The 57,671-nt window shown below is 68.6% G+C and carries 50 protein-coding genes (2 of these 50 only partly in view); 37 read left to right on the top strand and 13 right to left on the bottom strand.

The genetic code is table 11. From position 1 onward, the window contains the following. From FMM06_RS06990 to folP, 3 genes are all read left to right on the top strand, one after another. Positions 1-874, top strand: partial view of a CocE/NonD family hydrolase gene (locus tag FMM06_RS06990; protein WP_144236561.1) — the 3' portion only. The gene continues 995 nt to the left of window position 1, outside the view; only the last 874 of its 1,869 coding nucleotides appear in the window; the start codon falls outside the window, past its left edge; it ends in the stop codon at positions 872-874. Positions 875-942: 68 nt separating this feature from the next. Beyond that, a complete protein-coding gene (locus FMM06_RS06995) occupies positions 943-3,012 on the top strand; it encodes a M13 family metallopeptidase (RefSeq protein WP_144236562.1) in 2,070 nt (689 codons plus the stop codon). Between the two features lie 123 nt (positions 3,013-3,135). After that, the gene (folP, locus tag FMM06_RS07000; protein WP_235889128.1) at positions 3,136-3,951 is read left to right on the top strand and encodes a dihydropteroate synthase; all 816 of its coding nucleotides are present in this window, start codon (positions 3,136-3,138) and stop codon (positions 3,949-3,951) included. Between the two features lie 134 nt (positions 3,952-4,085). Here the strand turns inward: folP and FMM06_RS07005 are convergent, their stop codons facing one another. From FMM06_RS07005 to FMM06_RS07015, 3 genes are read right to left on the bottom strand one after another with little or no spacing between them, the layout of a single operon-like run. After that, a complete protein-coding gene (locus FMM06_RS07005; RefSeq protein WP_144236563.1) occupies positions 4,086-5,261 on the bottom strand; it encodes an acetyl-CoA C-acyltransferase in 1,176 nt (391 codons plus the stop codon). A gap of 11 nt (positions 5,262-5,272) precedes the next feature. Then, positions 5,273-5,842, bottom strand: a complete 570-nt coding sequence (locus tag FMM06_RS07010) for a carboxymuconolactone decarboxylase family protein (protein WP_207790252.1) — start codon at positions 5,840-5,842, stop codon at positions 5,273-5,275. Continuing rightward, positions 5,839-6,297 carry a MaoC family dehydratase gene (locus FMM06_RS07015; RefSeq protein ID WP_144236564.1) on the bottom strand — a complete coding sequence of 153 codons (459 nt, stop codon included), beginning with the start codon at positions 6,295-6,297 and terminating at the stop codon, positions 5,839-5,841. The genes FMM06_RS07010 and FMM06_RS07015 overlap by 4 nt, the downstream gene beginning before the upstream one ends. 101 nt (positions 6,298-6,398) lie before the next feature. Here FMM06_RS07015 and FMM06_RS07020 point away from each other — a divergent pair, with 101 nt between their 5' ends. Together FMM06_RS07020 and putA are read left to right on the top strand one after the other, a co-directional pair. Beyond that, positions 6,399-7,676, top strand: coding sequence for a hypothetical protein (locus FMM06_RS07020; protein WP_144236565.1), 1,278 nt, complete (start codon positions 6,399-6,401; stop codon positions 7,674-7,676). Between the two features lie 37 nt (positions 7,677-7,713). After that, the gene (putA, locus tag FMM06_RS07025; protein WP_144236566.1) at positions 7,714-10,728 is read left to right on the top strand and encodes a bifunctional proline dehydrogenase/L-glutamate gamma-semialdehyde dehydrogenase PutA; all 3,015 of its coding nucleotides are present in this window, start codon (positions 7,714-7,716) and stop codon (positions 10,726-10,728) included. Positions 10,729-10,740: 12 nt separating this feature from the next. Here putA and FMM06_RS07030 read toward each other — a convergent pair whose 3' ends face one another. Together FMM06_RS07030 and ygfZ are read right to left on the bottom strand one after the other, a co-directional pair. After that, the gene (locus tag FMM06_RS07030; protein ID WP_235889131.1) at positions 10,741-11,943 is read right to left on the bottom strand and encodes a mechanosensitive ion channel family protein; all 1,203 of its coding nucleotides are present in this window, start codon (positions 11,941-11,943) and stop codon (positions 10,741-10,743) included. A gap of 33 nt (positions 11,944-11,976) precedes the next feature. After that, positions 11,977-12,753: a CAF17-like 4Fe-4S cluster assembly/insertion protein YgfZ gene (gene ygfZ, locus FMM06_RS07035; protein WP_144236567.1), complete on the bottom strand. Its 777-nt coding sequence runs from the start codon at positions 12,751-12,753 to the stop codon at positions 11,977-11,979. 47 nt (positions 12,754-12,800) lie between these two features. Between ygfZ and FMM06_RS07040 the strand changes: the two genes are divergently transcribed. From FMM06_RS07040 to FMM06_RS07145, 22 genes are all read left to right on the top strand, one after another. Beyond that, positions 12,801-14,132: a dihydroorotase gene (locus tag FMM06_RS07040; RefSeq protein ID WP_144236568.1), complete on the top strand. Its 1,332-nt coding sequence runs from the start codon at positions 12,801-12,803 to the stop codon at positions 14,130-14,132. Between the two features lie 105 nt (positions 14,133-14,237). Then, a complete protein-coding gene (locus tag FMM06_RS07045; protein WP_144236569.1) occupies positions 14,238-15,011 on the top strand; it encodes a hypothetical protein in 774 nt (257 codons plus the stop codon). A gap of 59 nt (positions 15,012-15,070) precedes the next feature. Next, on the top strand, positions 15,071-15,838 hold the full coding sequence (surE, locus tag FMM06_RS07050) for a 5'/3'-nucleotidase SurE (protein WP_144236570.1): 768 nt from the start codon (positions 15,071-15,073) through the stop codon (positions 15,836-15,838). Positions 15,839-16,272: 434 nt separating this feature from the next. Further along, the gene (gene ndhC, locus FMM06_RS07055; RefSeq protein ID WP_144236571.1) at positions 16,273-16,650 is read left to right on the top strand and encodes an NADH-quinone oxidoreductase subunit A; all 378 of its coding nucleotides are present in this window, start codon (positions 16,273-16,275) and stop codon (positions 16,648-16,650) included. Further along, positions 16,647-17,231 carry a NuoB/complex I 20 kDa subunit family protein gene (locus FMM06_RS07060; protein WP_144236572.1) on the top strand — a complete coding sequence of 195 codons (585 nt, stop codon included), beginning with the start codon at positions 16,647-16,649 and terminating at the stop codon, positions 17,229-17,231. The genes ndhC and FMM06_RS07060 overlap by 4 nt, the downstream gene beginning before the upstream one ends. After that, positions 17,228-17,830 carry an NADH-quinone oxidoreductase subunit C gene (locus FMM06_RS07065; protein WP_144236573.1) on the top strand — a complete coding sequence of 201 codons (603 nt, stop codon included), beginning with the start codon at positions 17,228-17,230 and terminating at the stop codon, positions 17,828-17,830. Before FMM06_RS07060 ends, FMM06_RS07065 begins: the two co-directional genes overlap by 4 nt. Positions 17,831-17,912: 82 nt before the next feature. Beyond that, positions 17,913-19,064, top strand: coding sequence for an NADH-quinone oxidoreductase subunit D (locus FMM06_RS07070; protein ID WP_407925195.1), 1,152 nt, complete (start codon positions 17,913-17,915; stop codon positions 19,062-19,064). Positions 19,065-19,168: 104 nt separating this feature from the next. Beyond that, positions 19,169-19,702 (top strand): complex I 24 kDa subunit family protein, encoded by a 534-nt coding sequence (locus FMM06_RS07075; protein WP_235889234.1) that lies wholly within the window; start codon positions 19,169-19,171, stop codon positions 19,700-19,702. Beyond that, a complete protein-coding gene (locus FMM06_RS07080) occupies positions 19,699-19,896 on the top strand; it encodes a hypothetical protein (protein WP_144236576.1) in 198 nt (65 codons plus the stop codon). The genes FMM06_RS07075 and FMM06_RS07080 overlap by 4 nt, the downstream gene beginning before the upstream one ends. Further along, complete coding sequence (gene nuoF / locus FMM06_RS07085; RefSeq protein WP_144236577.1) at positions 19,886-21,193, top strand: NADH-quinone oxidoreductase subunit NuoF; 1,308 nt, start codon at positions 19,886-19,888, stop codon at positions 21,191-21,193. Before FMM06_RS07080 ends, nuoF begins: the two co-directional genes overlap by 11 nt. Beyond that, positions 21,193-23,187, top strand: coding sequence for an NADH-quinone oxidoreductase subunit NuoG (nuoG, locus tag FMM06_RS07090; protein ID WP_144236578.1), 1,995 nt, complete (start codon positions 21,193-21,195; stop codon positions 23,185-23,187). Before nuoF ends, nuoG begins: the two co-directional genes overlap by 1 nt. Continuing rightward, positions 23,184-24,245, top strand: coding sequence for an NADH-quinone oxidoreductase subunit NuoH (nuoH, locus tag FMM06_RS07095; RefSeq protein ID WP_144236579.1), 1,062 nt, complete (start codon positions 23,184-23,186; stop codon positions 24,243-24,245). Before nuoG ends, nuoH begins: the two co-directional genes overlap by 4 nt. Further along, a complete protein-coding gene (nuoI, locus tag FMM06_RS07100; protein ID WP_144236580.1) occupies positions 24,242-24,730 on the top strand; it encodes an NADH-quinone oxidoreductase subunit NuoI in 489 nt (162 codons plus the stop codon). Before nuoH ends, nuoI begins: the two co-directional genes overlap by 4 nt. 49 nt (positions 24,731-24,779) lie before the next feature. Beyond that, positions 24,780-25,391 carry an NADH-quinone oxidoreductase subunit J gene (locus FMM06_RS07105; protein WP_144236581.1) on the top strand — a complete coding sequence of 204 codons (612 nt, stop codon included), beginning with the start codon at positions 24,780-24,782 and terminating at the stop codon, positions 25,389-25,391. After that, entirely contained in the window at positions 25,388-25,693 is a 306-nt protein-coding gene (gene nuoK, locus FMM06_RS07110; protein ID WP_144236582.1) for an NADH-quinone oxidoreductase subunit NuoK, read from the top strand. The genes FMM06_RS07105 and nuoK overlap by 4 nt, the downstream gene beginning before the upstream one ends. Next, positions 25,690-27,720, top strand: a complete 2,031-nt coding sequence (gene nuoL, locus FMM06_RS07115) for an NADH-quinone oxidoreductase subunit L (RefSeq protein WP_144236583.1) — start codon at positions 25,690-25,692, stop codon at positions 27,718-27,720. Before nuoK ends, nuoL begins: the two co-directional genes overlap by 4 nt. Continuing rightward, the gene (locus FMM06_RS07120) at positions 27,720-29,237 is read left to right on the top strand and encodes an NADH-quinone oxidoreductase subunit M (protein WP_144236584.1); all 1,518 of its coding nucleotides are present in this window, start codon (positions 27,720-27,722) and stop codon (positions 29,235-29,237) included. The genes nuoL and FMM06_RS07120 overlap by 1 nt, the downstream gene beginning before the upstream one ends. After that, a complete protein-coding gene (nuoN, locus tag FMM06_RS07125; protein WP_144236585.1) occupies positions 29,237-30,679 on the top strand; it encodes an NADH-quinone oxidoreductase subunit NuoN in 1,443 nt (480 codons plus the stop codon). The genes FMM06_RS07120 and nuoN overlap by 1 nt, the downstream gene beginning before the upstream one ends. Continuing rightward, on the top strand, positions 30,679-31,374 hold the full coding sequence (locus FMM06_RS07130) for a biotin--[acetyl-CoA-carboxylase] ligase (RefSeq protein WP_268900675.1): 696 nt from the start codon (positions 30,679-30,681) through the stop codon (positions 31,372-31,374). Before nuoN ends, FMM06_RS07130 begins: the two co-directional genes overlap by 1 nt. Positions 31,375-31,377: 3 nt before the next feature. Further along, the gene (locus tag FMM06_RS07135; protein WP_144236587.1) at positions 31,378-32,157 is read left to right on the top strand and encodes a type III pantothenate kinase; all 780 of its coding nucleotides are present in this window, start codon (positions 31,378-31,380) and stop codon (positions 32,155-32,157) included. Positions 32,158-32,161: 4 nt separating this feature from the next. After that, entirely contained in the window at positions 32,162-33,805 is a 1,644-nt protein-coding gene (locus tag FMM06_RS07140) for a ribonuclease J (protein ID WP_144236588.1), read from the top strand. A gap of 3 nt (positions 33,806-33,808) precedes the next feature. Further along, complete coding sequence (locus FMM06_RS07145) at positions 33,809-34,069, top strand: DUF1467 family protein (RefSeq protein WP_144236589.1); 261 nt, start codon at positions 33,809-33,811, stop codon at positions 34,067-34,069. Here the strand turns inward: FMM06_RS07145 and FMM06_RS07150 are convergent. Both FMM06_RS07150 and FMM06_RS07155 read right to left on the bottom strand, forming a co-directional pair. After that, positions 34,066-36,147, bottom strand: a complete 2,082-nt coding sequence (locus FMM06_RS07150; protein ID WP_144236590.1) for a coiled-coil domain-containing protein — start codon at positions 36,145-36,147, stop codon at positions 34,066-34,068. The genes FMM06_RS07145 and FMM06_RS07150 overlap by 4 nt on opposite strands. Before the next feature lie 11 nt (positions 36,148-36,158). Then, positions 36,159-36,998 (bottom strand): CDP-alcohol phosphatidyltransferase family protein, encoded by an 840-nt coding sequence (locus tag FMM06_RS07155; RefSeq protein WP_185965078.1) that lies wholly within the window; start codon positions 36,996-36,998, stop codon positions 36,159-36,161. A gap of 73 nt (positions 36,999-37,071) precedes the next feature. Here FMM06_RS07155 and FMM06_RS07160 point away from each other — a divergent pair, with 73 nt between their 5' ends. From FMM06_RS07160 to FMM06_RS07170, 3 genes are read left to right on the top strand one after another with little or no spacing between them, the layout of a single operon-like run. Further along, positions 37,072-37,359, top strand: a complete 288-nt coding sequence (locus tag FMM06_RS07160) for a PepSY domain-containing protein (protein WP_144236592.1) — start codon at positions 37,072-37,074, stop codon at positions 37,357-37,359. Next, entirely contained in the window at positions 37,359-38,018 is a 660-nt protein-coding gene (locus FMM06_RS07165; protein ID WP_144236593.1) for a response regulator transcription factor, read from the top strand. Before FMM06_RS07160 ends, FMM06_RS07165 begins: the two co-directional genes overlap by 1 nt. 37 nt (positions 38,019-38,055) lie before the next feature. Further along, the gene (locus FMM06_RS07170; RefSeq protein WP_144236594.1) at positions 38,056-39,375 is read left to right on the top strand and encodes a sensor histidine kinase; all 1,320 of its coding nucleotides are present in this window, start codon (positions 38,056-38,058) and stop codon (positions 39,373-39,375) included. Here FMM06_RS07170 and FMM06_RS07175 read toward each other — a convergent pair. Continuing rightward, entirely contained in the window at positions 39,372-39,638 is a 267-nt protein-coding gene (locus FMM06_RS07175; protein ID WP_144236595.1) for an XrtV sorting system accessory protein, read from the bottom strand. The genes FMM06_RS07170 and FMM06_RS07175 overlap by 4 nt on opposite strands. A 177-nt stretch (positions 39,639-39,815) precedes the next feature. Between FMM06_RS07175 and FMM06_RS07180 the strand changes: the two genes are divergently transcribed. From FMM06_RS07180 to FMM06_RS07195, 4 genes are all read left to right on the top strand, one after another. Continuing rightward, positions 39,816-41,261 carry an undecaprenyl-phosphate glucose phosphotransferase gene (locus FMM06_RS07180; RefSeq protein WP_185965079.1) on the top strand — a complete coding sequence of 482 codons (1,446 nt, stop codon included), beginning with the start codon at positions 39,816-39,818 and terminating at the stop codon, positions 41,259-41,261. Next, complete coding sequence (locus FMM06_RS07185) at positions 41,261-42,325, top strand: acyltransferase family protein (RefSeq protein ID WP_144236597.1); 1,065 nt, start codon at positions 41,261-41,263, stop codon at positions 42,323-42,325. Before FMM06_RS07180 ends, FMM06_RS07185 begins: the two co-directional genes overlap by 1 nt. Positions 42,326-42,476: 151 nt before the next feature. Continuing rightward, positions 42,477-43,322, top strand: coding sequence for a PEPxxWA-CTERM sorting domain-containing protein (locus FMM06_RS07190; protein WP_144236598.1), 846 nt, complete (start codon positions 42,477-42,479; stop codon positions 43,320-43,322). Between the two features lie 156 nt (positions 43,323-43,478). Beyond that, positions 43,479-45,716, top strand: a complete 2,238-nt coding sequence (locus FMM06_RS07195; RefSeq protein ID WP_144236599.1) for a transferrin receptor-like dimerization domain-containing protein — start codon at positions 43,479-43,481, stop codon at positions 45,714-45,716. A 112-nt stretch (positions 45,717-45,828) separates the two neighbouring features. Here the strand turns inward: FMM06_RS07195 and cysK are convergent, their stop codons facing one another. The 3 genes from cysK to FMM06_RS07210 all read right to left on the bottom strand — a co-directional run bounded on the left by cysK (position 45,829) and on the right by FMM06_RS07210 (position 48,727). Beyond that, positions 45,829-46,749, bottom strand: coding sequence for a cysteine synthase A (gene cysK / locus FMM06_RS07200; protein WP_144236600.1), 921 nt, complete (start codon positions 46,747-46,749; stop codon positions 45,829-45,831). A gap of 27 nt (positions 46,750-46,776) precedes the next feature. Continuing rightward, complete coding sequence (locus FMM06_RS07205; RefSeq protein ID WP_185965080.1) at positions 46,777-48,012, bottom strand: MFS transporter; 1,236 nt, start codon at positions 48,010-48,012, stop codon at positions 46,777-46,779. Between the two features lie 79 nt (positions 48,013-48,091). Further along, positions 48,092-48,727 carry a PEPxxWA-CTERM sorting domain-containing protein gene (locus FMM06_RS07210; RefSeq protein WP_144236602.1) on the bottom strand — a complete coding sequence of 212 codons (636 nt, stop codon included), beginning with the start codon at positions 48,725-48,727 and terminating at the stop codon, positions 48,092-48,094. 178 nt (positions 48,728-48,905) lie between these two features. On the opposite strand from FMM06_RS07210, the gene FMM06_RS07215 reads away from it, so the two are divergent. From FMM06_RS07215 to FMM06_RS07225, 3 genes are all read left to right on the top strand, one after another. Beyond that, positions 48,906-49,610 carry a helix-turn-helix transcriptional regulator gene (locus FMM06_RS07215; protein WP_144236603.1) on the top strand — a complete coding sequence of 235 codons (705 nt, stop codon included), beginning with the start codon at positions 48,906-48,908 and terminating at the stop codon, positions 49,608-49,610. Between the two features lie 73 nt (positions 49,611-49,683). Further along, positions 49,684-50,718, top strand: coding sequence for a Leu/Phe/Val dehydrogenase (locus FMM06_RS07220; protein WP_144236604.1), 1,035 nt, complete (start codon positions 49,684-49,686; stop codon positions 50,716-50,718). A 42-nt stretch (positions 50,719-50,760) separates the two neighbouring features. Next, positions 50,761-51,840 carry a sensor histidine kinase gene (locus FMM06_RS07225; RefSeq protein WP_144236605.1) on the top strand — a complete coding sequence of 360 codons (1,080 nt, stop codon included), beginning with the start codon at positions 50,761-50,763 and terminating at the stop codon, positions 51,838-51,840. A gap of 6 nt (positions 51,841-51,846) precedes the next feature. Here FMM06_RS07225 and FMM06_RS07230 read toward each other — a convergent pair whose 3' ends face one another. Next, positions 51,847-55,974 (bottom strand): translocation/assembly module TamB domain-containing protein, encoded by a 4,128-nt coding sequence (locus FMM06_RS07230; protein WP_144236606.1) that lies wholly within the window; start codon positions 55,972-55,974, stop codon positions 51,847-51,849. Continuing rightward, positions 55,974-57,671, bottom strand: partial view of an autotransporter assembly complex protein TamA gene (locus FMM06_RS07235; protein WP_144236607.1) — the 3' portion only. 246 nt of this gene lie beyond the right edge of the window; the window shows 1,698 of its 1,944 coding nt (coding positions 247-1,944); its start codon lies beyond the right edge, outside the window — the gene reads right to left on this strand; its stop codon occupies positions 55,974-55,976. The genes FMM06_RS07230 and FMM06_RS07235 overlap by 1 nt, the downstream gene beginning before the upstream one ends.

Here is a 57,671-nt window from a genome sequence, read left to right on the forward strand (position 1 = left end):
CCAGGTCAATTACGACGCGACCAACCTGGGGCCGCTGAAATACCCTGAGGATACCGCGCTGGCGTTCCGCACGCGTACGATGAAGCCGTTCCTCGACAAATATCTGAAGGACGAGCCGCCCGCCGCCGACATCCCGCGCGTGTTGACCTATCAGACCGGCGCGAACCAGTGGCAGCGCAGCACGCAATGGCCGCCCGTCGACGCCACGCCGACGCCGATCTACCTCGGCCCGAAGTTCACGCTGACCTTCGACAAGCCGGCCGCCGGCGCCGACGCCTATGTCTCCGACCCCGCCAAGCCGGTGCCCTTCGTGCCGCGTCCCGGCAATGCCGACGACGGTCAGGTCTGGCGGCCGTGGCTGGTCAGCGACCAGCGCAACGTCTCGACGCGCACCGACGTGCTGACCTACGTCACCGAGCCGCTGACCAAAGCGGTCCATATCGCCGGCGCACCGCTCGTCGAGCTGCACGCTGCGACCAGCGGCACCGACAGCGACTGGGTCGTCAAGCTGATCGACGTCTACCCCGACGAGAACATCGAGCAGGTCGAGATGAGCGGCTATCAGCTGGGTGTAGGCATGGAGATCTTCCGCGGCCGCTATCGCAACAGCTTCGAGAAGCCGAGCGCGATCCCCGCGAACAAGGTCCAACGCTACAAGTTCGCGCTGCCCAATGCCAACCACCGCTTCCTGCCGGGCCACCGCATCATGGTGCAGATCCAGTCGAGCTGGTTCCCGCTCTACGACCGCAACCCGCAGAAGTTCGTGCCCAACATCTTCCACGCCAAGCCGGCGGATTATATCGCGGCGACGCAGCGGGTGTCGCGCGGCGGGTCGGCGGCGACCGCCATCATCTTGCCCGTCGTGCCGGACTGACTGTCCTATATTGCTAGCACGGTACCTGCACGTTAAACAGCCGCACAATCTTTTCCGGAGAGTTCTCGATGCGTAAATTCGCCCTGTTCGCGGCCACCGCCGCGCTGGCCCTCGGCGCGCCGGTCGTTGCTGCGACGAAGAAGCCCGTCAAACGCGTCGCTGCTACCGCCGCTGCCAACAAGCCCACCTACGGCAGCTTCGGGTTCGATACCGCCGGCATGGACCGCAGCGTGGCGCCGGGTCAGGACTTCGGCCGCTTCGCCAATGGCGGCTATTACAAGACGCTCGAAATTCCCGCCGACCGCGCCAACTACGGCATGTTCACCAAGCTTCGCGACCTGAGCCAGGAGCGGACGCGGATCATCATCGAGAACGCCGCCAAGACCAAGCATGCGCCGGGCAGCGACGGGCAGAAGGTGGGCGACTTCTACGCCAGCTTCATCGACGAGGCGGCGATCGAGGCGAAGGGCCTGACCCCGCTGGCGCCGCGCCTGGCGGAGATCGCCGCGATCGGCGACCGCACGGCGCTGGCGCGCATGATGGGCGACATGAACCGCGACGGCACCGACGTGCCGATCGGCGTCGGCCCGCTGCAGGACCTGAAGAACCCCGAGATCTACACGGTGATCGTCGGGCAGGGCGGGCTGGGCCTCCCCGACCGCGACTATTACCTCGACGACAAGAACCCGAAGTTCGCCGACATCCGCACCAAGTATCAGGCGTATATCGCCGACCTGCTGCGTATGGGCGGCGTCACCGACCCGGCCGCCGCCAAGGCCGTCTATGACCTCGAGGTGCAGATCGCCAAGGCGCACTGGACCAAGGTCGAGAGCCGCCAGCTCGACAAGATCTACAACCCCGTGTCGCGCACCGCGCTGCCGAACAAGTACAAGGGCGTCGACTGGACCGCACTGCTGACCGCCGCCGGCGTCAACGGCCAGCCCGAGCTGACCGTTGCCAACCCCAGCGCGATCGAGGGCATCGGCAAGCTCGTCGAGACCGTGCCGCTCGACACCTGGAAGGCGTACCTGACCTTCCACACGCTCGACCGCTGGGCGCCGCTGCTTCCCAAGGCGTTCGTCGACCGCAAGTTCGCCTTTAGCGGCACCGTGCTGTCGGGCACCCCGCAGAACCAGCCGCGCTGGAAGCGCGCGGTCGATGCGACCAGTGCCTCGCTGGGCGAGGCGGCGGGCAAGCTCTACGTCGCGACCTATTTCAAGCCGGCTGCCAAGGCCAAGGCGGACGAGCTGGTCAAGAACATCGTCTCGGCGATGGACGCGCGCCTGTCGAAGCTCGAGTGGATGGACCCCAAGACCCGCGTCGAGGCGCGCGCCAAGCTCGCGGTGTTCACCGCCAAGATCGGCTACCCCGACAAGTGGCGCGACTATTCGAAGTTCGACGTCGTCCGCGGCGACGCGCTGGGCAACGCGATGCGCTCGGCGCGCTTCGAGTATCAGCGCGAGGTCGACAAGATCGGCAAGCCGATCGACCGCAGCGAGTGGGGCATGACCCCAATGACGGTCAACGCCTACGCCAACCCACTGTGGAACGAGATCGTCTTCCCGGCCGCGATCCTGCAGCCGCCGTTCTTCGATCCCAATGCCGACGACGCGGTGAACTATGGCGGCATCGGCGCGGTGATCGGGCACGAGATCACGCACCATTTCGACGACCAGGGCCGCAAGTTCGACAAGCGCGGCACGCTGAGCGAGTGGTGGACCAAGGAAGACGTCAAGCGCTTCACCGCGCTGACCGACAAGGTCGTCAAGCAGTACGCCGCCTACGAGCCGCTGCCCGGCCTGCACGTCAACGGCGAGCTGACGCTGGGCGAGAACATGGCCGACCTCGCGGGCATCACCATCGCGTACGATGCCTACAGGAAGTCGCTCAACGGCAAGCCGGCGCGCGTCATCGACGGCTACACCGGCGACCAGCGCTTCTTCCTGGGCTTCGCGCAGGTCTGGCGGCAGAAGTACCGCGATGCCGCGCTGCTGCAGCAGACGACCACCGACCCGCACACCGCGGGCTTCCTGCGGCCGAACGTCGTGCGCAACATCGACGCCTGGTATGCGGCGTTCCCGTCGAAGCGGGGGGAGGCGTTGTATCTGAGCCCGGCCGAGCGGATCAGGGTTTGGTGAGGCGCAGCGCGGCCGGCGCCGAAGGGTAAATTTGCGCAGCGAATTTTCACTTCGGCGCGGACTCGCGCCAGCCCGGCCGGCGGAGCGGCGGCCCGTTGCCGCCGCCCGTCCGACGGCGCGGCTTTGCTGCGACGCTTCTTCGGGTATGCCACCGCGATGACCCCCCGCGTCCTCGGCATCCTCAACCTCACCCCCGACAGCTTCTCCGACGGCGGTCGCTTCGCTTCGGTCGCGCAAGCCGCAGACGCCGCGCACGTCATGATCGCCGCAGGTGCCGCGATGGTCGACATCGGCGGCGAGTCGACCCGGCCCGGGGCGCCCTTCGTCTCCGAAGCCGAGGAACTGGCGCGCGTCGCCCCCGTCATCGATGCGCTGGGCGGGCAGGTGCCGTTCAGCATCGACACGCGCCGCGCCGCGGTGATGGCGTACGCGCTCGACCATGGTGCAAGCCTCGTCAACGACGTCTCGGCGCTGACGCACGATCCGGCCGCCTTATCGCTGGTCGCGGCGCGTGGTTGCGGCGTGGTCCTGATGCACATGGTCGGCACGCCGGCGACGATGCAGGTGGCGCCTGCCTATGGCGACGTCGTGCGCGAGGTCGGCGACTGGCTGGCAGAACGGGTCGAGGCGTGCGTTGCAGCCGGGATTGTCCGGACAAACATCACGGTCGATCCGGGCATCGGCTTCGGGAAGACGCTGGACCATAATCTCGCGCTGCTGCGAGGCCTTAGAACCCTTGGCGAGATCGCGCCGGTCATGCTCGGGGCGAGCCGGAAGGCGCTGATCGGGAAACTGACGGGGGCCGAGACGCCCGACCGCCTGCCGGGGAGCCTCGCGCTGGCGCTGCATGGCGCGGCGACGGGGTGTGCTTGGGTTCGCGTGCACGACGTTGCCGAGACGGTGCAGGCTTTGCGCGTTTGGGAGGCGCTGCGGGGGTAGCGGGCGTCGCGGCAAAGCCGCGCCGTCGGACGGGCGGCGGCGTTGGGCCGCCGCTCCGCCGGCCGACTTCGCGCGAGTCCGCGCGTAAGTCGAAATTCGCGAAGGGCAAATTTCGACTTACGCTCGGCCGCGCTTCAGTAGACCTCGAACAACCCAGCCGCACCCATGCCGCCACCGACGCACATCGTCACCACGACATATTTCGCCCCGCGCCGCTTGCCCTCGATCAGCGCGTGGCCGGTCAGGCGCGCGCCCGACATGCCGTACGGATGCCCGACCGAGATCGCGCCGCCGTTGACGTTCAATTTCTCCTGGTCGATCCCGAGCACGTCGGCGCAGTGCAGCACCTGCACTGCGAACGCCTCGTTCAGCTCCCACAGGTCGATGTCGTCGATCGTCAGGCCGTTTGCCTTGAGCAGCTTGGGGATCGCGTAGATCGGCCCGATGCCCATCTCGTCGGGGTCGAGGCCCGCCGCCGCCATGCCGCGATAGGCACCCAGCGGGGTCAGCCCGCGCCGCGCGGCTTCGCCGGCCTCCATGATGACGCTGGCGCTCGCGCCGTCCGACAGCTGCGAGGCATTGCCCGCGGTGATCACGCCGCCTTCGCGCACGGGCTTGAGGCCCTTCAGCCCCTCCAGCGTCGTCTCGGGGCGGTTTCCCTCGTCCTTCGACAGCGTCACCTCGTGCATGGTGATCTCGCCGGTTTCCTTGTTCTGCATGCCCATCTGCGCGGTCAGCGGCACGATCTCGTCGTCGAACTTGCCAGCCTGCTGGGCGGCGGCGGTACGCATCTGGCTGCGGTAGCTGTACTCGTCCTGCCGGTCGCGGCTGATGTTGTAGCGCTTGGCTACCGTCTCGGCGGTGTCGATCATCGGCATGTAGATGTTGGGCACCATCTGCATCAGGCCGAGGTCGGGGTCGACGCGCATCTTGGGCGTCTGCACCATCGAGATAGAATCCTGCCCGCCGCCGACGACGATGTTCATGCCGTCGACGATGACCTGCTTGGCGGCGGTCGCGATCGCCATCAGGCCCGATCCGCACTGGCGGTCCATCGTCATGCCGCTGACCGAGGTCGGCAGCCCGGCGCGCAGCAGTGCGAGGCGCGCGAGGTTGGGCGACTGGCCGCCCTGGGTCAGCGAGGCACCCCACACGACGTCGTCGACCTCGGCACCCTCGACTCCGGCGCGCGCGACGGCGTGCTTGATGGCATGACCCCCGAGCAGCGGCGGCGGCGAGGCGTTGAGCGCGCCGCGATAGGCCTTGCCGATCGGGGTGCGGGCGGTCGCGACGATGACGGCTTCACGCATGGGCTGGATCCTCAGCTTTTGTTGGGCGGGCTTGCGCCCTGTGGGGGGAAACGGGCCGCGCCCGCCTCGAGGGGAATGTCGAACGCGCCGCAGATCAGCGCGACGCCGTGATAGAAGGCCACCAGCTGGACGACCTCGAGCTGCTGCGCGGCGTCGTAGTGCGCTGCCAGCGCCTTGTGCTCGTCGTCGGTCAGCTTCTTGTCGGTCAGCAGCGAGTCGACCGCGCAGATCAGCGCCGCCTCGTTGTCCGCCCAGTTGCCGTCCGCGGCCCAGCCGGTGACGGTCGACACGATCTGTTCGGGCGTCAGCTGAGCCTTTGGCGCGAAGGCATTGACGTGAATGCCCCACTCATACTCGCACGCCGTCCGCGCGGTGGTCCGCAGGATGACGATCTCGCGGCCGCGCAAGGGAAGCGGCCCGCGCGCCAGCAACGACCCGCCGGCGAACTTCTCCCACGCCCGCGGGCTCTGCGCGATGGTGGTGAACAGCTGAAGCGGCTCGGCGCCGGGCGGCATGGTCGCGGCCATCGCGGCGGCGAACGCCTCCGGATACGGCTTCTGCAGGGTGCCGATGCGGCTCACATGTAGACCAGGGTCAGCCACTCGGCGGCGAGCGCGGGCTTAGTCTCGCCCTCGATCTCGACTGTGACCGCGACGGTCGACTGCCACGCGGTGTCGGGGCGCTGGGTCACGTCGGTCAGCGTGAAGCGGCCGCGGACGCGCTTGCCAGACTTCACCGGGGCCATGAAGCGGACTTTGTTGAGGCCATAGTTGACCCCCATCTTGACCCCCTCGACCGCCGGCATCGCGCCATAGGCGAAGACCGAGCACAGGCTGAGCGTCAGGTATCCGTGCGCGATCGTCGTGCCGAACGGCGTCTGCGCCGCAAGCTCGGGGTTCACGTGGATGAACTGATGGTCGCCGGTCACCTCGGCAAAGGCGTCGATGCGCGCCTGGTCGACGAGCACCCAGTCGGACACCCCGACCTCGGTCCCCACCATCGCGCGATAATCGTCCAGCGGTACGGCGGTTCGCATGGTCTCTCTCCCCGATATTTTGAGGCAGCATTGGCGAAGGGTGACGCGCGCGTCAACCGGGGCTGGTTGAGTATCGCGGCCATGCCCGCTAGCCAGTCACCATGTCCAGGATCCGGCTCGCGGCGCTGACGCTGCTCACCCTAGCTGCTGTGCCGTCGCCGGCGCCGCTCGATGCGATCGCGCGCGATTACGTGCAGCTGACGCTCGAAGCCGGGGAACGCGAGCCGGGCTATGTCGACGCCTATTACGGTCCGGCGGATTGGGCGGCAGCGGCGAAGGCGAAGCCGCGCACCGTCGCCGAGTTGCGGACGGCAGCGACGGCGCTGAAAGCACGCGCGCTGTCGGTCGATGCCAAGGCACTCAGCCCCTTCGAGGCGCGGCGGCGCGCCGCGCTGGTCGGGCAGCTGACCGCGGCCGAGACGAGGCTGGCGATGAACGCGGGGGTGAAGTTCAGCTTCGACGACGAGGCCGAGCGGTTGTTCGGGGTGCGGCCCGTGCTGCCGCCGCTGGCGAGCTTCGATCCGCTGCTCGCCGACATCGACGCGCTGGTGCCCGGCGACGGCCCGCTGTGGCAGCGCATCGACACCTATCGCGAGCGTTTCGTCATCCCGCCCGCCAAGGTCGACGCGGTGATGCGCGCCGCGACCGCCGAGTGCCGCCGCCGCACTGTCGCCCACATCCCGCTGCCGGCGACCGAGAAATTCACCCTCGAACTCGTCACCGCCAAGCCGTGGGGCGGGTACAACTACTATAAGGGCAACGACACTAGCCTCATCCAGATCAACACCGACCTGCCGATCTACATCGACCGCGCGGTCGATCTGGGGTGCCACGAGGGCTATCCGGGGCATCACGTCTACAACGTGCTGCTCGAGCGCGAGCTGTCGAAGAAGCGCGGCTGGACCGAGTTCACCGTCTATCCGCTGTACAGCCCGATGTCGCTACTGGCCGAGGGCAGCGCCAACTACGGCATCGACCTGACCCTGCCGCCCGCCGAGCGCGCGGCGTTCGAGGTACGCGTGCTGTATCCGCTGGCGGGGCTGGAGGCTGCCGAGGCGCCGCGCTTCGCTGCGCTCAACGCCGCGATCGACCGGCTGTCGGGGGCGCGCTTCGTGATCGCGCGCGACTATCTCGACGGGCGCATCGACCGCGCGACGGCGCTCGCGCTCACGCAGAAATACCTGCTGCTGTCGCCGGTGCGCGCCGAGAAATCGTTGAAGTTCACCGAGACCTATCGCAGCTACGTCATCAACTATGGGCTGGGCCGCGACATGGTGCGCGCGACCGTCGAGGCCGCGGGCCCCGACGACGCGGCGCGCTGGTCGGCGATGACCCGCCTGCTTTCCGAGCCGACGACCACCGCCGACCTGCGCCGCTGACTTTCGCTCGTGTCGCCGGGCGGCTAGACCGCGCGCCATGACCAGCCTGACCGCCGCCCGCGCGCAGATGCGCACCCTCCACCGCGCCGCCGAGCCCGCCGTGATGCGCGCGCTGCTGCCCGCCGCGACGCTCGACGCCGTCACTCGCGAGCGGGTCGAGGGCCGCGCGCTGGGTCTGCTCGCCGACCTGCGCGCCGCGCAGGGGGAGGGGTGGGTCAACCGCTTCCTGCACCAGTACCGCCTCAACACGCAGGAGGGGATCGCGCTGCTCAGCCTCGCGGAGGCGTTCCTGCGCGTGCCCGACAGCGAGACCGCCGACCTGCTGATCCGCGACAAGATCGGCGGCGCGGACTGGGCGGCGCACAGCGGCAAGTCCGACTCGCTGCTGGTCAATTCGGCGACCTGGGGCCTCGTGCTGACGCGCGCCGTGGTGGGCGAGGGCGGGCGGGCGTCGGTGCTCAAGCGGCTAATCAACCGCACCGGCGAACCCTTTGTCCGGACTGCGGTCGGTGCCGCGATGCGGATGATGGGGCAGGTCTTCGTCATGGGCCGGACGATTGACGAGGCGATGGCGCGCGCCGCCGAGCCCGAGGCCAAGGGCTTCACTGCGAGCTTCGACATGCTGGGCGAGGCAGCGCGCACCCGCGAGGACGGCGCGCGCTATTTCGAGAGCTACAAGGCGGCGATCCGCTCGGTCGGAGCATCGAAGATCGGCGGCGGCCATTCGATCTCGGTCAAGCTGTCGGCGCTGCACCCGCGCTACGAGACCGCGCACGCCGACACCTGCGTGCCCGAGCTGACCGCGATGCTCCACGAGCTCGCGAGCGAGGCGGCACGCGCCGGCATCGGGCTGACCGTCGACGCCGAGGAGAGCGAGCGGCTCGACATGAGCCTCGACATCATCGCGACCGTCGCGGCGCTCCCCGACCTGAAGGGCTGGGACGGCTTCGGCATGGCCGCGCAGGCGTACGGCAAGCGCGCGCGCGCCGTCGTCGACTGGGCGCAGGCGCTGGGTGCGGGCACCGGGCGCCGCCTGATGGTCCGCCTCGTCAAGGGCGCGTACTGGGACAGCGAGATCAAGCGGACGCAGGAGGCGGGCCTCCCCGACTATCCGCTGTTCACGCGCAAGGCGGCGACCGACGTGTCGTACCTGGCGTGTGCGAAGGCGATGCTCGACGCGCCCAACATCCTGCCGGCGTTCGCGACGCACAATGCGCTGACCGTCGCGACGATCATGGAATGGGCGGGCGGGCCCGAAGGCTTCGAGTTCCAGCGCCTACACGGCATGGGCGAGGGGCTGTTCGAGCGCGCCGTCCGCGAGGGCGGGTACGCCTGCCGCACCTATGCGCCGGTCGGCGGGCACCGCGACCTGCTGGCGTATCTGGTTCGGCGTTTGCTCGAGAACGGCGCGAATTCGAGCTTCGTGCACCAGCTGGCGGATGCGAGCGTCAGCGACGCCGACCTGCTGGCGGACCCGGCGGTGAAGATCGCCAGCGTCGGGGGGAGCGCACACCCGTCGATCCCGCTGCCGCGCGACATCTTTCCGGGGCGGATCAATTCGAGCGGACTCGATCTGGCGGATGCCGACACGCTCGCGGCGACTAGCGCCGACATATTGGCGTTCGACGAGGCCGACGCGCTGTTCGGCAAGCGCACGACAGTCAAGGATGCGCATGACCGCTACGCCAATGTCGAAGTGGGCGCGCTGCTGCAGCGGGCCGAAGTTGCGGACGGCCTCGCGAAACTGTCGGTCGAGGACCGCGCCGCCATCCTCGAACGCCTCGCCGACCTGATCGAGGCCGATCGCATCCCGCTGATGGCGCTGTGCGTCCGCGAGGCGAAGAAGACGATCCCCGATGCGCTCGCCGAAGTGCGCGAGGCGGTCGATTTCTGCCGCTACTACGCAATCCGGGCGCGGACCGACTTCGCGCCCGTGCTGCTGCCCGGGCCGACCGGCGAGCGCAACGAGCTGCGACTGGCGGCGCGCGGGCCGTTCGCGTGCGTCGCGCCGTGGAATTTCCCGCTGGCGATCTTCATCGGCCAGGTCGCGGCAGCCTTCGTCGCGGGCAATCCGGTGCTGGCCAAGCCGGCGCCGCAGACGCCGAAGATCGCGGCGGCCGCAGTCGTCCTCGCGCATGCTGCGGGGATCCCCGAGGACGCGCTGGCGCTGGTGCTCGGCGGCGCCGAAGCCGGCCGCGCGCTCGTCGCCGACCCGCGCATCCAGGGCGTCGCCTTCACCGGATCGACCGCCACCGCCCGCGCCATCGCGCGGACGCTGCTGGAGGACGACTCGCGCCCCCTCGTGCCGTTGATCGCCGAGACCGGCGGCATCAACGCCATGATCGTCGATTCGACCGCGCTGCCCGAACAGGTCGTCGCCGACGTCGTGACGAGCGCCTTCCGCTCGGCGGGGCAGCGCTGCTCGGCACTCCGGCTTCTGCTGCTGCAGGAGGATATCGCCGAGAAGACCCTGCACATGCTGGGCGGCGCGATGGACACGCTGGTGCTGGGCGAGGCCGGCGACCCGCGCACCGACGTCGGCCCGGTCATCGACGCCGCCGCCTACGAACGCCTCGAAACCTACCGCCAGTCGCAAAAGGCGCGCTGGGTTCACGCGCTGAGCACCGAGCATCCCGGCATCGTGCCGCCGACGATCATTCGCCTCGACCGCATCGCCGACCTCAAGCAGGAGTGGTTCGGCCCCGTCCTGCACGTCGTCACCTGGAAGGCGGGCGAGCTCGACGCGACACTCGCCGCAGTCAACGCGACCGGCTTCGGGCTGACGATGGGCCTGCACAGCCGCATCGCCAGTACCGCCGAGCGCGTCGCCTGCGCGGCCAAGGTCGGCAACCTGTACGTCAATCGCTCGATGATCGGCGCGGTGGTCGGCAGCCAGCCGTTCGGCGGCGAGGGCCTGTCGGGTACCGGCTTCAAGGCGGGCGGGCCGCACTATCTGCTGCGCTTCGCGACCGAGCGAACGGTTTCGACCGACACGACGAGTGCGGGCGGCAACGCCTCGCTCCTGTCGATCGAGGACGTCGGCGGGATCTGACGCCGAGCGGCCTTACGCGGGGCTTCCGGCCGATCGCTCTGGTCGTTCGGGCTCGGCGTCGCCGCTGCTCGGCACCAGTTCGCGCGGATCGATCGCCTTTCCGTCGAGGCCGGCCGTGAAGCTCGTCTGCGTAGGATAGGCGAACTCGACGCCCATTTCGGCGAAGCGTCGGATCATCGCGAGGCCGATGACGTGACGCTCGGTCATCAGCACATTATATTCGGGCACGGTGACGTGGAAGACGATCTCGAAGTCGAGCGACGAGTCGCCGAACCGGAAGAAATGCGCGCGGTCGAAGCGGCAATGCTCGCGGGCGCGGATGATCGCCTCGATCTCGCTTGGGATCGCGTCGAGCTGGTCGGGCGTGGTCTGGTAGATCACGCCGATCTGCAGCACGACGCGGCGTTCGAGAATGCGGCGCTGGTTGGCGATCTGCAGCTTGAGCAGCTCGGAGTTCGAGATGATCACCTGTTCGCCGGTCAGCGCGCGGATGCGCACGGTCTTCAGCCCGATCGCCTCGACATCGCCCTGGACGTCGCCGAACTTGATCTGGTCGCCGACGCGGAAAGGGCGGTCGAACAGGATCGCGAGTGCCGCGAACAGGTCGCCGAAGATGCCCTGCGCCGCGAGTCCGATCGCGATGCCGCCGACGCCGAGACCCGCGACAAGGCCCGTCACGTTGACGTTCAAATTGTCGAGCACGAGGATCGCCGCGACCGACCAGACCACGACGTTCACCAGCACCGTGATGATGCCCATCGCCGAGGCCAGCGAACTATGGTCCTCGGCACTCGCCGCCGCCCGCCGCGCGACCAGCCCGAGGATGAGTTCGCGGACCCAGATCGCGCCCTGGAAGGCGGCGGCGACGGTGAAAATGAAGGAAACGACGTCGGCGAGCGTGCCCGGCGGGGCGATGCCGCGGACGACGAGTTTGACCGCCAGCGCCGCGAGGAAGAAGCTGCGTGTCCGCCCGACCATGCGGCGCACGAACCCCCGCCAGCTGGCGATGTCGTGGCCCTCGCCGAGCCAGCGGCAGACACCCAGGCGGATACCGACGAAGATCAGATACAGCAGTGCCGCGCTGCCCGCACCGATCGCAGCGGTCAGGCTGTCGGTACGGACCCATTGAAAGGTCTGCGCGGTCAGGACGCGGATCTGACCGGGCAGGTCGATCAGCGTCTCGGCGATGCGGGGCTGGGCATTCATGTCGAACATCTTAACGATTTTCAGCGCGTTGCGGGGCTCGGCTCATCCCGCCTGACGGTCCAGCCACCCCGGCCAGAGCAGCGCGACCGGCGCGCCACCCTGCGTCAGCGGGGTCTCGGCATGCTCCATCCGAAGATACGCAATGCCCAGATCACCGGCGCGTGAGCGCAGGTCGCCGGCCGCGACGCTGCCCGCCATGATCGGCTCGTCGCTCGCCGGTCCGGATAATTTCACGGGCATCAGGCGGCGGCGAAGCTTGTCGCGGTGGTGCATCCGCGCGGTGTTCTCCTGCCCGACATAGCAGCCCTTGGTGAACGACACGCCGTTCAGCTCGTCGGCATTGGTCTCGAGCCACAGCAGGTCGGCCATCTCGGCGGTGTTAGGCACGCCGAGCGCGCGGCGGTGCGCGTCGTATTGGTCGGGCGTCGCAGTGGTGCGCGCCTCGAACCCCAGCCAGCGTTCGCCCAACGCCGCGAGCCGCGGGTCGAAGGGCCGGTCGCCGAAATCGTCGGCGGGGTCGGCCCAGCGCGCGAAGACGCTGGCGTCGCTGGCATCGATCGTGACGTCGCGCCGCAGCTTGTACATGCCGAGCCGCTTCGCCAGCGCGTCGGCATGGCTGGCGGCGACATCGAGCAGCAGCTCGCCGCCACCCTCGTGGACGATCATGTCGACGATGTGCTTGCCCTGCGCGGTCAGCAGCCCGGCATAGACGGGCAGGGCGCCCGTGACGTCGTTGGTCAGCAACCCTTGCAGGAAATCCTTCGCGTCGGGGCCGCCGATGCGGAGGACGGTGCGGTCGGTGAGGCGGGCGGTGGGCATTCGCATTCCCATAGCCCCGAGCGCGCTGCGGGGGTAGAGCAGCATGCATGGCTAGCTACGATCTCATCCTCCGCAACGCCCGCGTCTATACGCTGGGTGGTCTCGTCGATGCCGATCTGGCGGTGACGGGGGGCAAGACCGCGGCGCTGCTGGCGCGCGGCGCGGGTGACGCGGCCGAGGTGCAGGACTGCACCGGCCTGACCATCCTGCCCGGGGTGATCGACACTCAGGTGCATTTCCGCGAGCCCGGGCTCGACCACAAGGAGGACCTCGCCAGCGGCAGCGTCGCCGCGGTGCTCGGCGGCGTCACGGCGGTGTTCGAGATGCCGAACACCAAGCCCAACACCGACACGCCCGAGGCGCTGGCCGACAAGCTGGCCCGCGCGCAGAACCGGATGTGGTGCGACCACGCCTTCTACGTCGGCGCGACGGCAGCGAACGCCGATCACCTCGACAGCCTCGAGAAACTGCCTGGCTGCTGCGGCATCAAGGTGTTCATGGGCGCCTCGACCGGCGACCTGCTGGTCAGCGACGACCCGACGCTGGCGCGCGTGCTGGCGAGCGGCACGCGTCGCGTCGCGATTCATGCCGAGGACGAGTATCGGATGAAGGACCGCGAGGGCCTGCGGGTGGCGGGCGATCCGAGCAGCCACCCCGTCTGGCGCGACGACAAGAGCGCGATGCTCGCGACGCAGCGCGTCGTGCGGCTGGCGCGCGCGGCGAAGCGGCGCATCCACGTGCTGCACATCACGACGCCCGCCGAGCTCGAATTTCTTGGTGCGAACAAGGACATCGCGAGCTGCGAGGTGACGCCGCAGCACCTGACGCTGGCGGGCGAGGACGCCTATCCGCGCCTCGGCACCTATGCCCAGATGAACCCGCCGATCCGCAGCCGCGCGCACCGCGACGGCCTGTGGCTGTGGCTGGGGCAGGGGGTGCCCGACGTCGTCGGCTCCGACCACGCACCGCACACGATCGAGGAAAAAGCGCAGGAGTATCCCAAGTCGCCGTCGGGAATGCCGGGGGTGCAGACCCTGCTGCCGCTGCTGCTCGACCACATGGCAGCGGGACGGCTGAGCCTCGAACGGCTCGTCGACCTGACGAGCGCCGGCGCGGTGCGGCTGTTCGGGCTCGTCGGCAAGGGTCGCATCGCGGTCGGCTTCGACGCCGATTACTCGGTGGTCGACCTGAATGCGCGCTGGACCGTGACCGGCGACTGGCTCGCGAGCCGCTGCGGCTGGTCGCCATTCGAGGGCGATACCCTCACCGGCCGCCCGGTCGGCACCGTCATCCGCGGCCGCCGCGTGATGTGGGACGCCGAGCTAATCGGCGAAGCCGACGGGCAGCCGCTGCGGTTTCAGGAGACGCTGCGGAGCTGATTGACCGCAGGAACAGGCAACCGGGGCAGTTGCAAGGGCGGCGGATAGGGAGCCGCAGGGGGGTAAGGCATGCCATATCGTCACGCTTGGCTGTTCATCGCGGCGTTGATCGCCGCCACGGTCTTCGGCTTCTGGCGCTCCTATTTCGCGATCCTGCCCACCGCCCCGCTTGGCTTTCACATCCATGGGCTGACGGCATCGCTTTGGATGCTGCTGCTGCTGGCGCAGAGCTATACGCCGCACCGGGCCCGGGTCGCGCTGCACCGCACGGTCGGACGCGCAACGTTCGTCGCGATACCGCTGTTTGCCGCCGGCGCGATGGGTGTCGCCCACTCGATGTCGGTCGGCACCGCCGGCGACAACCCCTTTTACGAGCTGTGGGGCGCGCCGCTCGGGTGGATCGACATGCTGGCGTTCGGCGCGGTGCTCTATGCGGCGGGCATGGCGCTGCGGCACCGGCGCAACGTCCGGCTCCACGCCGGCTATATGCTTTCGACCGCGCTGCCGCTGGCCGGTCCGGTCCTCGGCCGCATCGTCAACCAGACAGTTCCGGGCCTGACCATCAAGGGACCGCAGGATTTTCCGCTGTTCGGCGCGGGTGTACAGCTTGCGTATGTCGTCTTCGGGCTGTTCGCGCTTTGGCTATGGCGGCGCGATCCGCGCATCGGCCGACCGTGGGCGGTGGCCTTCGCGGTGGTCGTCGTCCAAATCGTGACATTCGAGACTGTGGGCGCGAGCGCGACGTGGCGCGCCGCGTTCGAAGCGCTCGCTCCGGTGCCGCTGCCGGCTTTGATGGCACTCGGGCTGGCGATAGGAGGCGCGACGGTGTTCGCCGGCTGGACGGCACCTGGCGACAGGGCCCGACCCGCGGCAGCGTGACACGAGTACCCGCCCGCCGCACCTATCCCCGGGCGCTGCCGACCGCTACAGCGCGGCCCATGAGAATCCTGGTCACCAACGACGACGGCATCCACGCTCCGGGCCTCGTCGCCCTTGAGCAAATCGCCGCCGAGCTGTCCGACAATGTGTGGGTCGTCGCGCCCGCCGAGGAACAGTCGGGGGCGGGGCATTCGCTGACGCTCAGCGAGCCGATCCGCCTGCGCCAGATGGGCGAGCGGCGGTTCGCGGTGCGCGGCACGCCTACCGACTGCGTCATGTTGGCGCTCGGGCATGTCATGAAGGACGCGAAGCCCGACCTGATCCTGTCGGGGGTCAATCGCGGCGGCAATCTCGCCGAGGATGTGACCTATTCGGGCACCGTGTCGGCGGCGATGGAGGGGTGCCTTGCGGGCATCCGCTCGATCGCGCTGAGCCAGGCGATGGCCGATTACGGCGCGGGCCGTGAGAAGTTCGACGCCGCGACCACGCACGGCGCCGCGATCATCCGGCGGCTGACCCAAGCCGAGTGGGCGCCGGGCATGCTCGTCAACATCAACTTCCCCGCCGGCCCGGTGCGCGGCGTGCAGGTCACCGAACAGGGCTTCCGTGACTATGGCCACATCGCCCTCGACGCGCGCGTCGATCCGCGCGGCTTCCCCTATTTCTGGTTCGGCTATGGCCGCGAGGTCGAGGTGCCGGGCCACGACACCGACCTGAAGGCGATCCACCACGGCTATGTCTCGGTGACGCCGCTGCATCTCGACCTGACGCATCGCGAGAGCCTCGGGGCGTTGCGCGGCGTGCTGGGCGATCTGGCGAGCGTCTGACGCGCGAAAACCCCGGCTGGCGATCCTATCGCCTCCGGATGAGTAGCTCGGTCCGCTTCGTCCCCCTCTTACTCCCCATCCGGCGCTGACTGGACGGGGGAGGGTGCGCGAAGTGCGGATGCGATCGGCGATGCACGGGCGAGGCGGCGGTGACGAAAAGGGGTAGAAGGGTCGCGGGTGTCGCCGCCGGCGCGGCCTCGTGTGCCCGTGCATCGTTCGGTCGCCACGGGCCGCCAGCGCGACGGGGTCCGTGACAGCTCGGGGCTTGCCAGGCTCCTCGCATGAACTTGGAATAACCTATACGGTTCGTTTTGTCAAGTCTTTTGGTACGTCCGCGGCACGTTATGCCGCGCCGCACAAACCTTGCGCCGCTGGCCCCACAAGCATAGAAGCCGCGGACTCGCCCACGCCCCCCGAAGGCTGCCGTAACCACCATGCCCGAAGTCGCATCACAGTATCTGCCGATCCTGCTGTTCATCGGCGTCGGGATCGCGTTTTCGCTGATCTTCGTCGGCGCGCCGGTGCTCGTCTCGGGGCTGGTCGGCACGGCCAAGCCCGACGCGGCGAAGCTGGCGGAATATGAGAGCGGCTTCCCGGCGTTCAGCGACAGCCGCGGCCAGTTCGACGTGCGTTTCTACCTCGTCGCGATCCTGTTCATCGTCTTCGATCTAGAGGCGGCATTCTTGTTTCCATGGGCAATTTCCCTACATTGGACGGGACAGGCCGGCTGGTGGGCGATGATGGAGTTCCTTGCCGAACTCGCGATCGGCCTCGTCTATGCCTGGAAAATCGGCGCACTGGATTGGGAATGAATAACCGTGACCTCCTTACCGAGGAGCAGCAGGCGCGCGTGCTCGGCGACAGCCCGGCATCGGCGCTGACTGTCCCTTCAAACCTGCGCGACGGCTTCCTGACGGACATCAACAAGGAAGTGACCGACAACGGCTTCCTCGTCACCTCGACCGAGGACCTTTTCGCCTGGGCGCGTACGGGGTCGATGTGGTGGATGACCTTCGGCCTGGCGTGCTGCGCGGTCGAGATGATGCACACGTCCATGGCGCGCTATGACGTCGAGCGCTTCGGCTTCGCACCGCGCGCGAGCCCGCGCCAGTCCGACGTGATCATCGTCGCTGGCACTTTGTGCAACAAGATGGCCCCGGCCTTCCGCCGCGTCTACGACCAGATGGCCGAGCCGCGCTACGTGATCTCGATGGGCAGCTGCGCCAACGGCGGCGGCTATTATCATTATTCGTACAGCGTCGTGCGCGGCTGCGACCGGATCGTGCCGGTCGACATCTACGTGCCGGGCTGCCCGCCGACTGCCGAGGCGCTGTTGTACGGCGTGCTGGCACTGCAGCGGAAGATCCGCCGCACGGGGACGTTCGAGCGGTGAGCGCGCACTGGCCCCACGACAAGCCCGACGCCGGGTTCGCCGACGCCGTGCGCGCGGCGTTTCCCGATGCGGCGCTGACCGAACACGTCGGCGAATTGACGCTCCACATCGCGCGCGACGCGCTGCTCGACGTGGCGCGCCGCCTGCGCGACGATTTCGCCTTCGAGCAGCTGATCGACGTTGCCGGCGTCGACTTTCCCGAGCGGCCCGAGCGGTTCGAGGTCGCGTATCTGTTCCTGTCGCTGACCCGCAACCTGCGCATCCGCGTCAAGCTGTCGACCGACGACACCGCGCCGGTCGCGTCGCTGACCGGCCTGTGGCCATGCGCCAACTGGTGGGAGCGCGAGGTCTGGGACCTCTACGGCGTGCTGTTCACCGGTCACCCCGACCTGCGCCGCATCCTGACCGATTATGGCTTCACCGGGCATCCGTTCCGCAAGGACTTCCCGCTGACCGGCCATGTCGAGCTGCGCTATTCCGAAACCGAGAAGCGCGTCGTCTACGAGCCGGTCAAGCTGGCGCAGGACTTCCGCAGCTTCGATTTCCTGTCGCCGTGGGAAGGGACCGATTACGTCCTGCCCGGCGACGAAAAGGCCTGAGACGATGGTCGACGCCAACGCCGAACTGACCGCCGCGCTCGCCGAGACGCCGGGCGTCGATCCGTCGAAGATCGACAATTACATGATCAACTTCGGGCCCCAGCACCCGGCAGCGCACGGCGTGCTGCGGCTGGTGATGGAGCTCGACGGCGAGGTCATCGAGCGCTGCGATCCGCACGTCGGGCTGCTCCACCGCGGCACCGAGAAACTGTGCGAGTACAAGACCTACCTGCAGGCGCTGCCGTATACCGATCGGCTCGATTACGTCTCGCCGATGTGCATGGAGCACAGCTATGTGCTCGCGATCGAGAAGCTGGCGGGCATCGAGGTGCCGCTGCGCGCGCAGTACATCCGCGTCATGTATGCCGAGATCACGCGCATCCTGAATCACATCATGAACGTCTGCAGCCACGCCAACGACGTCGGCGCGATGACGCCGCTGCTGTGGCTGTTCGAGGAGCGCGAGCACCTCATGGGATTCTACGAGCGCGTCTCGGGCGCCCGCATGCACGCGGCGTACTTCCGCCCCGGCGGCGTGCACCAGGACCTGCCCGACGGTCTGCTGGAGGACATCGCGGCGTGGTGCGACGGCTATACCAAGGTGCTGGGCGAGACCCAGTCGCTGGTCGCCGACAACCGCATCTTCAAGCAGCGCAACGTCGATGTCGGCACGATCTCCAAGGCCGATGCCGTCGCGTGGGGCTTTTCCGGCCCCAACCTGCGCGCCTGCGAGGTCGAGTGGGACCTGCGCCGTGCCCAGCCCTACGAGGTCTATGACCGCATGGAGTTCGACGTCGTCGTCGGCCACCACGGCGACAGTTACGACCGCTTCATGGTCCGCATGGAGGAGATGCGCCAGTCACTGCGCATCATCCGCCAGTGCGTGAAAGAAATGCCGAAGGGCCGCGTCGCCACCATCGACCGCAAGGTCGCACCGCCGTCGCGCACCGAGATGAAGAAGTCGATGGAAGCGCTGATTCACCACTTCAAGCTGTACACCGAAGGCTTCCATGTCCCCGCAGGCGAGGCGTACGTCGCGACCGAGAGCCCCAAGGGCGAGTTCGGCGTCTATCTGGTCAGCGACGGCACCAACAAGCCGTACCGCTGCCACTTCCGCGCGACGGGCTTCAGCCACCTCCAGGCGATGGACTTCCTGTGCAAGGGCCACATGCTGGCCGACGCGCCGGCGATCCTAGGCTCGCTCGACATCGTGTTCGGGGAGGTCGATCGGTGACCACGGGCACCTACAACACAACGCACGAAGCCCGCGCCGCGCGTCCGCCGCGCGAGTTCAGCGACTTCGCCTGGACGCCCGAGAACGCGACCGAGGCGGCGCGCCTGATCGCGCTGTACCCGCGCGCCGGGTCGGCGATCATGCCGCTGCTGTGGCTGGCACAGTACCAGATGGGCGCGCAGACGGGCTCGGCATGGCTGCCGGTGTCGGTCATCGAATATGTCGCGGGCCAGATCGGCATGCCGTACATGCGCGCCTACGAGGTCGCGACCTTCTATTCGATGTACAATCTCAAGCCCGTCGGGCGCTATGTCGTGCAGGTCTGCGGGACGACGCCGTGCCTGCTGCGCGGCTCGGACGACATCATGAAGGCGTGCAAGGACAAGGGCCTGGTCAAGGGCGGCAACACGCCCGATGGCCTGTTCACCCTCGCCGAGGTCGAGTGTCTGGGCGCGTGCGCCAACGCGCCGATGGTGCAGATCAACGACGATAACTACGAAGACCTGACCTACGACAGCATGACCGCGATCCTCGACGCGCTGGCGCGGGGTGAGACGCCCCCGACGGGCTCGCAGATCGGGCGCCGCGCGAGCTGCCCCGAAGGCGGGCTGACGTCGCTGCTGGAGGTCGCATCGTGAAGTCTCCTGCCAATCCCAGGGTTCATGCGAACCTGCTGTTCGCCATGGCGGGCGTCCTGCTCGTGCTGTCGATCATCCTCGTCTTCATGCGCAGCACCGTGGGCTATCCGCTGATCGCCGTGGCGATCGCGCTGATCGCGGTGGCGGCGGCAACCAAGACCAAGGCCGCGAAGGGCCCGCCTCATGCTGGCTGACAAGGACCGCATCTTTACCAACCTCTACGGTTTCCAACCGTGGAACCTCGACGCGGCGCGCCAGCGCGGCGACTGGGAGGAGACCGCCGCGCTGATGGCGCCCGGTCCCGACGCGCTGATCGACGTCGTCAAGGCGAGCGGCCTGCGCGGCCGCGGCGGCGCGGGCTTCCCGACCGGCATGAAATGGTCGTTCATGCCCAAGGCGCCCAACCCCGAGCGGCCGAGCTACCTCGTCATCAACGCCGACGAGTCCGAGCCCGGCAGCTGCAAGGACCGCGAGATCATCCGCCACGATCCGCACAAGCTGATCGAGGGCGCGCTGATTGCCGGCTTCGCGATGCGCGCGGTTGCGGCGTTCATCTACATCCGCGGCGAATATATCCGCGAGGCCGAGACTTTGTTCGCCGCCGTGCGCGAGGCGTACGCGGCGGGGCTGATCGGCAAGAACGCCTGCGGTTCAGGGTACGACTTCGACGTCGTCGTCCATCGCGGCGCGGGCGCGTACATCTGCGGCGAAGAAACCGCGATGCTCGAAAGCCTCGAGGGCAAGAAGGGCCAGCCCCGCCTGAAGCCGCCGTTTCCGGCGGGCGTCGGCCTGTATGGGAATCCGACGACGGTCAACAATGTCGAGTCGATCGCCGTCGTGCCGACCATCCTGCGCCGCGGTGCGCCGTGGTTCGCCGCGATCGGGCGCCCGAAGAACGAGGGCACCAAGCTCTTCCAGATCTCGGGTCACGTGAACACGCCGTGCGTCGTCGAGGAGGCGATGTCGGTGCCGTTCCGCGAACTGATCGACACCCACTGCGGCGGTATCCGCGGCGGCTGGGACAATCTGCTCGCGGTCATCCCCGGCGGCTCGTCGGTGCCGCTGGTGCCCGCAGAGCAGATCATCGACTGCCCGATGGATTTCGACGCGTTGAAGGACCTGAAGTCGGGGCTCGGCACCGCGGCGATCATCGTCATGGACAAGTCGACCGACATCGTCCGCGCGATCGCCCGCCTGTCCTACTTCTACAAGCACGAGAGCTGCGGCCAGTGCACGCCGTGCCGCGAGGGCACCGGCTGGATGTGGCGCGTCATGGAGCGCCTCGTCACCGGCGATGCCGAGCCGCACGAGATCGACCTGCTCCTCGAAGTCACCACCGAGGTCGAGGGCCACACGATCTGCGCACTCGGCGACGCCGCCGCCTGGCCAATCCAGGGCCTGATCCGCCACTTCCGCCCCGAGGTCGAAGCGAGGATCGCGCGGCGCAAGGGGTTCGTGCAGGTGCCGCAGATGCTGGAGGCGGCGGAATAATGCCTAAACTCACCGTCGACGGCATCGAGGTCGAAGTGCCCGCGGGCGCGACCATCCTGCAGGCCTGCGAGGCCGCGGGCGCCGAAATTCCGCGCTTCTGCTACCATGAGCGGCTGAGCATCGCCGGCAATTGCCGGATGTGCCTCGTCGAGATGGAGAAGTCGCCCAAGCCCGTCGCGTCGTGCGCGATGCCGGCCGCCGACGGGCAGGTGATCTCGACGACGACGCCGAAGGTCAAGAAGGCGCGCGAGGGGGTGATGGAGTTCCTGCTCATCAACCACCCGCTCGACTGCCCGATCTGCGACCAGGGCGGCGAGTGCGACCTGCAGGACCAGAGCCTCGCCTATGGCAAGGGCCACACGCGCTATCAGGAGAACAAGCGCGCGGTCACCGAGAAATACATGGGGCCGCTGATCAAGACGGTCATGACGCGCTGCATCCACTGCACGCGCTGCGTCCGCTTTGCCGAGGAGATCGCAGGCGTCGAGGACATCGGCGCGATCGGGCGCGGCGAGAATATGCAGATCACGAGCTACCTCGAGGCGGCGGTGGCGAGCGAATTGTCGGGCAATGTCATCGACCTGTGCCCGGTCGGCGCGCTGACGTCGAAGCCCTATGCCTTTTCGGCGCGGTCGTGGGAGCTGAAGCGGACGAGCGGCATCGACGTGATGGACGCGGTCGGCACCAACATCACCTTCCACGCGCGCGGTACCCAGGTGATGCGCGTCAATCCGCGTATCAACGACGACGTCAACGAGGAGTGGGCGTCCGACGTGACGCGCTTTGCGGTCGACGGTCTGATGAAGCGCCGCCTCGACGCGCCGTACGTGCGGCGCGACGGCAGGCTCGTGAAGGCGTCGTGGGCCGAGGCGTTCGCGGCCGTGCGCGACGGCATCAAGGGTGACCGCGTCGCGGGCATCGTCGGCGACCTGTGCGCAGTCGAGGACATGGTGGCGTTTCGCGACCTGCTTAGCGGTTTCGGGCCGCTGCGGATCGAGGCGCGGCAGGACGGGGCGGCGATCCCGGCGACGACGCGTGCCGATTATCTGTTCAACTCGACGCTGACGGGGATCGAGACCGCCGACGTCGTGTTGCTGATCGACTGCGACCCGCGCCACGAGGCGCCGCTGGTCAACACGCGGCTGCGCAAGGCGATGCGGACGCGCACGCCGTCGAAGGTCTTCGCGCTCGGCACGCCGGTCGACCTGACCTATCCGGTCGAGTGGCTGGCGGGCGGCGAACTGCCCCAGGCGCTGTTCGACGCCTTCGCGGCGGCCGAGCGCCCGGCGCTGATCGTCGGCATGGGCGCGGACTTCGCGCAGGCGCGCAAGCTCGCCGAGACGCTGAACCTGACGCGCGGCGAGTGGAATGGCTGGAACGTGCTGCACACCGCTGCGGCGCGGGTCGGGGCGCTCGACCTGGGGCTGACGACCGACGGCGGCGTCGCGGGCATTCTTGCCGATGCGGCGAAGCTCGACGCGGTCTTCCTGCTGGGGGCGGACGAAATCGACACGATCGCGCTGGCCGACACCTTTACCGTTTATATCGGCACCCACGGCGACCATGGTGTTCGCCACGCCGACGTGATCCTGCCCGCCGCAGCCTATGCCGAGAAGCCGGGCACCTGGGTGAACCTCGAGGGCAGGGTGCAGCGCGGTAACCGCGCGGTGTTCCCGCCGGGCGAGGCGCGCGAGGACTGGACGATCTTCCGTGCGCTCTCGGATGTGCTAGGGCGGACGCTGCCCTATAACGACTTCGGCGCGTTGCAGGCGCGGATCGCGGCCGAGTGGCCCCACCTCGAGGTCGAGGGGCTGACCCCCGGCGTCGCCGGCACTGCGACCGCGAGTTCGGATACCGCGCCGCTGCGCATCCGCGACCTGGGTGGCGCGCGCTTCTACCAGTCGAACCCGATCGCCCGCGCCAGCGACACGATGGCCGAGTGCGTGCGCGATATCGTCAACGCCGCGCAGCCGCTGCTCGAGGCCGCCGAATGACTTACACCGGTTTCTTCCAGCAATACCTCGGGCAGGACTGGGGCTATTTCGTTGCGACGATCACGCTGATCCTGCTGATCGCGCTGCCCGTCATGCTGGGCGTCGCGCTCGCGGTCTATTTCGACCGCAAGATCTGGGCGGCGATGCAGATGCGGCGCGGGCCGAACGTCGTCGGGCCGTTCGGCATCCTACAGACCTTCGCCGACGCGGCGAAGCTGTTCCTGAAGGAGACGATCGTCCCGTCGGGCGCCAACAAGGGCGTGTTCATCATCGCGCCGATGATCACCTTCACGCTGGCGCTGATCGTCTGGGCGGTAATGCCGTTCGATGCCGGCGTCGTGCTGGCGGACCTCAACGTCGGGCTGCTCTACATCTTCGCGGTCAGCTCGATGGGCGTCTACGGCATCATCATGTCGGGCTGGGCGTCGAACTCGAAGTATCCGTTTCTCGGTGGGCTGCGCTCTGCGGCTCAGATGGTCAGCTATGAGGTGTCGATGGGGTTCATCCTCGTCACCGTCATGCTCTACGCGCAGAGCCTGAACCTCAGCACGATCGTGCTGAGCCAGCAGGGCAACATTCTCGGCTTCCTCAACGGCAACATCTTCAACCCGCTGCTGTTTCCGATGTTCGTGATGTTCTTCATCACCGCACTCGCCGAGACCAACCGCCCGCCGTTCGACCTTCCCGAGGCCGAGGCCGAGCTCGTCGCGGGCTATCAGGTCGAATATTCGTCGATGGCGTTCGCGCTGTTCTTCCTCGGCGAGTACGCGAACATCCTGTTCATGTGCGCGCTGACCAGCGTGCTGTTCCTCGGCGGGTGGCTGCCGCCGGTCGACTGGGCGCCACTGTACGTCGTGCCGGGCTTCGTCTGGATGCTGGCGAAGATGGCGCTGATGTTCTTCCTGTTCGCCTGGGTGAAGGCGACGGTGCCGCGCTATCGTTACGACCAGCTGATGCGCCTGGGCTGGAAGATCTTCCTGCCGCTCAGCCTGTTCTGGGTCGTGGTCGTCAGCGGCTGGCTGATGTTCACCGGGCATTTTGCGAGTATCCCCCGATGACCGCCGTACTCCAGGCCGCGAAGTCGCTGCTGCTCCTCGAGTTTCTCAAGGCGCACTGGCTGACGCTGCAATATTTCTTCCGCCCGAAGAAGACGCTCAACTACCCGTATGAGAAGGGCCCCGTGTCCCCCCGCTTCCGCGGCGAGCATGCGCTGCGCCGCTACCCGAACGGCGAGGAGCGCTGCATAGCGTGCAAGCTGTGCGAGGCGGTGTGCCCGGCGCTCGCCATCACCATCGAGGCCGAGCCGCGCGAGGACGGTAGCCGCCGCACGACGCGTTACGACATCGACATGACTAAGTGCATCTATTGCGGCCTGTGCCAGGAGGCATGCCCCGTCGATGCGATCGTCGAGACGCCGAATTTCGAATTCTCGACCGAGACGCGCGAGGAGCTGATCTACGACAAGGATAAATTGCTTCAGAACGGCGAGCGTTGGGAGCGTGTGATCGCGGCAAACCTTGCGGCGGATGCGGCGTGGCGGTAGGACGCGCCGCGCTCCCTTCCGCACCGCACCATCGGACCTCAAAACCCTCGTGACCGCTGTTTTCGCCTTCTACCTGTTCGCAGGCATCGTGCTGCTGTCGGGCGCAGCCACGATCCTGTCGAAGAACCCCGTGCACTCGGTGCTGTGGCTGATCCTGGCGTTCTTCAACGCCGCCGGGCTGTTCATCCTGCTGGGTGCCGAGTTCCTCGCGATGCTGCTCGTCATCGTGTACGTCGGCGCGGTCGCGGTGCTGTTCCTGTTCGTCGTGATGATGCTCGACATCGATTTTGCGGCGTTGCGCGCCGGCTTCGTAAAGGCGCTGCCGGTCGGGCTGCTGCTCGCCGTCGTGCTGGTTTCCGAGTTGCTGCTCGTCGCGGGCGGCAGCGTGCGGGTCGTGGCAGGCGAGGCGGCGGCCCCGCTCGACGGATTCGTGGGCATGACCAACACCCAGGCGCTGGGGTCGGTGCTCTACACCAAGTATCTGTTCGTTTTTCAGGCGTCGGGCATCGTGCTGCTGACCGCGATGGTCGGCGCGATCGTGCTCACGCACCGCCAGCGGGCTGGCACCAAGCGCCAGGACGTCGGCGCGCAGGTTGCGCGCACCCCGGCGTCGTCGATCTCCAACGTCAAGCCGGTCAGCGGCGAGGGCGTGTCGCTGTGATCGGCCTCAGCCATTACCTGACCGTCAGCGCCATCCTGTTCGTGCTCGGCGTGCTGGGCATCGCGATCAACCGCAAGAATGTCATCATCATCCTGATGTCGATCGAGCTGATCCTGCTTGCGGTGAACATCAATTTCGTCGCGTTCTCGGCGTTCCAGCGCGATTTGTCCGGACAGGTGTTCGCGATGTTCGTGCTGACCGTCGCTGCCGCCGAGGCCGCGATCGGGCTGGCGATCCTGGTCATCTATTTCCGTAACCGCGGCACGATCGCGGTCGACGACGTTCCGATGCTCAAGGGATGATTCAGCTCCTCGTCTTCCTGCCGCTCGCCGCGGCGCTGATCGCGGGCCTGGGCAACCGCCTGATCGGCAATCTGCCGGCGAAGCTTGTCACGACCGCGGCGCTGTTCGTCAGTGCGGCGCTCAGCTGGACGATCTTCCTCGACATCGGGCTTGCCCACGGCGCGGGCTACAGCGTCCGCGTCCTCGAATGGATCGTCAGCGGCGACATGCGCGTCGACTGGGCGTTCCGCGTCGATACGCTGACCGCGGTGATGCTCGTCGTCATCACCAGCGTCTCGGCGCTCGTCCACCTCTACTCCTGGGGGTACATGGACGAAGACCCCGACCAGCCGCGATTCTTCGCGTATCTCAGCCTGTTCACCTTCGCGATGCTGATGCTAGTGACCGCCGACAACCTGGTCCAGATGTTCTTCGGCTGGGAGGGCGTGGGGCTCGCGAGCTATCTGCTGATCGGCTTCTGGTACAAGAAGCCGAGCGCAAATGCCGCCGCGATCAAGGCGTTCGTCGTGAACCGGGTCGGCGACTTCGGCTTCTCGCTCGGCATTTTCGCGACCTTCGTGGTGTTCGGCACGGTGCAGCTGACGCCGATCCTCGCCGGCTCGGCCGCGATGGCGGGCGCGACCTTCAATTTCCTCGGCGCGCAGTTCGACGTGATGACGACGCTCTGCCTGCTGCTGTTCGTCGGCGCGATGGGCAAGTCGGCTCAGCTCGGCCTGCACACCTGGCTGCCCGATGCGATGGAGGGGCCGACCCCGGTCTCGGCGCTGATCCACGCCGCGACCATGGTTACCGCGGGCGTCTTCATGGTCGTGCGCCTGTCGCCGATGTTCGAGGCCGCGCCCGACGCGCTGACCGTCGTCACCTATGTCGGTGCCGCGACCGCGCTGTTCGCCGCGACGGTGGCGTGCGTGCAGACCGACATCAAGCGCGTCATCGCCTATTCGACCTGCTCGCAGCTGGGGTACATGTTCTTCGCCGCTGGGTCGGGCGCGTTCGGCGCGGCGATGTTCCACCTGTTCACCCACGCCTTCTTCAAAGCGCTGCTGTTCCTGGGTGCCGGTGCAGTCATTCACTCGATGCACCACGAGCAGGACATGCGCTTCTACGGCGGCCTGCGTAAGTCGATCCCGATCACCTTCGCGGCGATGACGATCGGCACGCTGTCGCTGACCGGCTTTTTCTTCACCAGCGGCTATTATTCGAAGGACGGCATTCTGGAGGCGGCGTTCGCCAATGGCAGCGAGGCGTCGATGGTGGCGTTCTTCGTCGGCGCGCTCGTCGCGCTGCTGACCAGCTTCTATTCGTGGCGGCTGGTCTTCCTGACCTTCTTCGGCGAGGCGCGCTGGGGTGCGAGCGAGCACGTCCAGCATGCGCTGCACCACGACCACGGCCACGATACCGAGGACACGACCGACAGCGACCACGCGCATCACGCGTCTGCACCCGCGGGCACCGGCGGCTATCACCCGCACGAGAGCCCGTGGACGATGCTCGCCCCCCTCGTCGTGCTGTCGATCGGTGCGCTGGCTGCGGGCTTCGTCTTCCACGAGGCGTTCATCGGCGCCGAGGGCGGCACTGTGTTCTGGAACGGCTCGGCGGTGTTCCGCGAGCCGCTCGCCGAGGCGATGCACCACGTACCCGCCTGGGTCGTGTGGACGCCCGGCGCGGTCATGCTGATCGGCTTCGCGATCGCCTACTGGGCGTACATGGCGTCGCCAACGCTGCCGGCGCGCTTCGTCGCGGGCAACCGCGGGCTGTATGCCTTCCTGACGCACAAATGGTTTTTCGACGAATTGTACAACGCGATCTTCGTGAAGCCGGCGTTCGCCTTCGGCCGCCTGTTCTGGCGCGGTGACGGGCGGGTCATCGACCGGTTCGGGGCCGATGGTGCCGCCGCACTGGTCTCGGCGTCGAGCGGTGCGGCCAAGCGCTTCCAGTCGGGAGCGGTCTATGCCTATGCGCTGGTCATGCTGATCGGCCTCGCGGCGGCGGCGACCTGGGTGCTGCGTCCGGCGTTGCTCGGCTGATGCTTTCGCTATTGATCCTGCTGCCGCTCGTCGGCGCGGCCTTCGTGCTGTGGAGCGGCAATGCCGCGACCGCGCGGTGGACGGCGCTCGTCATCACCCTCGTCGAACTGGCGCTCGGTATCGCGCTGTGGGCAGGATTCGACACCGGCACCGCGGCGTTCCAGTACGTCGAGAAGCTCGACCTGTTCGCACCCTATTTCAGCTGGCACCTCGGCATCGACGGCATCGCGCTGATGCTGATCGTGCTCAGCGTCTTCCTGATGCCGCTGTGCATCCTCGCGTCGTGGACCTCGATCGAGAAGCGTGTACCGGAGTACATGGCGGCGTTCCTGTTGATGGAGACGCTGATGCTCGGCGTCTTCGCGGCGAAGGACCTGTTCCTGTTCTACGTCTTCTTCGAAGGCGGACTGATCCCGATGTACCTGATCATCGGCATCTGGGGTGGCGGGCGGCGCATCTACGCCAGCTACAAGTTCTTTCTCTACACGCTGCTCGGCTCGGTGCTGATGCTGCTGGCGATGCTGTACATGGTCGGCGTCGCGGGTACGACCGACATCGCCGCGCTGACGGCGTACGATTTCAGCGCCGAAGCGCAAACCTGGCTGTGGCTAGCATTCTTCGCGTCGTTCGCGGTCAAGATGCCGATGTGGCCAGTCCATACCTGGCTGCCCGACGCGCACGTCGAGGCGCCGACCGCGGGCTCGGTGATCCTCGCGGGCGTCCTGCTCAAGCTCGGCGGCTACGGCTTCATCCGCTTCTCGCTGCCGATGTTCCCCGAAGGCTCGGCGCAGTTCCTGCCGCTGATGTTCGGCCTCAGCGTCGTCGCGGTGATCTACGCCTCGCTCGTCGCGCTCGTGCAGTCGGACATGAAGAAGCTGATCGCCTACTCGTCCGTCGCGCACATGGCGTTCGTGACCGCGGGGCTGTTCACCTTCAACCGCCAGGGCATCGAGGGCGGTATCCTGATGATGCTCAGCCACGGGCTGATCTCGGGCGCGCTCTTCCTGTGCGTCGGCGTCGTCTACGACCGGCTGCACACGCGCGAGATCGCGCGCTACGGCGGGCTGGCGGACAATATGCCGAAGTACGCGCTGCTGTTCCTGCTGTTCACCATGGCGTCGGTCGGGCTGCCCGCGACGAGCGGCTTCGTCAGCGAATTCCTCGTGCTGACCGGCACCTATGCGATCTCGACGTGGCTCGCGACGGGCATGACGATCGGTATCATCCTGGGCGCGGCGTACATGCTCTACCTCTATGCGCGCGTCATCTACGGCAAGTCGGCGGGTGCCGATGCGGCCGCGATGCCCGACCTTAATGCGCGCGAGATCGGTATCCTCGTCGCCGCCGCGATCCCCGTGCTGTGGATGGGGATCTACCCGCACAGCTTCCTCGCGCCGCTGCATGCGCCCGTCGGTGCGATTTTGGCCCGCGTCGAGCGCGCCGCACCGCCGTCGCAGACCATCCGCATCGGGGCGCCCGTCGCCGCGCCCGCCGCGCCAGCAGCAGCAGCCCATTGATGCATCCGACCTTCGCCTCGATCCAGATCGCCGCGCCCGAACTGGTGCTGACCATCGGCAGCCTGCTGACGCTGATGCTCGGCGTGTTTCGCGGCGACCGCAGTCTGGTGCCGCTGACCTGGGTCTGCGTGCTGATCTTCGGCATTGCCGGCGTTGCAGCGGCGACGGGCGACCAGGCCGCGGCATTCGGCGGGCTGTACGTCGCCGACGGCTTCTCGGCGTATCTGAAGGTCATGATCCTGGCGGCCGCTGCGGTGTCGGCAGTGCTCGCGCTGCCGTACCTCCAGCACGCCGCGACCGGGCGGTTCGAGTACCCCGTGCTGCTGATGCTCGCGACGCTCGGCATGTGCATGATGGTCAGCGCGAACGACATGCTGACGCTTTACATCGGGCTCGAACTGCTCAGCCTCGCGTCCTACACGCTCGCCGCCTTCCACCGTAACGAGGCACGGTCGAGCGAGGCGGGGCTCAAGTATTTCATCCTCGGCGCGCTGGCGTCGGGCATCCTGCTGTACGGCATCAGCCTGGTCTACGGCTTCGGCGGCAGCACCAATTTCGAGACGCTGTCGGCGACGCTGCGCGGTCCCGCGGGCCAGTCGACGGGCGTCGTGTTCGGGCTGGTGTTCATCCTGGCGGGCCTGATGTTCAAGATCTCGGCAGTGCCGTTCCACATGTGGACGCCCGACGTCTACGAGGGCGCGCCGACACCCGTCGCGGCGTTCTTTTCGGCGGCACCTAAGGCGGCGGCGATGGGCCTGCTGGTTCGCGTCTGCGTCGAGGCATTCGGCGGCATGACCTTCGACTGGCGTCAGATCGTCAGCGTCGTGGCGATCGCCTCGATGCTGCTCGGCGCGGTCGGCGCGATCGGCCAGACCAACATCAAGCGGCTGCTCGCCTATTCGTCGATCGCGAACGTCGGCTTCGCGCTGATCGGCCTCGCCGCGGGCACCGTTGAGGGCATTTCGGGCGTGCTGTTCTACATGGCGGTCTATCTGGTGATGACCCTCGGCGCGTTCGTCTGCGTGCTGCAGATGCGCGACGCGGACGGCAAACCGGTTGAGACGCTGAGCAGCCTCAACGGCCTGTCGCGCAGCCGCAAGGGGCTCGCGGCGGCGCTCGCGGTGCTGATGTTCAGCCTCGCGGGCATCCCGCCGCTGCTCGGCTTCTGGCCCAAGTTCGCAGTGTTCACGGCGGCAATCGACACGCAGCTGTACCTGCTCGCGGTGATCGGCGTCGTCGCGTCGGTGATCGGCGCCTATTATTACCTGCGCGTCGTCAAGGCGATGTACTTCGACGAGCCCGCGCCGGCGTTCGCGGCTTCCGACAGCCGCGTCAATGCGGGCCTGATCGGCATCGCGGCGCTGTTCTGCTCGCCGCTCGGCATGCTGGCGATCACGCCGCTGGTCGGCGCGGCGCGCGTCGCGGCGCGGGCGCTGTTCTGATCACGCATCTCGCGACCGTCGGTTCGACCAACGACTGGCTGACCGAGCGCGCCGCGACCCTGCCCGACGGGTCGTGGGTGTTCGCCGATGCGCAGACCGGCGGGCGCGGGCGGCGGGGCAGGGCGTGGACGTCGCTGCCGGGTAATGTCTTCGCCAGTGTGCTGACCCGCCCACAGCCGGGCGAGGGGCCGACTCAGCAACTGTCGTTCGTCGCCGCTCTGACCCTGGCAGGGGCGCTCGACAGCTACGCCGAGGCGCATCGCCTGACGCTCAAATGGCCCAACGACGTGCTGCTCGACGGCACCAAGGTGGCAGGCATCCTACTCGAGAAGCAGGGCGACGCCTGCGTCATCGGTATCGGCGTCAACCTTGCTGCGCACCCGGTCGACAGCGAGCGCCCCGCGACTTCGCTCGCCGCAGCGGGCATAGCTCCGCCGTCGCCCTCTGCATTCGTCGAAGACTTGTCCGGAAATTTCGTCCGCACCCGCGCCACGTGGCGGGACCATGGCTTCGCCGCGACCCGCACCGCTTGGCTCGCTCGTGCCGCCGGCATCGGCCGCCCGCTGGTCGCACGGCTGGGCAGTGAGGCGCTGACCGGCGTCTTCGAGGGGCTCGCCGACGACGGCGCGCTGCAGTTACGGCTGGACAACGGTGCCGTGCGCGCCGTCCATGCCGGCGAAGTCTTCGGGGTCTAGGCCATGCTGCTCGCCATCGACGTCGGCAATACCAACATCGTCTTCGCCTTGTGCGCTGGCGACGAGATCTGCCAGCGCTGGCGCATCTCGACCGACCGCAACCGCACGGCGGACGAATATGCCGTCTGGCTCAACCAGCTGATGAGCCTCGAAGGCGTCGAGCGCGCGACCATCGACGCCGCGATCATCGCCACTGTCGTGCCGCCGACCTTGTTCAACCTCCAGCATCTGTGCCGCAAATATTTCAGCGTCGAGCCGCTGGTCGTCGGGGCGGAGGGTGTCGACCTGGGCCTGCGTATCGACCTGCCCAACCCGTCCGAGGCGGGCGCCGACCGCATCGTCAACGCGGTCGCGGCGCATGCCGCGTTCGTCGGCGACCTGATCGTCGTCGACTTCGGCACCGCGACGACCTTCGACGTGGTGGGGGCGGACGGCAGCTACCGCGGCGGGGCGATTGCGCCGGGCATCAACCTCAGCATGGACGCGCTGTACAATGCCGCCGCGCGGCTGCCGCGGATCGCGGTCGAGCCGCCCGCCGACGGCCGGGTGGTCGGGCGCGGCACCGTGTCCGCTATGCAGTCGGGCGTCTTCTGGGGCTATGTCGGCCTCATTGAAGGATTGTGCGCGCGTATTATATCGGAAGTCGGGCGACCGATGACGGTCATCGCGACCGGCGGCCTCGCCACCCTGTTCAATCGCCATACTGCGGCCATCGATATGGTCGATGGCGACCTTACCATTCGCGGTTTGATCCGCATTCACAGCATCAACAAGAGACCCTGATTTAATGACACCCGGTAAAGAACTGATTTTCCTGCCCTTGGGCGGGTCGGGCGAGATTGGCATGAACGTCAACCTGTACGGCTGCAACGGCAAGTGGGTGATGGTCGACCTCGGCATGACCTTCGCCGATCCCAGCTATCCCGGCGTCGACCTGATCCTCCCCGACCTCAGCTTCATCGAGGAGCGCCGCAAGGACCTGCTCGGCGTCGTGTTGACCCATGGCCATGAGGATCACATCGGCGCGATCCCCTATCTGGCGAACGACCTGGGCGTGCCGCTGTACGCGACGCCGTTCACCGCCGGCCTGATCCGCAAGAAGCTGGAGGAGGAGGGCATCCTCGACCAGGTCGAGCTCAACATCATCCCGCTCGCGGGCACGCTGAAGCTCGGCGATTTCACCTTCACCTATGCCGCGCTCGCGCACTCGATCCCCGAGGGCAATGCGCTGATCATCGACACGCCGTACGGGCGCGTCTTCCACACCGGCGACTGGAAGCTCGACGACAAGCCGCAGCTCGGCGTGCCGTCGACCGAGGCCGAACTGCGCGCCATCGGCGACAAGGGTGTGCTGGCGATGGTCGGCGATTCGACCAACGTCTTCAACATGGAAGCGAGCGGTTCGGAGGAGGGCGTGCGTATCGGCCTCGACGAGGTCATCCAGTCGCGCGCCAAGGGCCGCGTGCTGGTCACCACCTTCGCGTCGAATGCGGCGCGCCTTCACACGCTGGGGCAGGTCGCCAAGGACACCGGGCGGCACCTCGTGCTCGTCGGGCGGTCGATGGACCGTATCCTGACGACCGCAAAGGCAGCGGGTTACCTGAAGGACTTCCCGCCGCTGATGAGCTTCGAGAATGCCGCCAGGGCCGACCCCTCGTCGCTGCTCATCGTCTGCACGGGCGCGCAGGGCGAGCCCAACGCCGCGCTCAGCCGGATCGCCGCGGGTTCGCACTCGCACCTGAAGCTCGAGCCCGGCGACCTCGTCGTCTATTCGTCGAAGCAAATCCCGGGCAACGAGCTGGCGATCGGCCATGTCCAGAACGCGCTCGCAGCACGGGGCATCGAGGTGATCACGGAGAAGCAGGCGCACGTCCACGTCTCGGGCCACCCGGGGCGTCCCGAGCTAGAGAAGATGTACGCCTGGATTCGCCCGCAGATCGCGATCCCCGTCCACGGCGAGCGCCGTCACCTCGAGGAGCACGCCAAGCTGGCGCTGTCGATCGGCGTGCCGCGCGCGATGGTGCCGAGCAACGGCGGCGCGATCCGCCTGGCGCCCGACGGGCCGAAGCTGGTCGGCCATGAGAAGGTCGGGCGGCTCGTGCTCGACGGCGACGTCATTCTGCCGGCCGACGGCGCGACGATGGTCCAGCGCCGCCGCATCATGCACAACGGCTATGTCTCGGCGACGCTGGTCCTGAACAAGGCCGGCAAGCTGGCTGCGGCGCCGTCGATCATCATGCAGGGCGTACCGGTTGAGGAAGACCGCGAGGACTTCATCGCCGAAATGGCCGAGGCCGCCGGCAAGGCCGGGCAGGGCGACAGCCGCAACGCCGAGAAGTTCGCAGAGAGCGTGCGGGTCGCCGTCCGCCGCGTCGCGCGCGACTGGACGGGCAAGAAGCCCGTGACCGACGTGCAGGTCGTGCAGCTCTAGGCCATGAACCCCGTCTCGGCGGTCGCGATCTACATATTGTTCTGGGCCCTGACCCTGTTCGCGGTGCTGCCCTTTGGGGTTCGCACCGCGGACGAGGCGGGCGAGGCGCGCGGCCCCGGTGAGGCGGACAGCGCGCCCGTCCGCCCCGACCTGTGGCGCAAGTGCGCGTGGACGACGGTGATCGCGAGCGTGCTATTCGTGCTGTTCTACGCGAACTACGTGCAGGGCTGGGTGGCGTTAGACGACATCCCGGGCTGGGGCTAGCGCAGCCGCTCGGTCGCCTGCGCCAGCACGACGTACAGCTTCCCCAAATCGCTCGACACCAAAGTCACCGCCAGCGCCGCACCTTCGCGGTCGGCGCGGACGCGGGCGAGCAGGGTCTCGAACTCGGTGATGAAGCGCGTCGCCTGTTCGCGGAACACGGCATCGTGCTCGAAATGGCGCTCGATCTTGCGTGCCGTGCCGCGGTCGAGGAGGCGCACCGCGCGCCTCGCGAAGATGCCGCGGTCGCCCTTCAGATAGGCGCGCCATGCCTCGTCGCCGACATCGATGCTAAGCAGGCTGGTCAGGTCGATTGCCCCCGACTGGAGCGATTCGAGCAGTCCCTGCGAGCGCTTCGCGAGGTCGTCGCGCAGCGTCACGTCGTAGCGCGTGTCGACCTCGTCGATCCGCGCCTCGACCGTCGCGATGGTCTGGGTCAGCGCCAATAGCCGCTGGGTAACCCGCTCGGCGGCACCCTGTGCAGCGGCAGCGGCACGCTCCGACGCGGCGGTCAGCGCGGCAATCTCGCCCGCCACGGGCTCGGCGAACGCGGTGCGGGCGCGGGTCGTGCCGGCGTCCGCCAGCGCCGCCTCGGCTTCGGCGACGACCCCGCCCAAAGTTTCCCGCATCGTCCCCGCAGTGACGGCCGCGACCTCGCGAACGCGCGTCAGCACTTCGATCAGCTGCTGCGAGGCGGTCAGCGCGGCAGTGCCCGTCGCGGTCTCGACCCCTTCGGCATCGCGTCGCGCGTCTCCCAGTTGAGCGACGATGCGCGCGGTTGCGGCGTCGCTCGCGGCGACGGGGGCGGCGAGCGCATCGAGGTTGGCGCGGACTGCGGCGACCCTCTCGCCCAGCACCCCGACGCCGTCGCCGGTCGCGGGCAGGTCGGTGCCGAGCGACGCCAGCACCGCGCCGCTCGCGGCTTCGAGGCGCGCCAGCCCGGCCTCGATCTCGCCGACCGCCGTGCCCGTCTCCCCGAGCGGATCGCCGAGCGCGTGGACGGCCTCGCGCACCGCCGCCAGCCGCTCCGAAAGCCGGTCGAGCGTCGCGCCTGCACTCGCGGCGGCATTCGCCAGCTTGGCGTCGAGGACACCGAATTCGCGCGCCGCGCTGTCGGCAAAGCGGTTGGCCTGACCCTCCTGCGCCGCCAGCCGCTCACCGAGCGCGGTCGCGAGGCCGAGCAGCTGCTTGACGCGCTCGCCGATCACGCGGCCGGCTTCGCCGCCGATATGATCGATGCCGACCCGCGCCTGGTCGACGCTGGCGAGCAGCGCCGCGGTCTGCGCCTCGACCCCCTCGCGCGTCGTCGTCAGCGCGGCGGTGGTGCCGTCGAACGCCGCGGCGACGGCGCGCTGCAACGCTTCGGTCTGCGTCCCGACCCGCGCCGCGACACCGTCGGCGGCGGTGCTGAGCGCCGCGAGGCGCGCGGTCGCGGCCTCGGCGGCACCGTCATGGCGGCGGGTCGCGTCGTCGCTCGTTGTCCAGACGGCGGCGAGCAGGGTCTCGACCTCGGCCAGCTGGCGCGTCGTCTCGGCGGCGGTGGTGGCGAGCGCTGCGGACAGGCCGTCGATGCGATCGGCGGCATCGGGCAGCACGGCGGTCAGGGTGGTGCCCCCGGCACGGGCAGCGTCCGCGGCAGCCGTCAGCCGCACCGCACTGGCGTCGAGTGTCGCGAGGCTGGCCGACAGTTTCGTCGCCTCGGCCGCCGCGGCATCGCGCAACACGGTGAAGCGCTCGGCGATGCGGTCGAGCATGTCGTCGAGCTTCACGGCGTCGCGGGCCAACGCGTCGGAGGCGGCGCGCGCGGCGTCGTGGCGCGCCTCGACCGCCTGCAGCGCGCGAGCCGACGCGGGTCGCGTACGGACCAGCCAGCCGAGCGCGAGGATCGTGACGGCGAGCGGCGGCAGCACCTGCAGCACCAGAGCACCCGCGGCGATCATCAGCTGCGGCGTTGAGAGCGCACGCATGCCCGGCAACGCCCCCGCGACGACGCTCGCCATCGCTGCGAGCCACAGCAAAGCGCCGATGGTCAGCAGGACGATCGGCCAGCGGCGACCGGGAGTTACGGTGGAATCGGACATGCGGCCTCAGGTCAACGGTGCCGCGCGGGCGCCCCCGACTGGTCTAGCACCGCCGTCGAGTCCGCGACAATCCGTGCCTCGGCGCGGCGCAGCGTGGCCGCCATGGCAATCGCGAACAGGGTCAGCGCCGCGAGCTCCCAATACCAGAAATATTCGGCGTGCCCGATCAGGCAGAAGACGGGAATCGCGAGCGTCCGGCCGTTGGCGGACACCGGCAGCAGCGCGCGCAGCAGCGGCGCGGTGGCGTTCAGATAGGCGGGCAGGCGATCCGGATGCGCGCTCAGCGCGCCGTCGATAGCGCGCACGCGGCTGCCCAGCTTGCGCTCTACCCAGTTATAGCCGCCGTCGTACCAGGTGCCCGTCGCCGGCCGCGGCCGCTCGGTGAACACGCCTGCGGAACGGCGCAACCAGGCGTCGCGCTCGCCCTCGTACCACATTGCCTGGACGGCGTGCGCCGCGCCCGCGGTCAGGCACAGGGTCAGCTTGTCGCCCCAGTCGGGAAAACCGACTGCGATCGGGATCAGCACCGCGAAGAACGCCAGGTAATCACATGTTCCGTCGACGACGCGCCCGAACGCCGTTGCTTTGCCGGTCGCGCGCGCCAGTGCGCCGTCGAGTCCGTCGCAGACATGCCAGGCGACCATCATCACGAAGCCGAGCACGACGAAGCGCCAGTCGTGCCAGTAATAATAGGCGGTCCCCGACAGGCCGGCGAAGCCCAGACCGGTGATCGACACGAGGTTTGGATGGATGCCCGCGCGGATCGCCAGCGGCAGCAGCGCGCGCGCAACCGGGTGGACGAAGTGCGCGTTCGTCGGATCGTCGATGTGCGGAGCGGCGGACACAGCCATGCGGGTAAGGCGCGAGGTCAGCATTCACAAGCTGTTCAGTGCCCGATGCCTATGCCAAAAGCTCATGTTGTCCATGCGCGTGCCTTGCCTGATCGCCCTGACGCTGCTGAGTGCAGCGGCGCCGCTGGCGTCACAGCCGCGCGGTCGCACGCCTTATGCCGACGTCGCGCAGGGGCGGATCCTGTCGTTTTCCGAGATCAAGTCGCGCGTCGACAAGGTCGTCGGCGGGCGCATGATCGGCATGGATTATGACGCCGAATACTTCCGCTATCTGATGCGCTACGAGCGCGGCAGCGAGATCATCGACGTCGTCGTCGATGCACGCACGGGCAGGATCCTCAACGGACGGGAACGGATGTAATGCGGGTACTGGTTGTCGAGGACGAGCCCAACCTGCTGCGCCAGCTGCGCACGGCGCTCGAGGGTGCGGGCTATGCGGTCGATACCGCGTCGGACGGCGAGGAGGCGCACTACCTCGGCTCGACCGAGAATTACGACGCCGTGCTGCTCGATCTCGGCCTGCCCGAGGTCGACGGGCTGACCGTCCTCGACCGCTGGCGCAAGGAGGGGCGGACCGCTCCCGTCCTCGTGCTGACGGCGCGCGACAGCTGGTCGGACAAGGTCGCGGGTCTCGACGCCGGCGCCGACGATTATCTGGCGAAGCCCTTCCAGACCGAGGAGCTGATCGCCCGTCTCCGCGCGCTGATCCGGCGCTCGTCAGGCAATGCCTCGTCTGAGCTCAATGCCGGCGACGTGCGCCTCGACACGCGCTCGGGCCGCGTCACGCTGGCCGGCGAGCCCGTCAAGCTGACCGCGCAGGAGTTCAAGCTGCTCAGCTATCTGATGCACCACAAGGGCAAGGTGGTCAGCCGCACCGAGCTGATCGAGCATATCTACGATCAGGACTTCGACCGCGACTCGAACACCATCGAGGTGTTCATCACGCGCATCCGCAAGAAGCTCGGGCCCAGCCTGATCTCGACGACCCGGGGCCTGGGCTATAGCCTCGAAGACGCCTGATTTGCCGCGCCGCAAGGCGCGGTCGCTCACCCAGCGCATGATCCTGCTTGCGGCGGCATGGATCGTGCCGCTGCTGCTGATCGGCGGCTTCGCGCTCGACCGGGTGCTGACCAGCGCGATCACGCGCAATTTCGACGGGCAGCTGGATTTCGCGGTGACGGCGATGATCGCCGCTGCCGACATCGGCCCGGCGGGCGAGGTGCGCTTCACCCGCGGTCTGGGCGACCAGCGCTTCATCGAGCCCTATTCGGGTCTGTACTGGCAGGTCTCGGCGCCGGGGCAGGAAGCATTCCGCTCGCGCTCGCTGTGGGATCGCTCGCTGCCGGTCAACATGAAGCGCGATTGCTCGACGCCGTGTCGCACCGACGACGAGAGCTTCAAGGACGAGAAGCTGCGAATCGTCGAACGCCGCGTCACGCTGCCCGGCGCGACGACGCAGTTCCATTTCCAGGTCGCGCAATCGACCGCGGACCTCGACGCGCAGGTCACCTCGCTGCGCACCACCTTGCTATGGTCGCTTTCGGTGCTCGGCCTCGGGTTGCTGATCCTCGCGGCGCTGCAATCGACCTATGGCCTGTCGCCGTTGCGTGGGGTAAGCCGCGCCATCGCGGCGATCCGCTCGGGTGCCGCGACGCGCGTCGCCGACGATTTCCCACGTGAGATCGCGCCGCTCGTCGCCGAACTCAACGACCTGCTGGCGCACAACGAGGCGCAGGCCGAGGCGGCGCGACGCCACGCCGGCAATTTGGCGCATGCCCTCAAGACGCCGATGAGCGTGCTGATCGGAGAGGCGCGCGGCGGCGGGCCCGACCTTGCGGCCGCGGTGACCCAGCAGACCGCGATCATGCGGCGCCACGTCGACCATCACCTCGCCCGCGCGCGTGCCGCCGGCCGGCGGGCGGCGGCTGCGTCGCGGGCCGATGTCTGGCCGTCGCTCGAGGCGCTGGCGCGCACCATCGGCCGCATCCGCCCGGGCGTCGTCATAGATATCGATGGCGACCGCAGCCTCGCCTTTCGCGGCGAGAAGCAGGACCTCGAGGAGATGCTCGGCAACCTCCTCGACAATGCCGCGATGTACGGCGGCGGACGGGTCTTCGTCACCGCGTCGTGCGTCGGCAACATGGTCGAGCTGCTGATCGAGGACGACGGCAAGGGCATCGCCGAGGCCGACCGCGAGCGGCTGTTCGAACGCGGCGCACGCCTCGACACCGCACAGCCCGGCACCGGCCTGGGCCTCGCGATCGTGCGGGATGTGGCGGAAATCTATGGCGGGTCGGTGGCGCTGGGCGAAAGCGAGGATCTCGGCGGGCTGGCGGTGACGCTCAGGCTGCCCGCCGCGGGGTCGGCCGTCGTCTAGTTGCTGTTAAGCCCGTCGAACGGCTTGAGAACCACGTAGATGAACGCCAGCGTCGCAATGCCGAGCGCCACCGCACCGATGTGGTACGTCGTGTCGGCAAGCTTGATCGCTTCGTTTCCGAGGTAATTCGTCACGGCGCAGCCGACCGCGGCAACGAGATACTGCCAAAGCTGATCGCGAGCCTCGCCCTGCGAACGTTGTAGGAACAGAACGACGAGCCCGGCGAACACCACCATCGTCGCCCAGTCGTAAACCGTCTGCACCGCGCGTTTCCCCCGTTGCCTCACTCCGCGTTCTCCCTATAGCAGGTTGGCGAAGCGAGGCTACTGCCACCCTTCGATGGTAGCGGAGCCGGAGCAGGGGGGTGCGCTGGCAGCAGGGGCCGCGGGATGGGACCCGCGGATCAACGGGGCTGTGATGCAACGATGAACGATATGAGCATGCCACCTGTCGATGGCGAGGCGACCCGCCAGCGCGCTGGCCTGCCGCTCGACGTCGTCGTCTGGACGATCCGCGCCAGCGAATTCGCGATCGTCGTCGCGTCGGGATTGCTCGCCAGCAGCTGGTTCGTCGAGGCCTTCGGCAAGGGCGAGGTGGCGATGTACCACCGCGTCGTCGCGATCACCGCGATGACCTTCGCCGTGCTCGCCGAGGCGATCGGCTGCTACGACATCGACGCGCAATTCTCGCTGCGCCGCGCCTGGCAGCGGGTCGCGACGAGCTGGATCGCGACCGCCTTGTTCATGGTCACCTTGGGCTTCCTGCTGAAGGCGTCGGATTCGGTGTCGCGCGGCTGGGCGCTGGGCTGGTTCCTCAGCGGCGGCGCGATGCTGCTGCCGGCGCGCGGCGCGATGACCATCTGGGTTCGCCGCCTGAAGCGCAACGGCACCTTCGACAGCCGCGTCGCGATCTTCGGCGCCGGCCCACAGGGCGCGCGGCTCGCGCATTACATCCAGACGCACGACAAGCTGACGATAACCCTGACCGGCTTCTACGACGATCGCCAGGACGGGCGCGTGCCGCGGCGGGTCGGCGGCCTGCCGGTGCTCGGCAACCTGTCGAAGCTGGTGGACCGCATCCGCGAGGGCGGGATCGACCAAGTCATCGTTGCGCTGCCCTGGTCGGCCGACGTGCGGTTGCAGCAGATCGTCTCCGAACTCGCGCTGACGCCGGTGCGCATCCGGCTCGCGCCCGACCTCGCGAGCTTCGTGTTCGCCTCTCGCCCCGTCGTGCTGCTCGGCGAGATGCCGGTGATGACCCTGTTCGAGCGGCCGATCTCGGGCGTCGACGCCTGGGCGAAGGCGATCGAGGACCGGGTGATCGGCGGCATCGCGCTGGTCCTCGTGGCGCCGCTGCTCGCGCTGATCGCGATCGCTATCAAGCTCGATTCGCCGGGCCCAGTGTTGTTCCGCCAGCCGCGCGAAGGGTTCAACAACCGGCCCTTCTTCGTCTATAAATTCCGCTCGATGTTCCACAATCGGTCTGAGGTGGACAACATCCGCCAGGCGACGCGCGGCGACCCCCGCGTGACGCGCGTCGGCGCGGTCCTGCGCAAGCTGAGCCTCGACGAGCTGCCGCAGCTGTTCAACGTCATGCAGGGCAACATGAGCCTGGTCGGCCCGCGCCCGCATGCCGCGTCGACCCGCGCCGGAGGCAAGCTGTTCTCCGACGTCGTGCTGAGCTACGCCGCGCGGCACAAGGTAAAGCCCGGCATCACCGGCTGGGCGCAGGTCTGCGGCTGGCGCGGCGAGACCGATACCGAGGACAAGCTCATCAAGCGCTTCGAGCACGACCTCTACTATATCGAGAACTGGTCGATCTGGTTCGACCTGTACATCATGTTGCGTACGGGAGTTGCGCTGGTGACGCCGAAGAACGCCTTTTGATGAGCCTGCTGGGCCGGCGCATCGCGCCGGAGGATCTGCGCCACGACGGCAATATCTTCACCGCGCTGCGCTGGCTGCTCGCGAGCTCGGTGATGATCTCGCACGGCTGGGATCTGACGCAGCCGATGATCAACCTCGATCCGACGGTCCCGGTGCTGACGCTGCCGATTTCCACCCTCGCGGTCTTCCTGTTTTTCTCGCTGTCGGGCTTTCTGGTGACCGGCAGCCTGGCGAAGCGGGGGGTGCGCGATTACGCGGTCGCGCGCCTGTTGCGGCTGGTGCCCGGCCTGTGGGTCATGCTGATCGTCGTCGCGCTCGGCCTGTGGGTCATCTTCGGCGACCGGCCGTTCGGGGCGTACATCACGCATCCCGAAACGCTCAAATTCCTGGGCGTGAACGCATCGCTGCTCGGCAACGCCTATTTCCTGCCGGGCATCTTCCGCGAGCTGCCGGTGCCCGGCGTCAACGGCTCGCTGTGGACGATCCCGCAGGAAGTCCGCTGCTACATCGTGCTGGCGATCGTCGGCTGGCTCGGGATGCTGGCGTCGCGGCGCGTACTGGCGATCGCCTTCGGGCTCTACGCGCTCGCGCATCTTGCGTTGCCGCTCGACATGATCCCGGCGCTCGAGCGGCCGCGCCAGCTCGGCTTCGCGTTCTTCCTCGGCGTGCTGGCCTATCAGTGGCGGGGCTCGCTTCGCCTGTCGTGGCCCCTGGCGCTTGCCGGCGTGGGGGTCGCGCTGGCGGTGGCGCATCTGCTGCCTGTTCGCACCGTCGGGCTCGCGGCACTGCAGCTGGGTTTCGGCTATCTGGCGCTCGTCGCGGCATTCGCCGTGCCGGTCGGACTGAAGCGCGCGAGCGCCGCGATCCCCGACTATAGTTACGGCATCTACATCTATGCCTTCCCCGTTCAGCAGACCGTCATGGCGCTGGGCTGGGGCACGACACCGGTTACCAACTTGTTGATTTCCTTCGCCTTGGTGCTGCCATTCGCGGCCGCGTCATGGCATCTCGTCGAGAGCCCCGCGCTGCGTTTGAAGGATCGCTTTCAGCGCCGCAGGGCGTGAGTGTCGGCAGGGTTTACACTAACCTATGTTTACCTTTTGGTAGGGCACCAGATTTCAGTGACTTGCACGCCTATATCGAACTGGCACGATGTTTGCTTATTGAGGATCAAGAGGTTTTCCCGCGGGGGGTGAACCGAAAAACGACCGGCGGGTGACCGCCAACTTTTTCGAGATGGAGATCAACATGATCAAGAAGACGCTCACCGCCGCAGCGCTCGCCGCCGGCACGATGTTCGTTGCCGCCACGCCGGCCCAGGCGGTCATCACGACCTTCGCCCAGTACCAGGCGCTGCCCGGCCAGACCGCGAACATCTACTGGAAGAACAATGCCGCGGACAATTCGACCGGCACCGGCGGCTCGATCTACACGACCGCCACGAACAGCTCGACCGTCGCCGGTTCGCGCCTCGTCAGCTTCTCGTTCCTGCAGCCGAGCCTCGCGGCGTTCGTCACGAACGTCAACGCGTCGTTCACTCTCAACGCCTCGGTCGCCGCGACGCCGGCGCTCCTCGCTGGCGGCTTCCTGATCCAGCCGGGCATTGCGGGCAGCTTCTCGTTCCTGACGACGGCGCCGATCACGGTCGGTAACACCTTCTATGCAACCGGCTCGAACCTGCTCAGCGCGACGTTCAGCCAGGGCGCGATCGTCGGTCAGCGCAACGGCACGTCGGGTTCGTTCTCGGCGACGTCGGAAGATCCCGCCGACACGATCGTCTACACCTCGGACTTCCTGACCTTCGACCCCACGTCGTCGCTCGACTTCTCGCTGTCGCTGACCTCGATCACGGGTGTCCTGCAGGCGGTTCCGACCAACACCACGCCGACCCGCGCGCTGCGCTCGTTCCGCGCGCTCAGCACCGGTTCGTTCTCGTCGGATCCGGCGCCGATCGTCACCGCGATCCCCGAGCCGGCCGTTTGGGGCCTGATGATCGTCGGCTTCGGCATGGTCGGCCTGCAGACGCGCCGCCGCGCTCGCAACGCGACCGTCGCCGCCTAATCGATCCGGGCGGGCCTTCGGGCCCGCCCGTTTCATGCTTTTCGTCACATCTCGACAACGCGCCTTAGGGCGCGTTTTTTTATGCCCGACGCAGGCTGGCACGATTGCCTTTGCACCGCCGTTGGACGACGCTTCCCCGTAACAAGGGGGAAATATATGAAACCGCATTTCGCGCTGGCGCTCGTCAGCAGCGTCGCACTCGCCACCGCTGCGATCGCTGCACCGCCGGCGACCCAGGCCGCCCGCGAAGCCGCACTCGACGCTTCGGTCAGCGCCGCCGATCAGCAGGCCTGGCTCAAGTCGATGTCGTCGGCGCCCAATCATGTCGGCAGCCCGCACAACAAGGCCAATGCCGAATTCATCCTCGCGCAGTTCAAGGCGTGGGGCTGGGACGCGGCGATCGAGCAGTTCGACGTGCTGTACCCGACCCCCATCGCCACCGCCGTCGAGCTGGTCACGCCGCGCCGCGCGACGCTGGGCGGACAGGAGCCACCGATCGAAGGCGATGCGACGTCGAGCGCCGCGGGCATGCTGCCGCCCTATGTCGCATTCCAGGGCGACGGCGACGTCACGGCGGACGTCGTCTACGTCAATTACGGCCTGCCGGCCGACTATCTCGCGCTGGCGCGGCGCGGGGTCGACGTGAAGGGCAAGATCGCACTAGCGCGGTACGGCGGCGGCTGGCGCGGCTTGAAGCCCAAGCTGGCGCAGGAACATGGTGCGGTCGGGTGCATCATCTACTCGGACCCGGCCGACGACGGCTACAAGCAGGGCGACACCTATCCGCGCGGCGGCGCGCGGCCGGCGAACGCCGTACAGCGCGGCTCGGTCGCCGACATGCCGACCTATCCCGGTGATCCGCTGACGCCGGGCTATGGCGCGGTCCCCGGAGCGAAGCGCCTGGCGCGCGCCGATGCACCGACGATCCTCAAGATCCCCGTGCTGCCGATGTCCTATGCCGATGCGACGCAGATCCTGAGCAGCCTCGGCGGGCCCAAGGCGCCCGCGACCTGGATCGGCGCACTGCCGCTGACCTATCATCTGGGCGGCGACGGCAAGACGAGCGTGCGGCTGATGGTGAAGTCGGACTGGTCGTTGAAGCCTGCGTACAACGTCATCGCCCGCCTGAAGGGCGCCAAATATCCCGACCAGTGGGTGGTCCGCGGCAACCACCACGATGCCTGGGTCTTCGGCGCGATGGACCCGCTGTCGGGCAATGTCGCGATGCTGTCCGAAGCCAAGGCGCTGGGTGCGCTGGCGAAAACCGGATGGCGGCCGGCGCGGACGATCGTCTACGCCAGCTGGGACGCCGAGGAGCCGATGCTGCTCGGCTCAACCGAATGGGTCGAGCATCACACCGCCGAGCTCAGGGCGAAGGCGGTCATCTACATCAACACCGATGGCAACGGCCGCGGCTTTTTAAGCGCGGAAGGCAGCCACAGCTGGCAGCATCTGGTCAGCGAGGTGGGACGCGACGTGCGCGATCCGCAGACCGGCGTGCCCGTCTTGAAGCGCCTGCAGTCGGGCCTCCTCGCCGAAGCCTATGACGGCATCGGGCGCACCGAGCCCGCGCAGCTGGCGGCGGCGGAGAAGGGCGGCGACCTGCTGATGGGTCCGCTCGGCTCAGGCTCCGACTATTCGCCGTTCCTGCAGCATCTCGGCATCGCGTCGCTCAACATCGCCTATGGCGGCGAGGACGAGAGCGGCGGCGTCTACCACTCGATCTACGACAGCTACGACCATTTCACGAAGTTCGACGATCCCCGCCTCGCTTACGGCGCGGCGCTGTCCAAGACCGTCGGGCGGCTGGTCCTGCGCATCGCCGACGCCGACACGCCGCCGGTTCGCTTCGGCGACTTCGCCGACACCGTCGCACGCTACCTGAGCGAAGTCCGCCAGCTCGGCGACGACCGCCGCGCCAAGGACGCCAAGCGCCGCACGCTGGCCGACGACGGAGCGTTCAAGCTGGCGACGGACCCGCTTGCCCCGGTCGCGCCGCCCGCCGAGGAACCGGCAACCCCCTATGTCGAGCTCGCGGTCCTCGAGAACGCCGTCGCGCGCCTCGGCGCCAGTGCGAAGGCCTATGACGCGGCCTATGCGGCGCATGGCAGGACGCTGGCGCCGGCGACGCGGGTGCAGCTCAATACGGCACTGCGCGACATCGACCAGCTGCTTCTCGACAACCGCGGCCTGCCCGGCCGGCCGTGGTACAAGAACCTCGTCTATGCCCCGGGCCGCTTCACCGGCTATGGCGCGAAGACGCTGCCCGGGGTGCGCGAGGCGATCGAGGAACGCCGTTTCGCCGACGCCGATCTCTACGCGGAACGGACGGCGAAGGCGCTGGACGCCTATGCGGCCCGCCTCGACGCCGCAACCGCTATAATCGGCAGATAGTCGCTATAAGTCGTTGGTTTTAAACAGATTATGGTAGTCTAGGGACGCGGGAGGCACTTCTTGAAAGTGCCTCCCCGGTGTCAAATTCGCTTACTTGTTCATATTCGTCGGCTCACGCCGTCGGCAGGAAGTCGGGCACCGACAGATAGCGCTCGCCGGTGTCGTAGTTGAAGCCCAGCACACGCGCGCCCTCGGGCAGTTCGGGCAGCTTCTGCTTGATTGCTTGCAACGTCGCGCCGCTCGAAATGCCGACCAGCATGCCCTCCTCGGCGGCGGCACGCAGCGCCATCGCCTTGGCGTCGTCGGGCGACACCTGAATGACGCCGTCGAGCAGCTGGGTGTGGAGGTTGGCCGGCACGAAGCCCGCGCCGATCCCCTGGATGGCATGCGGTCCCGGCTGGCCGCCCGAGATGACGGGCGACAGCGTCGGCTCGACCGCGAACACCTTCATGTCGGGCCAATGGGGCTTCAGCGCCTGCGCGACGCCGGTGATGTGCCCGCCGGTCCCGACGCCGGTGATCAGCGCGTGCGGCGGCGCATCGGCGAAGTCGGCGAGGATCTCCATCGCGGTCGTACGGACGTGCACGTCGATGTTGGCCGGGTTCTCGAACTGCTGCGGCGTCCAGGCGCCCGGCGTCGCGGCGACGATCTCGGCCGCGCGCTCGATGGCGCCCTTCATGCCCTTCTCGCGCGGCGTCAGGTCGAAGCTCGCGCCGTACGCCAGCATCAGGCGGCGGCGCTCGAGCGACATTGACTCGGGCATCACGAGGACGAGCTTGTAGCCCTTGACCGCGGCGACCATCGCCAGCCCGATGCCGGTGTTCCCACTGGTCGGCTCGACGATCGTGCCGCCGGGTAGCAGCGTGCCGTTCGCCTCGGCCGCCTCGATCATCGCGAGGGCGATGCGGTCCTTGATCGATCCTGCGGGGTTCGCGCGCTCGGACTTGATCCACACCTCGTTGTCCGGAAACAGCCGCGCCATGCGGATGTGCGGCGTGTTGCCGATGGTCGCGAGGATATTGGCGGCTTTCATGGGCGTGCGCTCCTTGGATCGGGGGCCTTATACGCGATTCTCGGGCGCAACGAAGCGGTCGGCCTTGCGCAGTTCGGGAAACAGCAGCGCCCAGGTGATCGTCACGAGCACTGCCGCGATGCCGCCGTAGATCACCGCGTTCACCGGCCCGAACCACGCCGCGGTCAGTCCGCTCTCGAATTCGCCGAGCTCGTTGGAGGCCGAGATGAACAGCATCGACACCGCCGAGACGCGGCCGCGCATGCTGTCGGGGGTGTGCAGCTGGATCAGCGACGAGCGAACATAGACCGAGATCATGTCGGCGGCGCCCAGCACGGCGAGGCACCCCAGCGAAAGCATGAGATTGCGCGAAAAGCCGAAGACGATGGTTGCAAGTCCGAACAGCCCGACGCAGGCGAACATCGTGTTGCCGACGTGACGCTGCAGCGGCCGACGGGTCAGCCATAGCGCGGTCAGCGCCGCCCCCGCGGCCGGTGCGGCGCGCAGCGGGCCCAACCCCTCGACGCCGACGTGGAGGACATCGCGTGCGAACACCGGCAGCATCGCCGTCGCGCCGCCGAGCAGCACGGCGAACAGGTCGAGCGTGATCGCGCCGAGGACGATGCGGTTGCGGCGGACGTACGACAGCCCCTCGATCGTCGACTGCAGCGGCGATAGGTCGGACGGCACCGGGCGCGGTACCGGGGTGATGAGGAACAGGCCGGTCAGCGCGACCGCGAACAGCACGGCGGCGGTCAGGTACGGCGCGGCGGGTGCGGCGGCGAACAGGAAGGCGCCGAGCGGCGGACCGATCACCGCGCCCGCCTGCCAGCCGATCGAATTCCAGGCGATCGCGGTCGGCAGCATGTCGCGCGGCACGAGGTTGGGGGCGAGCGCCGACAGCGACGGCCCGGCAAAGGCGCGCCCGACGCCGAGCAGCACGGCGACGACAAACAGCGCGGGCAGGGTGACCGCATCGTTGAGCGCCAGCACCCCCAGCACACTCGCGCACACCAGTTCGAGCGCCACCGCGCCGCGCGCGAGGTAGCGGCGATCGACGCGGTCGGCGATGTAGCCAACGGGCAGGGTCAGCACGAACAGCGGCAGGAACTGCGCCAGCCCGATCATGCCAAGCAGGAAAGCGGCATCGCGCGTCGACATGGTCTCGCGGGCCAGCGCATAGACCTGCCAGCCGATGACGATGACGAGCATCAGCCCCGCGACGGTCGACGCGAACTTGGCCGCCCAGAAGGCGCGGTAATTGGGTATGGCGAAGGGCGACACGGCCCTGCTGCTAAGGGGCGAGACGCACGAGGGCAAGGACCGGACGCGGGCCAGCGTCCGGTCCAGCCCCCCGGGGGCGTCAGGCGGTGACGCGCGCGCGGGGCCGTCGTGCGCGAACCAGGCCGCCGGACAGGAAGAAGCCGCCGATCATCAGCGCCCAGGTCGCGGGCTCGGGCACCGCGGCGAAGGGCGTCGGGTTGATCTGGTAGCTGATCGAGACCGAGGTGATCTCATAGGGTGCTGCCAGTGCATCGATCACGGCGCTGCCGAACAGGCCGGTAAAGCTGAACGCCTCGCCGAAGGCACGCCCGCCGATCAGCCCGACGCAATTGCCGCAGCCAGCCGGTTGTGGATTGGGCAGATCGCCAACAAGCCCTGTGAGGTTCAGCACGCCGCTCGTCGCGACGGGCTCGATCGGCGGTATCATCGCATCGAAATTGATGCCGACGAACTGAGCATAGCCGGGGGTGGCAAACGACTTCGGCACGACGAAGCTCCCGTCGAGCGCGACGGTGAACTGGATGGTGTCCCCGGCTTCGACGGTGAACGGGGTGATGTCGCTGAGCGTCAGCCCGCCCGCCTGGAAGTCGATGTTGTTGAAGGTGAAGCTGCCCGAGGTCATGTTGGCGATCATGCCGGTCAGGTCGAGCGTGTAGGTCGCTGCAGTGGCCGGCGTAGCGACCAGCGCAAGCGCCGCGAAAGCATGGCGAAGCATCTTGTTACCCCCTGTTGCCGCGACCTGTGCATCGCGAAGGGCAGGGGTAGCGGGCCGGCGCGGGGTGCATAACTGGCGAAACCGGGAGGGTCGGCGAAAAGCTTGCCAAATCGTTACGTTCCAGCGAAGATCATGCCAGTCTAGGTCGGGGTGCGCGCCGATGCTGTCGCATGTGCTTATGCTCGGACAGGACGCGCTCGCCGCGCCGACACCAGTGGCTGCCAGCGAGGCCTTCTTCCGCAGCCTGCAGCCGTTCGGCGCGACCTATATCCAGACGCGCGCCTATCGCCGCCCGCGCGCGCGGCTGACGTCCGACAGCCACTGGTCGGCGGGCGGCTTCATCCTGCGCTACGCGCCCGACGGCTGGGTCGACAGCGTGGCGTTCGACTATGTCTGCTTCGAGAACAACCCGCTGCTCGACGCCATCCGGCTGGGGCAGACCTGCTACCGCTTCAGCGACTTCGCACCGCGCAACCGGCGGTTCGGCCGCTATTGGGAGGCGCTGGCCGAAGCACGGATCCACGATGCCCTGTGCGCGACATCCTACGGCGCGGCCGGGGCGATCGCCTCACTGCATCTGGGCTTCGGCGACGGCGGCCTGGGTCCCGACGAGGCGCGCGCGATCCAGATGGCGGGGCTGCTGCTGACCGAGCGCCTGATCGGCTTCGGCCTCCCCGATGCGCCCGAGGGTCCGCGCCTGACCCCGCGCGAGCGCGATGCGCTGGCGTTCGTCGCGGAGGGCAAGACCGACTGGGAGATCGCGACGATCCTTGGCCTGTCGGAATCGACCGCGCGCTTCCACGTCGACAATGCGCGGCGCAAGCTGGGCGCGGTCAACCGCAGCCACGCCGTCGCCCGACTGATCACCGAACGGCTGCTTTAGCCGCTTTCCGGCTTCCGCATTCGGTGCGGTTCGATTATTGCGCGTGGCTGTTCGTTTATTGCGAGACCACGCGATGCTTTTCGATGCCGCCGACTATGACGCCCATGAGGCGGTTCACTTCGCGAGCGATGCCGCGAGCGGACTGCAGGCGATCATCGCGGTCCATTCGACGCACCTCGGGCCGGCGGCGGGCGGGTGCCGCTGGTGGACCTATGCCGACGATGCGGCGGCGCTGACCGACGCGCTGCGCCTGTCGCGCGGCATGAGCTACAAAAATGCGATGGCCGGCCTGCCGATGGGCGGCGGCAAGGCAGTAATCCTGAAGGGCGCTCCCAAGACCGAAGAAATGCTGGAGGCGTTCGGCAGCGCGATCGATGGGCTCGGCGGGCGCTATGTCACCGCCGAGGATGTCGGCATGTCCGACGCCGACATGACGGTCATCGCGCGGCGCACGCGCCACGTGTCGGGCCTGCCGGTGGCGGGGGGTGCCGCGGGCGGCAACCCGGGGCCGTCTACTGCCGAGGGTGTGTTCGTCGGCATGCGCGCGGCGGTGCGCCACAAGCTGGGCCGCGATCTCGCCGGCACCCATGTCGCGGTGCAGGGGCTGGGCAGCGTCGGGCACGCGCTAGTCCGCAAGCTGGCGGCGGCGGGCGCGAAGCTGTCGGTCGCCGACATCGACGAGGCGCGTGCGGCGCGCGTCGCGGACGAGGTCGGCGCGACGCTCGTCGACAATGCGGCGATCATGACGGTGGCGGCGGACGTGTTCAGCCCCAATGCGCTGGGTGCGATTCTGACCGAGTTCAGCATCGCGCGGCTGGATGTCGCCGTTGTCGCAGGCGCGGCGAACAACCAGCTCGCGACGCCTGCCGACGGCGCGCGGGTCGCGGCGCGCGGCATCCTCTATGCGCCCGACTATGTCATCAATGCTGGCGGAATCATCAATGTCGCGACCGAATACCTGGGTTCGGGCGACGCCGCCGGCGTTGCGGCGCAGATTGCGCGCATCGAGGGGCGCCTGGCGGACATCTTCGCCGAGGCCGACGCCAGTGGGCGGGCAACGGACGCGGTCGCCGATGCCATGGCGCGCAAGCTGATCGGGCGCGGCTGACGCGTTGCGGAGCTCCGCATTTTCGGCCATGGTTATCACGCAATGAAGGCAGCCCCGCACCCCGACGAAGCGGCGCGGCTTGTCGCGCTTCGGCGCTACGACATCCTCGATACGCCGCGCGAGAGCGACTTCGACGACGTGGTTGCGCTGGCGGCGCGCGTCTGCGGCGCGCCGATCTCGGTGATCAACCTGATCGACGCCGACCGGCAGTGGTTCAAGGCGGAGGTCGGGCTCGGCGTGCGCGAGACGCCGCTCGACACGTCGATCTGCGCGCATGTCATCCTGGAGGGCGATTTCGTCGAGATCCCCGACACGCTGGCCGACCAGCGGATGCGCGACAATCCGCTGTGCCTCGCCGATCCGGGCCTGCGCTTCTATGCCGGCGCGGTGTTGCGGACAGGCGACGGCCAGCCGATCGGCACGCTCTGCGTGCTCGACAACGTGCCGCGCCAGCTCGACGATCTGCAGCGCCAGGCACTGCGCGTGCTCGCTGCGCAGGTCATGGCGCGGCTCGACCTGCACGCCGCGCTGATGCGCGAGACGATGCTGCGCAAGGAGATCGACCACCGCGTCAAGAATTCGCTGCAGATGGTCGCGGCGTTCGCGCAGCTGCAGCGCCGCCAGCTTGCGGGCGACGCCGATGCTGCGCTGCGTGCAGTCGAGCAGCAGGTCGGTACGGTGGCGCTGCTGCACGATCTGCTCAGCCATGCCGACGGCGACCAGCGCATCGACCTCGCCGAGTATTTCGAGCGGCTGACCGACGCGCTGGCGCGTATGCTGCCGGCGGCGATCCGGATCACCAGCCGCTTCGATCCGCTCGACCTCGGTCCGACGATGGTTGCGGCGCTGGGATCGGTGGTCAATGAGCTCGTCACCAACGCGCTCAAGCATTCCTACGGCATCGGCGGGGCAGGCACGATCGTCCTGACCGGCCAGCGCGAGGGTGGGATGTACCGCCTGATGTGCGAGGACCACGGCAAGGGGCCCGACGAGGCCACGCTGCCCGGCAACGGGCTCGGCCTGCGCATCATGACCGCCGCGGTGCGCCAGGTCGCGGGCGTGCTGGAAAGCGGACCGACGAGCGGCGGCTACCGCAGCGTCGTGACCTTTCCGATCCACTAGGCGGCGCTAATAGTCCTTCTTCAGCCGCAGGTTGACGCTGGTCCCGCCCTGCGTCGCGACCTGCGACAGGATCGACAGCGACCGCGTCAGCGCGACTTCGATATTGGTCGCGGTATAGCCCTGCGCGTCGGACGCCAGCTCGAGATAGACGCGCCGCCCGATATACTGGCCCGCCGCCACCGAGGTGCGCCGCCCCGACACCGTGTCGGCGGGCAGGATGCGCAGCCGGTCGATGCCCAGACCTTTTCGCACCAGGTTGATCGGGTTGAGCCCTTCGCCGCGCCCGCCGCGCAGCGAGGCGAGGGCGCCCGCCAGCTGCAGCGCCTCGGGCGCCGACAGGTTGGCGATCGTCGAGCCGAACAGCACGCGGCTCAGCACCTCGTCCTGCGGCAGGGCAGGGACCGACCCGAACGCGATCTCCGGCCGCAGCCCGGTACCGGTGATGGTCAGTGTCGCGGTGAATTGGGCCGAGGTGTTCTCCGCGGCGATGTCGATGATCGGATCGGGCGGGTAGGTGCCCTGGAAGCGCAGGTCGCCGCGGGTCAGCTGGAAGCGCTTGCCGGCGAAGTCGTAGTCGCCGCGGATCAAGCGAACGCGGCCAGCCAGGGCTGGGGCGGTCGCGGTGCCCGAAAGAGCCAGGTCGCCGCGCCAGTCCGACTGCAACCCCATGCCCTCGACCTGGATGCGCGGGCCCTTGACGTTGATGTCGAGGCCCCAGCTGGTCGGACGCTCGGCGGGGACGACGCGGCGGCGCACGGCCTCGGCGTTGATCTCGCGCACCGTCAGTACCGGCACTTCGGCGCTGGCGGGGCGGCCGATGCGGAAGCGCGCGGCGTCGGCAGTCAGATTGCCCGCGATGCGCGCGCCGGCGCGGCTGCTGACGACGCGCAGGTCGCCGGTGACGGTGGCGGTCAGATCGTCCCGCTTCAGCGCCTGCGCATTCTTGAGCGCGAGGCGGATGTCGATCGGGAAGCCCTCGATCGCCGACAGGCCGATGCTGCCGCTGCCGGTCACGCTGCCCTTGCCGATGGTGCCGCTGAACGCCGTCAGGTCGAGGCGCGAGGCGGTGAAGCGGCTGTCGAGGCTGACCTTCTCGACGACAGTGCCCAGAGTGACGTTCTCGACCCGCGCGCCGTCGCTGGTGATCGTGCCGGTCAGCGTCGGCTGCCCCAGCCGCCCGCCGATGTCGGCGGCGATGCGCACGGGGCCGCGCACGTCGAGCGCCTCGATCCCGCTGAGCGGCCATAGCGCCTGCGCGGGGCCGTTGTAGCGCGCCTGCGCGAACAGCGACGCGGCGAGCAGGCGTTCGAGCGGGGCGTCGGCGTCACCGCCGGGAATGTTCCGCAGCTGCGCCTGCAGCCGCCCCTCGACGGCGCCGCCGCGCACGATGACCGCGCGCGCGCTGCCGCCCGCCGGGGTCACCGCGGCGTTGAGCGCCAGATCGATCGGCAGGGACGCCGCACCCAGCCCGGCGCGGCTGAGCCCGGTGACGCGCAACGAGGCATTGCCGGTCGGCAACCCGCCGCGCGGCAGTGACATGTCGATCGTTCCCGACACGCGCCCGCCGAAATCCAGCCGAGGGTCGGCGGCGGCGAACAGCGCGAGGCCCAGATTGTCGAGGCGGGCGCGCACCGCCTTGCGCTCCCCCCAGCGGCCCGACAGCTCGGCGCGACCGTCGGGCGTCGTCACCAGCGTCGGGGCGAGCACCCAGTCGGTGCCGTCGCGCGTCAGGATCGCCGGCGCCGCGAGCCCGATCTGGCGGCGGTCGAACACGCCGCTGCCCGCCAGCTCGATCCGGTCTCCGGCGAAGGTCGCACGGCCCTTCAACGTGAAGGGCGCCTCGCCGATGCCCGCCAGCTCGACCTGCGCCGAACCGCGCCCGGCGCGATAGTCGATGGTACCGTTGGCATTGGTCAGCACGATGTCGGCGCGCCGCACCTGGGCGGCCGTGAACCGCCCCGTCACCACCGGCCCGGCGTCGTCGAGCAGTACCGTGGCGCGCAGATTGCCGCTGCCGACTGCGACGAGGGGCGCGAGCGGCAGCTTCGCATTGGCCGCGGTCAGTGCCACGTCGGCGCGCTGTACCGCGCCCGCAGCGGCGAGCAGCGCACTGCCATCGATGCCTGCGCCCGATAGGTCGAGTCGGCCGGCGAACGGCCCGGTCGTGGTCTGGATCAGCGTTCCGCGCCCGGTGATCCCGGCGAGCGTCACTGCCCCGACATCGATCGCCGTCGCCGTGCCCGGCCGGATAAGCCCGCGCGCGTCGATGCGGCCATAGTCGGTCGCGCCGTTTGCCGTGAAGCGCCAGTTGCCGGTCACCGGCTCGACCTTGGCCACGACGGTGCGCAGCCCGATGCCGAACCCCGGGCGGGCGAGGGTGAGGTCGACGACGGGGGCTTCGATCTGCCCGAGGAGGCGGATGCCCAACGGGCCGTAGCGGCGCGACACGCCCGCTCCGGCAAGGGCGACGACGCCGTTCGCAGCGCGCGTGCCGCTCGCGGTCACCGTGACCCCGGGCGAGGACAGGCGCGCGTTGGTGAAGGCAACCGACGTATCGGGTGCGACCGCGATCTGCGCGACGACTGAGGGCAGCCCCTCCAGCAGCGACGCAAAGAAGGGATTGTCGAGCCGCGTGACCCGCGCCGTCGCGGTGCCCAGGACGCGCACCCCCGCCGGGTCGGGCGTCGCCACAACATCGCCGGCGATGTTCGCGAGGCCGAGGCCGGGAATCAGATAGCGCGGCAGGTCGCCCTTGATCGCAACGCGGAAGGCCCCCGTCGGCAGATCGATCCGCCCCGCCGCTCGCGCCGTCAGCCGGTCGGTGCGGACGTTCACAGCATCGAAGACGAGCGCCTGCCCGCGCAGCGTCAGCGGCCCCGTGACGCGCAGCCCGGTCAGCAGCGGCTCGCCGGTCGGGCCGACGCCGGTTACGCGCGACGCGCTGGCGGTGACGGGAATGACCAGCGGCCGCGCGCCGCCCGCGACGATGCCGACGGCACGGACGTTGGTGAAGCCCGTGCGCCCCCAGGCGAACTGCGGGGCGGTCGCGACGTAGTCGATCAGCGGCGCGCGGAACGTGCCCGCCAGCCGCGCGCGCAGGCGCAGGTCGCGCGCCGTGACACGCGGGTGGATCGCCGCCGGGCGCAGCACACGCGCATCGATCGTCACGCCCGCCAGGCTCTCGGTGGCGAAGTCGACCGTGCCCCCGGCATCGACGGTCAGCGCAGCCGAACTTGCATGCACAATCGTCCGGGCCTGGCGGTCGGCGACGCTGGCGCTCGCGTCGATGCGCAGTGCGGGTGCCGCCAGCCGCGCGGCCATGCCGGTGAGCAGCTTCGCAGGTGTAACCGCCCCGACTGCGGTGAAGCGCCCGCCCGCCGCACCCAGCGTCAGCGCGGCGAGCCGCTGCCCGCCCAGTGCCGCAGTCGCGTTGCCCTTCCACGCGCTCCACTTGCCGGCGCCCGCAACGTCAATTTCAAGCGGCTGCGCAAGGCCCAGCAGGCCGGTAACGATGCCGCGCGCCGCCGCATCCAGGCGCAGCCCGAGGTCGAAGCGGTCGCGGTCGGGCTCGGCGTCGAGGCGCACGCGCAGTGTGTCGCCTGCGTCGGAACTGGCGGCGTCGAGGTTGAGGCGCGCGCGGCCGTCACGGATATCGGCGTCGCCGCGCAGGCTGGCGAGCACCGGGCGCCCGATCACCGGCGCCTCGAGCACGATGCGGTCGAGGCGCAGCCGGTCGATGCGGATGTCGATGTCGGGCAGGACGCGCTTGTCGGCGCTGGGACGCAACGCGGGGCGGCGCAGGACGCGCAGCTCGGGCACGGTCAGCGCGTGGACGGTCAGCAGGTTGCGCGCCAGATCGAACGGCCGCCAGTCGAGCTCCACCCGCGCCGCGCGCGCGAACACGCCGCGCTGGTCGCCGAGTTCGAGGTCGTGGATCGTCGCGCTGCCGAAGATCGACCCGTCGATGCGCCCGGCGCGCACGGTCAGCCCCGACTGCGGGGCATACAATGGTAGCTGGCGCACCACGAAGGCACGGCCGCGGTCGGTGTCGAGGAAGGCGATCATCCCGATGCCCGCGAGCGCCAGCAGCACCACGAAGGCGACGAGGAACCAGAAGGCGCGCGCCGCCCGCATCAGAACGCCTGGCCGATCGATACGTAGAAGGCGAGCTTGGGATCGTTCGACCCGCCGTTGAGCGGGGTCGCGAGGTCGATGCGCACCGGGCCGAAGCTCGTGTAATACCGTAGGCCGAGCCCCGCGCCGACCTTGAGCGCGTCGAACTTCGGCACCGTGCCGGTCGACACCTGGCCCGCATCGACGAAGGGCACGATGCCGAGGTCGTTGCCGAAGGCGCGAAAGCGCACGCGCGCCTCGAGCGCGAATTCGGTCAGCGAGTTTCCCCCGAGCGGCCGCCCGTCGGCGTCCATCGGCCCGACCTGCTGGTATGAAAAGCCCCGCACCGACCCGCCGCCGCCGGCATAGAAGCGCCGCGTCGGCGCAATGCGGCCGCGGCTCGCACCGGCGATCGTCCCGGCGTGCGCGCGCGCCGCGATCACCACGCGCTCGCCAAAAGGCTGGTAAGCGGTGCCGTCGAGCTGCAGCTTGACGTAGGTGAAGGCAGTGTCCTGGTACGACACTTCGGGGCTGACGCGTCCGGTCAGGCGGAAACCGCGCGTCGGGTCGAGCAGATTGTCCGACCCGTCATAGGTCAGGTTGAGTGGTGCGGCGACGATCAGGAAGGTGTTGAAGGCATTGCCGATCCGGCTGCGGTCGCGCTCCGACGAGGCGACGATCTCGGCACCGAAGGAATAGGCCCACTTCTTCTGCCAGATGATGTTTGTCTCGCGCTCGATCGCCGCACCCAGAGTCAACGTGCGCGCGAAGAACGCGTCCTGCTCGGCGTTGCTGAGTTCGGAGCGCAACAGCAGCGACTGGTCGCGCTTGCGCCAATTGCGGCGGCGCAGCTCGACGCCCAGCAGCTGCTCGCGCTCGGCGGCGACCCCGCGCACCGTCACCGCGCCTTCGGGCGGCAGCAGGTTACGGTGCTGCCAGCTGCCCTCGAGGCGCAGGCCCTGGCCGGTCGAATAGCCGAACTGCGCGGCGATCGTGCGCTGCGGCGCGGGCTCGGTGGTGATCACCAGGTCGACGACCTGCGTGCCGTCGGCGCGAACCATCGCCGGCTCGGGCTTGATCGATGCCGACCCGACGAGCCCCGTCTGGATCAGCGCGCGACGCAGATCCTCCAGGTCGGCGGCGTTGTAGGCCTCGCCCGGATCGAGGCGTGCCAGCATCGCCAGATGCTCGTCGTCGAATGGCGCACGCCGCGTCGCCTCGGCAAAGCGCACGCGCCCGAACACCGCGCGGCGGCCCGGGTCGATCGCCTGGGTCAGCGTCGCGGTCCGCGTCTCATGGTCTACCGCGACGTCCTGCGCGCCGACGGTGGGGAAGGGATAGCCGGCGTCTGCCAAGCGCAGCTTCAGCCCGTCCTCCGCCGCCCCGACCACCGCGGCATCCACGGGATCGCCGACCGCGATGCCCAGCGTGCGCGTTACCATCGTTGCATCGGCGCCCGCCGGCACGGTCAGGTCGACTGCCGCGAACGTGTAGACCGGACCCGGCTCGACGGTCAGCACCACCTGCGTCGCGGCGCCCGCCTGCGCCGGCGGGGTGATCGTCGCCTCGACGGTGCCGCCGTAGCGCCCGCGGCTGCGCAGCAGCTGATCGATCAGGTCGCGGTCCTCGAAGACGCGGCGGTTGATCTGCGCGAGGTTCGCGGGCGCCCCGCGCCCCTGCCACAGCACCGACAACTCCTTGAAGCGCGACAGATCCTC

Origin of the sequence: Glacieibacterium frigidum (genome assembly GCF_007097155.1) — a bacterium.
Classification (GTDB): Bacteria; Pseudomonadota; Alphaproteobacteria; order Sphingomonadales; family Sphingomonadaceae; genus Glacieibacterium; species Glacieibacterium frigidum.

Bases quoted from the DNA above. Each gene is read 5' to 3' on its own strand.
- FMM06_RS07160 (WP_144236592.1), top strand. From the start codon at position 37,072: ATGCGCGTGCCTTGCCTGATCGCCCTGACGCTGCTGAGTGCAGCGGCG.
- nuoF (WP_144236577.1), top strand. From the start codon at position 19,886: ATGCTGGCTGACAAGGACCGCATCTTTACCAACCTCTACGGTTTCCAA.
- FMM06_RS07005 (WP_144236563.1), bottom strand. From the start codon at position 5,261: ATGCGTGAAGCCGTCATCGTCGCGACCGCCCGCACCCCGATCGGCAAG.
- FMM06_RS07220 (WP_144236604.1), top strand. From the start codon at position 49,684: ATGCTTTTCGATGCCGCCGACTATGACGCCCATGAGGCGGTTCACTTC.
- FMM06_RS07195 (WP_144236599.1), top strand. From the start codon at position 43,479: ATGAAACCGCATTTCGCGCTGGCGCTCGTCAGCAGCGTCGCACTCGCC.
- FMM06_RS07180 (WP_185965079.1), top strand. From the start codon at position 39,816: ATGCCACCTGTCGATGGCGAGGCGACCCGCCAGCGCGCTGGCCTGCCG.
- ygfZ (WP_144236567.1), bottom strand. From the start codon at position 12,753: ATGCCCACCGCCCGCCTCACCGACCGCACCGTCCTCCGCATCGGCGGC.
- FMM06_RS06995 (WP_144236562.1), top strand. From the start codon at position 943: ATGCGTAAATTCGCCCTGTTCGCGGCCACCGCCGCGCTGGCCCTCGGC.
- FMM06_RS07120 (WP_144236584.1), top strand. From the start codon at position 27,720: ATGCTTTCGCTATTGATCCTGCTGCCGCTCGTCGGCGCGGCCTTCGTG.
- nuoG (WP_144236578.1), top strand. From the start codon at position 21,193: ATGCCTAAACTCACCGTCGACGGCATCGAGGTCGAAGTGCCCGCGGGC.
- cysK (WP_144236600.1), bottom strand. From the start codon at position 46,749: ATGAAAGCCGCCAATATCCTCGCGACCATCGGCAACACGCCGCACATC.
- FMM06_RS07230 (WP_144236606.1), bottom strand. From the start codon at position 55,974: ATGCGGGCGGCGCGCGCCTTCTGGTTCCTCGTCGCCTTCGTGGTGCTG.
- FMM06_RS07040 (WP_144236568.1), top strand. From the start codon at position 12,801: ATGGCTAGCTACGATCTCATCCTCCGCAACGCCCGCGTCTATACGCTG.
- FMM06_RS07150 (WP_144236590.1), bottom strand. From the start codon at position 36,147: ATGTCCGATTCCACCGTAACTCCCGGTCGCCGCTGGCCGATCGTCCTG.
- FMM06_RS07060 (WP_144236572.1), top strand. From the start codon at position 16,647: ATGAATAACCGTGACCTCCTTACCGAGGAGCAGCAGGCGCGCGTGCTC.
- FMM06_RS07070 (WP_407925195.1), top strand. From the start codon at position 17,913: ATGATCAACTTCGGGCCCCAGCACCCGGCAGCGCACGGCGTGCTGCGG.
- FMM06_RS07140 (WP_144236588.1), top strand. From the start codon at position 32,162: ATGACACCCGGTAAAGAACTGATTTTCCTGCCCTTGGGCGGGTCGGGC.
- nuoI (WP_144236580.1), top strand. From the start codon at position 24,242: ATGACCGCCGTACTCCAGGCCGCGAAGTCGCTGCTGCTCCTCGAGTTT.
- FMM06_RS07210 (WP_144236602.1), bottom strand. From the start codon at position 48,727: ATGCTTCGCCATGCTTTCGCGGCGCTTGCGCTGGTCGCTACGCCGGCC.
- FMM06_RS07225 (WP_144236605.1), top strand. From the start codon at position 50,761: ATGAAGGCAGCCCCGCACCCCGACGAAGCGGCGCGGCTTGTCGCGCTT.
- nuoH (WP_144236579.1), top strand. From the start codon at position 23,184: ATGACTTACACCGGTTTCTTCCAGCAATACCTCGGGCAGGACTGGGGC.
- putA (WP_144236566.1), top strand. From the start codon at position 7,714: ATGACCAGCCTGACCGCCGCCCGCGCGCAGATGCGCACCCTCCACCGC.
- FMM06_RS07155 (WP_185965078.1), bottom strand. From the start codon at position 36,998: ATGGCTGTGTCCGCCGCTCCGCACATCGACGATCCGACGAACGCGCAC.
- FMM06_RS07020 (WP_144236565.1), top strand. From the start codon at position 6,399: ATGTCCAGGATCCGGCTCGCGGCGCTGACGCTGCTCACCCTAGCTGCT.
- FMM06_RS07170 (WP_144236594.1), top strand. From the start codon at position 38,056: ATGATCCTGCTTGCGGCGGCATGGATCGTGCCGCTGCTGCTGATCGGC.
- FMM06_RS07135 (WP_144236587.1), top strand. From the start codon at position 31,378: ATGCTGCTCGCCATCGACGTCGGCAATACCAACATCGTCTTCGCCTTG.
- surE (WP_144236570.1), top strand. From the start codon at position 15,071: ATGAGAATCCTGGTCACCAACGACGACGGCATCCACGCTCCGGGCCTC.
- FMM06_RS07015 (WP_144236564.1), bottom strand. From the start codon at position 6,297: ATGCGAACCGCCGTACCGCTGGACGATTATCGCGCGATGGTGGGGACC.
- FMM06_RS07215 (WP_144236603.1), top strand. From the start codon at position 48,906: ATGCTCGGACAGGACGCGCTCGCCGCGCCGACACCAGTGGCTGCCAGC.
- FMM06_RS07145 (WP_144236589.1), top strand. From the start codon at position 33,809: ATGAACCCCGTCTCGGCGGTCGCGATCTACATATTGTTCTGGGCCCTG.
- nuoN (WP_144236585.1), top strand. From the start codon at position 29,237: ATGCATCCGACCTTCGCCTCGATCCAGATCGCCGCGCCCGAACTGGTG.
- FMM06_RS07165 (WP_144236593.1), top strand. From the start codon at position 37,359: ATGCGGGTACTGGTTGTCGAGGACGAGCCCAACCTGCTGCGCCAGCTG.
- FMM06_RS07185 (WP_144236597.1), top strand. From the start codon at position 41,261: ATGAGCCTGCTGGGCCGGCGCATCGCGCCGGAGGATCTGCGCCACGAC.
- nuoL (WP_144236583.1), top strand. From the start codon at position 25,690: ATGATTCAGCTCCTCGTCTTCCTGCCGCTCGCCGCGGCGCTGATCGCG.
- ndhC (WP_144236571.1), top strand. From the start codon at position 16,273: ATGCCCGAAGTCGCATCACAGTATCTGCCGATCCTGCTGTTCATCGGC.
- FMM06_RS07030 (WP_235889131.1), bottom strand. From the start codon at position 11,943: ATGTTCGACATGAATGCCCAGCCCCGCATCGCCGAGACGCTGATCGAC.